The 57,671-nt window shown below is 48.6% G+C and carries 51 protein-coding genes (1 of these 51 cut by a window edge); 26 read left to right on the top strand and 25 right to left on the bottom strand.

Going from position 1 to position 57,671, the window contains the following annotated elements; translation table 11 throughout:
* The 4 genes from nagB to E1919_RS02580 all read left to right on the top strand — a co-directional run.
* A protein-coding gene (gene nagB / locus E1919_RS02595; protein ID WP_162051757.1) for a glucosamine-6-phosphate deaminase crosses the window boundary here: on the top strand, positions 1–62 show its 3' end. 1,858 nt of this gene lie to the left of the window's left edge; only the last 62 of its 1,920 coding nucleotides appear in the window; the start codon falls outside the window, past its left edge; it ends in the stop codon at positions 60–62.
* Positions 63–270: 208 nt separating this feature from the next.
* Positions 271–1,593, top strand: a complete 1,323-nt coding sequence (locus E1919_RS02590; protein ID WP_162051756.1) for a sugar MFS transporter — start codon at positions 271–273, stop codon at positions 1,591–1,593.
* Between the two features lie 27 nt (positions 1,594–1,620).
* Positions 1,621–3,876: a glycoside hydrolase family 20 protein gene (locus tag E1919_RS02585; RefSeq protein WP_162051755.1), complete on the top strand. Its 2,256-nt coding sequence runs from the start codon at positions 1,621–1,623 to the stop codon at positions 3,874–3,876.
* 54 nt (positions 3,877–3,930) lie between these two features.
* A complete protein-coding gene (locus tag E1919_RS02580) occupies positions 3,931–4,686 on the top strand; it encodes a DUF6503 family protein (protein ID WP_162051754.1) in 756 nt (251 codons plus the stop codon).
* 193 nt (positions 4,687–4,879) lie between these two features.
* Here E1919_RS02580 and E1919_RS02575 read toward each other — a convergent pair whose 3' ends face one another.
* The gene (locus tag E1919_RS02575; RefSeq protein WP_162051753.1) at positions 4,880–5,227 is read right to left on the bottom strand and encodes a hypothetical protein; all 348 of its coding nucleotides are present in this window, start codon (positions 5,225–5,227) and stop codon (positions 4,880–4,882) included.
* Between the two features lie 478 nt (positions 5,228–5,705).
* On the opposite strand from E1919_RS02575, the gene E1919_RS02570 reads away from it, so the two are divergent.
* Positions 5,706–6,119, top strand: a complete 414-nt coding sequence (locus tag E1919_RS02570; RefSeq protein WP_115565670.1) for a BrxA/BrxB family bacilliredoxin — start codon at positions 5,706–5,708, stop codon at positions 6,117–6,119.
* Positions 6,120–6,206: 87 nt separating this feature from the next.
* On the opposite strand, the gene purD is transcribed toward E1919_RS02570, so the two are convergent.
* Both purD and recQ read right to left on the bottom strand, forming a co-directional pair.
* On the bottom strand, positions 6,207–7,496 hold the full coding sequence (purD, locus tag E1919_RS02565; RefSeq protein ID WP_162051752.1) for a phosphoribosylamine--glycine ligase: 1,290 nt from the start codon (positions 7,494–7,496) through the stop codon (positions 6,207–6,209).
* Positions 7,497–7,741: 245 nt separating this feature from the next.
* Positions 7,742–9,922 (bottom strand): DNA helicase RecQ, encoded by a 2,181-nt coding sequence (recQ, locus tag E1919_RS02560; protein ID WP_162051751.1) that lies wholly within the window; start codon positions 9,920–9,922, stop codon positions 7,742–7,744.
* 68 nt (positions 9,923–9,990) lie between these two features.
* On the opposite strand from recQ, the gene E1919_RS02555 reads away from it, so the two are divergent.
* Positions 9,991–10,962, top strand: coding sequence for a KpsF/GutQ family sugar-phosphate isomerase (locus tag E1919_RS02555; RefSeq protein ID WP_162051750.1), 972 nt, complete (start codon positions 9,991–9,993; stop codon positions 10,960–10,962).
* 2 nt (positions 10,963–10,964) lie between these two features.
* Entirely contained in the window at positions 10,965–12,041 is a 1,077-nt protein-coding gene (locus E1919_RS02550; protein WP_162051749.1) for a mannose-1-phosphate guanylyltransferase, read from the top strand.
* A 131-nt stretch (positions 12,042–12,172) separates the two neighbouring features.
* On the opposite strand, the gene rlmB is transcribed toward E1919_RS02550, so the two are convergent.
* The 5 genes from rlmB to E1919_RS02525 form a co-directional block, all read right to left on the bottom strand.
* Entirely contained in the window at positions 12,173–13,018 is an 846-nt protein-coding gene (gene rlmB / locus E1919_RS02545; RefSeq protein ID WP_162051748.1) for a 23S rRNA (guanosine(2251)-2'-O)-methyltransferase RlmB, read from the bottom strand.
* Positions 12,991–14,223, bottom strand: coding sequence for a GWxTD domain-containing protein (locus E1919_RS02540; RefSeq protein ID WP_162051747.1), 1,233 nt, complete (start codon positions 14,221–14,223; stop codon positions 12,991–12,993). Before E1919_RS02540 ends, rlmB begins: the two co-directional genes overlap by 28 nt.
* A gap of 100 nt (positions 14,224–14,323) precedes the next feature.
* On the bottom strand, positions 14,324–17,275 hold the full coding sequence (locus tag E1919_RS02535; protein WP_162051746.1) for a glycosyltransferase family 117 protein: 2,952 nt from the start codon (positions 17,273–17,275) through the stop codon (positions 14,324–14,326).
* 125 nt (positions 17,276–17,400) lie between these two features.
* Positions 17,401–17,997 carry a T9SS type A sorting domain-containing protein gene (locus tag E1919_RS02530; RefSeq protein WP_162051745.1) on the bottom strand — a complete coding sequence of 199 codons (597 nt, stop codon included), beginning with the start codon at positions 17,995–17,997 and terminating at the stop codon, positions 17,401–17,403.
* A 268-nt stretch (positions 17,998–18,265) separates the two neighbouring features.
* Positions 18,266–19,015, bottom strand: coding sequence for a biotin--[acetyl-CoA-carboxylase] ligase (locus E1919_RS02525; protein WP_162051744.1), 750 nt, complete (start codon positions 19,013–19,015; stop codon positions 18,266–18,268).
* 50 nt (positions 19,016–19,065) lie between these two features.
* Here E1919_RS02525 and rsfS point away from each other — a divergent pair, with 50 nt between their 5' ends.
* The 5 genes from rsfS (at position 19,066) to E1919_RS02500 (ending at position 23,895) form a co-directional block, all read left to right on the top strand.
* A complete protein-coding gene (gene rsfS, locus E1919_RS02520) occupies positions 19,066–19,440 on the top strand; it encodes a ribosome silencing factor (RefSeq protein ID WP_115565509.1) in 375 nt (124 codons plus the stop codon).
* A gap of 68 nt (positions 19,441–19,508) precedes the next feature.
* Positions 19,509–21,644, top strand: a complete 2,136-nt coding sequence (gene ftsH, locus E1919_RS02515; protein WP_162051743.1) for an ATP-dependent zinc metalloprotease FtsH — start codon at positions 19,509–19,511, stop codon at positions 21,642–21,644.
* Between the two features lie 11 nt (positions 21,645–21,655).
* Positions 21,656–22,312 carry a LutC/YkgG family protein gene (locus tag E1919_RS02510; protein WP_162051742.1) on the top strand — a complete coding sequence of 219 codons (657 nt, stop codon included), beginning with the start codon at positions 21,656–21,658 and terminating at the stop codon, positions 22,310–22,312.
* Entirely contained in the window at positions 22,296–23,066 is a 771-nt protein-coding gene (locus E1919_RS02505; protein WP_162051741.1) for a UDP-2,3-diacylglucosamine diphosphatase, read from the top strand. Before E1919_RS02510 ends, E1919_RS02505 begins: the two co-directional genes overlap by 17 nt.
* Positions 23,067–23,106: 40 nt before the next feature.
* Entirely contained in the window at positions 23,107–23,895 is a 789-nt protein-coding gene (locus tag E1919_RS02500; RefSeq protein ID WP_237143959.1) for a hypothetical protein, read from the top strand.
* A gap of 5 nt (positions 23,896–23,900) precedes the next feature.
* Here the strand turns inward: E1919_RS02500 and E1919_RS02495 are convergent, their stop codons facing one another.
* Together E1919_RS02495 and E1919_RS02490 are read right to left on the bottom strand one after the other, a co-directional pair.
* Positions 23,901–24,338 carry a DMT family transporter gene (locus tag E1919_RS02495; protein ID WP_317168181.1) on the bottom strand — a complete coding sequence of 146 codons (438 nt, stop codon included), beginning with the start codon at positions 24,336–24,338 and terminating at the stop codon, positions 23,901–23,903.
* Between the two features lie 35 nt (positions 24,339–24,373).
* Complete coding sequence (locus E1919_RS02490; RefSeq protein ID WP_162051739.1) at positions 24,374–25,243, bottom strand: GNAT family N-acetyltransferase; 870 nt, start codon at positions 25,241–25,243, stop codon at positions 24,374–24,376.
* Positions 25,244–25,423: 180 nt separating this feature from the next.
* Between E1919_RS02490 and E1919_RS02485 the strand changes: the two genes are divergently transcribed.
* The 3 genes from E1919_RS02485 to E1919_RS02475 all read left to right on the top strand — a co-directional run bounded on the left by E1919_RS02485 (position 25,424) and on the right by E1919_RS02475 (position 28,928).
* The gene (locus tag E1919_RS02485) at positions 25,424–26,581 is read left to right on the top strand and encodes a zinc-dependent alcohol dehydrogenase (protein ID WP_162051738.1); all 1,158 of its coding nucleotides are present in this window, start codon (positions 25,424–25,426) and stop codon (positions 26,579–26,581) included.
* Between the two features lie 132 nt (positions 26,582–26,713).
* Positions 26,714–27,442: a glycosyltransferase family 2 protein gene (locus E1919_RS02480; protein WP_162051737.1), complete on the top strand. Its 729-nt coding sequence runs from the start codon at positions 26,714–26,716 to the stop codon at positions 27,440–27,442.
* Between the two features lie 199 nt (positions 27,443–27,641).
* On the top strand, positions 27,642–28,928 hold the full coding sequence (locus E1919_RS02475) for a glycosyltransferase (protein WP_162051736.1): 1,287 nt from the start codon (positions 27,642–27,644) through the stop codon (positions 28,926–28,928).
* Here the strand turns inward: E1919_RS02475 and E1919_RS02470 are convergent.
* Positions 28,899–30,311: a lipopolysaccharide biosynthesis protein gene (locus tag E1919_RS02470; protein ID WP_162051735.1), complete on the bottom strand. Its 1,413-nt coding sequence runs from the start codon at positions 30,309–30,311 to the stop codon at positions 28,899–28,901. The genes E1919_RS02475 and E1919_RS02470 overlap by 30 nt on opposite strands.
* Before the next feature lie 327 nt (positions 30,312–30,638).
* On the opposite strand from E1919_RS02470, the gene ricT reads away from it, so the two are divergent.
* The 3 genes from ricT (at position 30,639) to E1919_RS02455 (ending at position 33,812) form a co-directional block, all read left to right on the top strand.
* The gene (gene ricT, locus E1919_RS02465) at positions 30,639–32,057 is read left to right on the top strand and encodes a PSP1 domain-containing protein (protein WP_237143958.1); all 1,419 of its coding nucleotides are present in this window, start codon (positions 30,639–30,641) and stop codon (positions 32,055–32,057) included.
* On the top strand, positions 32,050–32,532 hold the full coding sequence (locus E1919_RS02460; protein WP_162051734.1) for a gliding motility lipoprotein GldH: 483 nt from the start codon (positions 32,050–32,052) through the stop codon (positions 32,530–32,532). Before ricT ends, E1919_RS02460 begins: the two co-directional genes overlap by 8 nt.
* 173 nt (positions 32,533–32,705) lie before the next feature.
* Positions 32,706–33,812, top strand: coding sequence for an endonuclease/exonuclease/phosphatase family protein (locus E1919_RS02455; RefSeq protein WP_162051733.1), 1,107 nt, complete (start codon positions 32,706–32,708; stop codon positions 33,810–33,812).
* A 50-nt stretch (positions 33,813–33,862) separates the two neighbouring features.
* Here the strand turns inward: E1919_RS02455 and E1919_RS02450 are convergent, their stop codons facing one another.
* Positions 33,863–34,054, bottom strand: coding sequence for a cold-shock protein (locus E1919_RS02450; protein ID WP_115565521.1), 192 nt, complete (start codon positions 34,052–34,054; stop codon positions 33,863–33,865).
* Positions 34,055–34,519: 465 nt separating this feature from the next.
* Entirely contained in the window at positions 34,520–34,792 is a 273-nt protein-coding gene (locus tag E1919_RS02445) for a hypothetical protein (RefSeq protein WP_162051732.1), read from the bottom strand.
* Between the two features lie 85 nt (positions 34,793–34,877).
* Between E1919_RS02445 and E1919_RS27260 the strand changes: the two genes are divergently transcribed.
* On the top strand, positions 34,878–36,458 hold the full coding sequence (locus E1919_RS27260; protein ID WP_202915828.1) for a hypothetical protein: 1,581 nt from the start codon (positions 34,878–34,880) through the stop codon (positions 36,456–36,458).
* A gap of 120 nt (positions 36,459–36,578) precedes the next feature.
* On the opposite strand, the gene E1919_RS02435 is transcribed toward E1919_RS27260, so the two are convergent.
* The 3 genes from E1919_RS02435 to E1919_RS02425 all read right to left on the bottom strand — a co-directional run bounded on the left by E1919_RS02435 (position 36,579) and on the right by E1919_RS02425 (position 42,444).
* Positions 36,579–37,454, bottom strand: coding sequence for an SDR family oxidoreductase (locus E1919_RS02435; protein ID WP_162051731.1), 876 nt, complete (start codon positions 37,452–37,454; stop codon positions 36,579–36,581).
* A gap of 157 nt (positions 37,455–37,611) precedes the next feature.
* Positions 37,612–38,472 carry an NHL repeat-containing protein gene (locus tag E1919_RS02430; RefSeq protein WP_162051730.1) on the bottom strand — a complete coding sequence of 287 codons (861 nt, stop codon included), beginning with the start codon at positions 38,470–38,472 and terminating at the stop codon, positions 37,612–37,614.
* A gap of 39 nt (positions 38,473–38,511) precedes the next feature.
* Positions 38,512–42,444 carry an AAA domain-containing protein gene (locus E1919_RS02425; RefSeq protein WP_162051729.1) on the bottom strand — a complete coding sequence of 1,311 codons (3,933 nt, stop codon included), beginning with the start codon at positions 42,442–42,444 and terminating at the stop codon, positions 38,512–38,514.
* Between the two features lie 353 nt (positions 42,445–42,797).
* Between E1919_RS02425 and E1919_RS02420 the strand changes: the two genes are divergently transcribed.
* On the top strand, positions 42,798–43,538 hold the full coding sequence (locus E1919_RS02420) for a hypothetical protein (RefSeq protein ID WP_162051728.1): 741 nt from the start codon (positions 42,798–42,800) through the stop codon (positions 43,536–43,538).
* Between the two features lie 279 nt (positions 43,539–43,817).
* Here the strand turns inward: E1919_RS02420 and E1919_RS02415 are convergent, their stop codons facing one another.
* The 5 genes from E1919_RS02415 to E1919_RS02400 form a co-directional block, all read right to left on the bottom strand.
* Complete coding sequence (locus E1919_RS02415) at positions 43,818–44,768, bottom strand: ComEA family DNA-binding protein (RefSeq protein ID WP_162051727.1); 951 nt, start codon at positions 44,766–44,768, stop codon at positions 43,818–43,820.
* An 8-nt stretch (positions 44,769–44,776) separates the two neighbouring features.
* Complete coding sequence (locus E1919_RS27255) at positions 44,777–44,938, bottom strand: hypothetical protein (protein ID WP_202915827.1); 162 nt, start codon at positions 44,936–44,938, stop codon at positions 44,777–44,779.
* 6 nt (positions 44,939–44,944) lie between these two features.
* Complete coding sequence (locus E1919_RS02410; RefSeq protein WP_162051726.1) at positions 44,945–46,600, bottom strand: sodium-dependent transporter; 1,656 nt, start codon at positions 46,598–46,600, stop codon at positions 44,945–44,947.
* 187 nt (positions 46,601–46,787) lie between these two features.
* The gene (locus E1919_RS02405) at positions 46,788–47,690 is read right to left on the bottom strand and encodes an SDR family oxidoreductase (protein ID WP_162051725.1); all 903 of its coding nucleotides are present in this window, start codon (positions 47,688–47,690) and stop codon (positions 46,788–46,790) included.
* Positions 47,691–47,696: 6 nt separating this feature from the next.
* A complete protein-coding gene (locus E1919_RS02400; protein WP_162051724.1) occupies positions 47,697–48,344 on the bottom strand; it encodes a peptidylprolyl isomerase in 648 nt (215 codons plus the stop codon).
* Between the two features lie 468 nt (positions 48,345–48,812).
* Between E1919_RS02400 and E1919_RS02395 the strand changes: the two genes are divergently transcribed.
* Positions 48,813–50,360 (top strand): alanine/glycine:cation symporter family protein, encoded by a 1,548-nt coding sequence (locus E1919_RS02395; RefSeq protein WP_162051723.1) that lies wholly within the window; start codon positions 48,813–48,815, stop codon positions 50,358–50,360.
* Positions 50,361–50,565: 205 nt separating this feature from the next.
* Here the strand turns inward: E1919_RS02395 and hemC are convergent, their stop codons facing one another.
* The 4 genes from hemC to E1919_RS02375 form a co-directional block, all read right to left on the bottom strand.
* Complete coding sequence (gene hemC / locus E1919_RS02390; protein WP_162051722.1) at positions 50,566–51,516, bottom strand: hydroxymethylbilane synthase; 951 nt, start codon at positions 51,514–51,516, stop codon at positions 50,566–50,568.
* 120 nt (positions 51,517–51,636) lie between these two features.
* Entirely contained in the window at positions 51,637–52,761 is a 1,125-nt protein-coding gene (locus E1919_RS02385) for a DNA polymerase III subunit (protein WP_162051721.1), read from the bottom strand.
* Between the two features lie 156 nt (positions 52,762–52,917).
* The gene (locus E1919_RS02380) at positions 52,918–54,111 is read right to left on the bottom strand and encodes a GlmU family protein (RefSeq protein ID WP_162051720.1); all 1,194 of its coding nucleotides are present in this window, start codon (positions 54,109–54,111) and stop codon (positions 52,918–52,920) included.
* A gap of 78 nt (positions 54,112–54,189) precedes the next feature.
* On the bottom strand, positions 54,190–54,435 hold the full coding sequence (locus E1919_RS02375) for a type B 50S ribosomal protein L31 (RefSeq protein WP_115565539.1): 246 nt from the start codon (positions 54,433–54,435) through the stop codon (positions 54,190–54,192).
* A gap of 180 nt (positions 54,436–54,615) precedes the next feature.
* On the opposite strand from E1919_RS02375, the gene E1919_RS02370 reads away from it, so the two are divergent.
* The 5 genes from E1919_RS02370 (at position 54,616) to E1919_RS02350 (ending at position 57,632) form a co-directional block, all read left to right on the top strand.
* Positions 54,616–55,131: a phosphoribosyltransferase family protein gene (locus E1919_RS02370; RefSeq protein ID WP_162051719.1), complete on the top strand. Its 516-nt coding sequence runs from the start codon at positions 54,616–54,618 to the stop codon at positions 55,129–55,131.
* Positions 55,132–55,228: 97 nt separating this feature from the next.
* Positions 55,229–55,807 (top strand): non-canonical purine NTP diphosphatase, encoded by a 579-nt coding sequence (locus E1919_RS02365; protein WP_162051718.1) that lies wholly within the window; start codon positions 55,229–55,231, stop codon positions 55,805–55,807.
* A gap of 83 nt (positions 55,808–55,890) precedes the next feature.
* A complete protein-coding gene (locus E1919_RS02360) occupies positions 55,891–56,511 on the top strand; it encodes a uridine kinase family protein (RefSeq protein WP_162051717.1) in 621 nt (206 codons plus the stop codon).
* Complete coding sequence (locus E1919_RS02355; protein ID WP_162051716.1) at positions 56,508–57,200, top strand: potassium channel family protein; 693 nt, start codon at positions 56,508–56,510, stop codon at positions 57,198–57,200. The genes E1919_RS02360 and E1919_RS02355 overlap by 4 nt, the downstream gene beginning before the upstream one ends.
* A gap of 99 nt (positions 57,201–57,299) precedes the next feature.
* A complete protein-coding gene (locus tag E1919_RS02350) occupies positions 57,300–57,632 on the top strand; it encodes an RNA methyltransferase (RefSeq protein ID WP_162051715.1) in 333 nt (110 codons plus the stop codon).
* The last annotated feature ends 39 nt before the right edge of the window (positions 57,633–57,671 follow it).

The raw sequence follows: 57,671 nt of genomic DNA, 5'->3' as shown, positions 1-57,671 counted from the left end.
ATGACTGTCTGGGCCTGGCCGACTACGAAGCGATGGAAGCTTTTGTCAGGTACAGGTTTTAAGAAAGATGCTAAAGTAGCTAAGCAACGTCTCACCTTTAGTTTGTGAGATATCCGCAGAACATCAGCGCCAGTTTAAGGCTATTCAGCGGATAATGGATATATTGGTAACGGGATGCATACGTGGTGGCTTTACTTATTCCGGAAGCCGCTGTTGCAGCTATAAATCAAACACAACACATCACATTCACTAAACAATCAGCACCACACGATGGCACAAAAATCAATTTTAAAAGAAGAAAGGGCAGCAGCAGCCAGTCAAAGCGGGGGCAGCATGCGGTCGATGCTGATTATCGGGGCACTGTTTTTCATCTTCGGCTTTGTAACCTGGCTGAACTCCGTCCTCATCCCCTACCTCAAAATTGCCTGCCAGCTCAACAATTTCGAGTCATACCTGGTGGCCTTTGCTTTTTATATTGCTTACCTGGTAATGGCCATTCCATCGGCTTGGGTACTGAAAAAGACAGGCTTCAAAAAAGGTATGTCAGTGGGATTGGCGGTGATGGCTGTGGGCGCCCTTGTCTTTATTCCGGCTGCCATGACACGCACCTACCTTTTTTTCCTGGTTGGCTTGTTTATACAGGGTACTGGCCTGGCCGTGCTGCAAACGGCGGTTAACCCCTACGTCACCATATTGGGCCCTCGCGAAAGTGCCGCAAAGCGCATCAGTATTATGGGTATCTGCAATAAGGTAGCGGGTGCCCTGGCGCCGCTTATCCTGGGAGCCATCATCTTAGACAACGCTGATGCGCTGGTGAACACCCTCGGCAGCATGAGTGCTGCACAACAGGCAGCAGAGCTAGACGCCCTGGCCACAAAAGTTATCATGCCTTATATCGTAATGGCTGGTGTACTGCTGGTGCTGGCAGTCCTGGTTTCCTTCTCTGCTCTTCCGGAAGTAGACACAGATCAGGAAGACGAAACCGTAGCAATGGCCAACACCAACAAGAAGAGCATTCTTCAGTTTCCGCACGCGCTGCTGGGTGCCTTCACGCTCTTCCTGTATGTGGGTGTGGAAGTAATGGCCGGCGATACGGTGATCAGTTATGGTGCCTCTCAGGGTATCGACCTCCTGGATGCGAAAATCTTTGCTACTTACACGATGATTGCCATGCTTGTGGGCTATGTGATCGGCATTGCAGCCATACCAAAGTATATTTCTCAGTCGAAGGCGCTGCAGGTATCGGCTGTGCTGGGTGTGCTCTTTGTGCTAGCTGCGCTCTTTACCGATGGCTATACTTCTGTGCTGTTCATCTCCCTGCTGGGTCTGGCAAACGCCCTGATGTGGCCCGCCATCTGGCCTTTAGCCATAGCAGACTTAGGCAGATTCACCAAAATCGGTTCCTCGCTGCTGATAATGGGTATTGCGGGCGGAGCCGTGCTGCCTCTGCTGTATGGCTGGCTCGCCGATACGATCAGCCCACAGCAAGCCTACTGGATCATGATACCCTGCTACCTCGTGATATTGTACTTCGCTGTGTACGGACACAAGATCAGAACGAAGCAACCAGTATCAGGCAGTCTTCCTTTATAGTTAAAGCATCCTAAAAATTACAATAGTATGAAACGATTTTTCTTTCTGTTCCTGCTGCTTGCGCAGGTGGCGTCAGCCCAGGACATCAACATCATTCCGAAACCTGCCAGTGTTCAGGTAAAACCCGGCAATTTCACTATCACCCGAAACACAACGATTGCTGTAAAAGACAAGGAAGATCAAAGCACAGCCAACTTCCTCAACGATTACCTGCAGCAGGTGTATGGTTTTAAGCTGAACGTGAAAAAAAGAGCCTCCAAAAACTATATTCGCCTTTCCTCCAGCAAGCCTTCCATAGATGCGAAGGATGCTTACAGTTTAGATGTAAACAAGGATGGCGTCACGATAACAGGAGACACTTATGCGGGCACCTTTCACGGCCTTCAGTCCCTGATTCAGTTACTGCCGGTTGAGAAAAGCGCTTCTTTAGTAATACCTGCTGTGGCGATACAGGACGCACCACGCTTCTCGTACCGAGGCATGCACCTGGATGTGGCCCGCCATATGTTTCCGGTATCTTTCATAAAGAAGTACATCGATTACCTGGCCCTGCACAAAATGAACTACTTCCACTGGCACTTAACAGAAGACCAAGGCTGGAGAATAGAGATAAAGAAATACCCTAAACTGACGAGTGTAGGCGGCTACCGGGACGGCACCATCATTGGCCGCTACCCCGGCACCGGCAACACGGGCAAGCGCTACGGCGGCTACTATACCCAGGAAGAAGCCAAAGAGATAGTGAAATACGCTGCAGACCGGCACATTACTGTGATTCCTGAAATTGAGATGCCCGGACATTCCAGCGCCGCCCTCACTGCTTACCCTTGGCTGGGTTGCCCTAACACCGGCCCTTATAAAGTGGAGCAGACATGGGGTATTTTCGATGATGTGTACTGCGCCGGCAAAGACTCGACCTTCATGTTTCTGCAGGATGTGATGGACGAAGTGATGGCCATTTTCCCGTCGAAGTACATGCACATTGGCGGCGATGAGAGCCCGAAGACGAACTGGAAAACCTGCCCTTTATGCCAGAAAAGAATAAAAGAAGAAGGCCTGGAGGACGAGCATGAGTTGCAGAGCTATTTTATCCAGCGCATGGAGAAATACATCAACAGCAAAGGCAGAACCATTATTGGCTGGGATGAAATTCTGGAAGGCGGTCTGGCACCCAATGCCATTGTGATGAGTTGGCGTGGCGAGGCAGGTGGTATTGCCGCAGCCCAACAAAACCATTACGTCATCATGACGCCGGGTACCCACGTGTACTTTGACCACTCCCAAAGTCAGCGCGAAGACTCTGTTACCATTGGCGGCTTCACCACCGTTCAGAAGGCATATAGCTATGAGCCTGTTCCAAAAGAACTGACGCCAGAGCAGGCAAAGTATGTGCTTGGTGCACAGGCCAACGTGTGGACAGAATATATGAGCAACCCTGCCAAAGTAGAATACCAGATTTTCCCGAGGATGACCGCCCTAAGCGAAGTACTATGGACGGCACCGGAGAAAAAAGACTGGAATGACTTTGAGAAGCGGCTGCTCACGCAGTTTAAGCGCTATGATATGTGGGGGGCAAATTACAGCAAAGCCTATTATGACATTGATGCAGAGGTTCTACCCTCACCGGATAAGCAGGGCGTTACTGTAAAGTTGGACGCAAAAAAGGACCTGGGCAAGCTGGTTTATGCTATAAACGGCACGCAAACTGAAAGAGAGTATACCTCTCCTTTGGTTATTAAAGAACCTACACAGGTAATAGGACTGTTTTACAAGGACGACAAATTGGTAGACTCCCTGACCCTGAAACTAAACATCAACAAAGCCACCGGAAAAGAAATCACACTGAATGAACAGCCTTCAGAATATTTCCCCGGGGAGGGTGCTTTCACTTTAGTCAACGGCATCGTTAACAGGAGAGGTGGCCGGGACCAGCAATCTATCGGCTACTCCGGAAGCGATTTGGAGGCTACAATAGACCTGGGAACAGCACAACAGGTAAATAACGTAGTAGTGCACGCGCTGAATTCAGGAGGCACTTACGTGTATCCTCCTAAAGGAGTAGAAGTATATGGCTCCACCGATGGTGAAAACTTCCAACCTTTGGGCACAGCCAACACTGTCTCAGAAGTCGCCGGCTCAAAGGCAATTGTAAAAGTAGAGTTTGCTCCTGCTACCACTCGCTTCGTAAAAGTTGCAGTCAAGAACACTCAGACTGTTCCGGAAGGAAAACAAGGTGCAGGAGAAAAGACCTGGCTCTTTTTAGATGAGATTGAGGTAAACTAAAAAAACGGCCCTGCTTCTTCAGAAAGTAGGGCCGTTTTTCATTTTCTTTAACGTATGACAAATTTTAAAATCTTCCTGCCTCTTCTGCAGATAACAGGGTTCATGGCTTTGCTGTTGCTGAGCTTTTGTCAATCATCGCCAGAAACTGATTCACAGCTACTCGACAAAACACTGACTTACCACGATCCGCAGGGTAACTGGCCACAACTCAAAGCCAGACTTTACTTGAGCTCTGCCGACACAGCCGGGCAAGAGAACACATTCGAGATAGAGATGGACAACAACACCGGCTATTTCGCCCATATCAGTCGTCAGGACGGGAAAGAAGTGGTGAAGGGAATTGCCGATGGCAAGGAGTTTTACCTGCTGGACGGCAGGCAGGATATAAGTACAGAAGAACGGGAAAAGTACGACCTCACACCCGAGTCCTTGAAATGGGTTCACAGTTTTTACGGCTATCTTTACGGGCTTCCCATGAAGCTGACGGATGAGGGGGTTCGCGTAACAGAGGCTGCCAGCAATGAGGAACTTGAGGGGAAAACATACAAGGTACTACAGGTGAGCTATGATGCCGCTGTAGGTACTGACAACTGGTTCTTCTATCTAAACCCTGAAACATATGCAATGAAAGCCTACCGCTTTAACCATGGCCAACCAGAAAGCGGGGAGTATATTCTGCTGGAACAGGAGGTAGTGGTAGATGAAATCAGGATACCAAAGGTGCGCAAGTGGTATTGGAATAAAAACAAGGAGTACATAGGCACGGATACGCTTGTTAAAGCAGAACCGCTGACATCGTACAGAATCTGATAGCCTAAGCTTCACTAACAGTTACTACTCAGGCTATAGCATGATGGCCAGCATCAAACATACAGCGTTAGCAGAATGGTATGATGTGCCGGATGTGGTCGTAATGAATCAGCGCCTGTAAAAACAAAAGGCCGTTTTACTATATGGTAGAGCGAGCGGTCTTTTGTTTTTAGCTCCGAGTACAAAATAGTGGCTAAGCTGAGACAGCCATCATCTCCTCCAGCGTAAACCTATAGCTCAGGCTTAACAACACCAGCAGCACCTCCTTTGCCAATCCATAGCTGGTGTGGTCCTGCTCTACTTCCTCCCAGGAAGTAAATACTTTCCATGTCTCGCTGTTTCTATACGTCAGCCGCTCACTATTGGTAAGCTCCCGCTCAAAAATGGCAGAAAGTTCTACATCCTCTTCGCGCATCGGCACCTGCACTATGGGTCCGCCGCTGTTTATAACCTGTATTATTTCTGCATTCCTGATATCAGTTGCAGGTAAATAGAAATATCGTACGCAAGGCGCTGTGCTTTTAGGGTGAGGTATAGGCATGGTCCTAGTTGTTGGTTCGGTTATGTTTCAGATCTTTGTAATCCCCATCTGGTCATGCATCGGGATTATAACGGCAATGCTTATCAGACAAATACGCTGTCGCACTATTTTTTTGAAAAGGCAACAGCCCCCGCTGCCTCTGATTAGTGCTTCCCTTACCGATACTTCTTTGCCTTTGTCTTCATAGAAATTATTTCAATTCAGTCCAAAACGCGGCCTTCCGCTTTTCCTTCGCTTCCGGCTGCTGCACGCTGTATCGGTAAGAGTTGTCTCCCTATACCTGCCTAACCTAAAACTTGTTATGCTTTATGGTAAAGTTTATACAAGTTCTATATATAGTTATTTCACTATAGTTAAATGTTAAGTTTTAGCACGCTTCAGCCAGCCTTATCTGTACAAAAAAAGAACGTATATCTTTTGTGGATCTGATTTGTTAACTTTGTAAATTATTAAACACTTAAAATGAACACTTATGGCAATGTATCCTGAATATATGGTTGCGCCTATCCGTGAGGACCTTACCTCTGCGGGCTTTGAGCAACTAATGTCACCTGAAGAAGTAGAGCAGGCAATTAAATCGGAAGGCACGGTGCTGGTAGCAGTGAATTCTGTTTGTGGTTGTGCTGCCGCTAAAGCACGTCCGGCCCTTAAAATGGCGGTGGCTGCCGCTGATAAAAAGCCGGCTAAACTTGTAACCGTTTTTGCTGGTATGGAGCAGGACGCAGTAGCAAAAGCACGTGAGCACATGCTGCCTTACCCTCCGTCATCCCCTTCCATTGCGCTGTTCAAAGACGGCGAACTGGTACACATGATTGAGCGCTACCACATTGAAGGCAACGAATTGAACCGCATTGTAGACAACCTGCAAGGTGCGTTTGAGGAATACTGCTAAGCTTTAACATCCTATAAAACAGCGAAGGCCGGTGAGTTTCACCGGCCTTCGCTGTTTTATAGGATGTTGAGGTATAGGCACCTACAATCAGGCATGCGTCTGTCTAAGGTCAAACCCAATGTCGTGGCGGTAGTAACGGTCCTGCCATGTAATTGTCTCGGCAGCGGCATTGGCTTTGGCCAGCGCCTCTTCCATGGTATCAGCAAGGGCCGTAACGGCAATCACACGGCCTCCGCTGTTCACAAGCTTACCGTTGACCATTTTAGTACCGGCATGGAACACCAGCACATCAGAAGGCACATTGCTGATACCGCTGATTTCTTTCCCCTTCTCAAATCCCTCCGGGTAACCACCAGACACCAGAAACACAGTGGTAGCTGTTCGCGGGTCTATCTCCAGTTGAAACTCTCCCAACTTCCTGTCGTGCAAAGCTCTGAACAACTCGAACAGGTCTGATTTAATGCGGGGCAGGATAGCCTCTGTTTCAGGGTCGCCGAGCCGCACATTATACTCAATCACATAGGGTTCTCCATTCACGTTCATCAAGCCGATAAACAGAAAACCGGTGTAATCCATCTGCTCTTCCTGCATGCCGCGAAGCGTAGGGTTGATTACCCGTTCCTTCACTTTCTGCATAAACACATCATCTACAAAAGGCACAGGCGAGATGGCTCCCATACCACCCGTATTAAGCCCTGTGTCGCCTTCGCCAATGCGCTTGTAATCTTTCGCCTCCGGCAGCAGCACATAGTCCTTGCCATCCGTCAGGATGAACACAGACACTTCTATACCCTCCAGGTATTCTTCAATAACTACTTTGCTGCTGGCATTGCCGAAGCGCTTGTTCCGCAGCATATCTTCAAGGGCGTCTATGGCCTGCTCATAATCTTGGGCAATGATAACGCCTTTACCTGCCGCTAAACCATCTGCTTTCAGCACCACCGGAAAACTATGGTTGCGCAGATATTCCGCTGCCTGTCCGAAGGTATCCTCTGTGAACGTCTGGTAGCGGGCTGTTGGAATGTTGTTCCGCTGGAAAAATGCCTTACAATAGTCTTTGCTCCCCTCCAGCATGGCACCCGCTTTTTTAGGTCCGATTACGAGGATGTGCTTCAGATACTCTGAGCTCTGAAAATAGTCGTGGATGCCATCTACCAGCGTATTCTCCGCCCCCACCACAATCATCATGATATCGAAGTCGGTGGCGAATTTTGCCACTTCATCAAAATCATGAATGTCTACAGCAGCAGTTGTACCAAACTGTGTGGTGCCTGCATTGCCAGGCGCTAAGAATATTTTTTCGCAGTATTCGCTTTGATTCAGCTTCCAGGCAATGGCATGCTCACGGGCTCCGGATCCTATTATCAGTACGTTCATAGGTTGGTTGTTAATGGTTAATTATTTAGCTGTTGCCAGGCTTGGCTAATGTCCCCGCTGCGAAGTTAAAGATTTATACTCGCTCATGCAGCACAATTTATGTTTTATGCTTTAGAGATAGATAAACAAAAATGCCGGTGCTGCAGAAGCACCGGCATTTCGTTTATTTTAAGGTAAATTGCTGCAAGAACAAGCAAAAGCTACTCTTTCCTCATCCTAGACTAACAATTCAACAATGTAGCAATTTAATTTGCATACTCCGACAGGAACTTCACACGCATCAGGCGCAGGTCTTCCTCTGTATAATCGTCGGTGCCGAGTTCTTTTAGCGCCTCCGCAATATTATCGGTGCTGGCACTCATAAAGTACTCATATATTTCCTCCTGGCGCTCCTGGTCCAGTATATTGTTGATGTAGTAGTTCAGGTTTAGCTTGGTGCCGGAGTAGCAGATATGCTCAACCTCCTCAATCAGCTCCTGCATGGTCAAGTCTTTGGCCGCCGCTATTTCCTCCAACTCCACTTTTTTATCTATCTGCTGGATAATGTAGATCTTAATCTTCGACTTGTTTACCGTTGTCTTCACAACTACATCCGACGCGGTGACGATATCGTTTTCTTCTACATACTTGGTGATCAGGTCCAGGAACGGCTTCCCGAATTTCTGCACCTTGCCCATACCTACTCCGCCTATAAACGCTAGATCATCTCTCGTGGTGGGGTACACCGTGGCCATTTCTTTCAGCGACGGATCCTGGAACAGTACATAAGGCGGCAGGTTTTTCTCCTTCGCCAGCTTTTTGCGCAGGTTTTTCAGCAGGTCAAACAACACCTCATCATGCCCGGCAGAGGCCTGCGTTTCTTCCTTTTCCTCGTCGTCCTTCACTTCCTGCTCGTAGTTATGGTCTTTGGTTAACGAAATAGAATGTGGGTTCTGAATGAAATCTGCACCTTTCTGCGTCAGCTTTACCACGCCAAAGTTCTCAATATCCTTCTCCAGATACTCTGATAACAGCACCTGCCGCACCACAGAGCTCCAGAACTGGGCATCCTGTTCCTTACCTGCTCCAAACACCTCCAACTTATCGTGGTCGTAGCTCACAACGTAGTTGTTACGCAGGCCGGTTAGCACCGCTGTGATGTGCTCTATCGTGAAACGCTGTCCTGTCTGCTCCACGGCCTTCAGTGCCAACTGCGCTTCCTGCTGCGCCTCGAAGCGCTCTTTTGGGTGCAGGCAGTTATCGCAGAAACCGCAATCTTTCTCGTAAGCCTCGCCAAAGTAATGCAGCAGTTGCTTGCGGCGGCATACGGCAGAATCGGCGTAAGAAGCCATTTCCTGCAGCAGCAGCTTGGAGTTGTCGCGTTCTGTTACCGGCTTGTCTTTGTTGAACTTCTCCAGCTTGATGATATCATCGTAGCTGTAGTACATAATACAGTTCCCTTCCATACCGTCGCGTCCGGCACGCCCTGTTTCCTGGTAATAGCCCTCAATCGATTTTGGGGTATCGTAGTGGATAACAAAGCGCACATCCGGCTTATCGATTCCCATACCAAAGGCGATAGTGGCCACAATCACATCTGCATCCTCGTTCAGGAAGGCATCCTGGTTGGCCATACGCACGCTGGAGTCAAGCCCGGCATGGTAAGGCCGCGCCTTCACATCGTTTACCCGCAGCAGTTCGGCAATCTCCTCCACTTTTTTACGGCTCAGGCAGTACACAATACCGCTTTTGCCTTTGTGCTTCTTCACGTACTGGATCAGCTGCTTCTTGGTCTGGTGTTTCGGACGCACCTCATAGTATAAGTTCGTGCGGTTAAAAGACGACTTGAAAACAGAAGCCTCGTCCATCTGCAGGTTGCGCTGTATATCGAGCTGCACTTTTGGTGTAGCGGTGGCAGTGAGCGCAATAATCGGCAGGTTGCCAATCAGGTCAATAATACCACGGATGCGGCGGTACTCCGGACGGAAGTCATGCCCCCATTCTGAAATACAGTGCGCCTCGTCGATGGCCACAAAAGAGATATTGGAGTTACGCAGGAAGTCGATGTTTTCTTCTTTCGTGAGCGATTCCGGTGCCACGTAAAGCAGCTTTACCTCTCCGGCCAGCGTCTCCTTTTTAACTTTGTTTATTTCGGACTTCGATAAAGTTGAATTTAAAAACTGGGCATTCACACCAAAGGCATTCAGCTGGTCAACCTGGTTCTTCATCAGGGCGATCAGCGGTGAAATAACAATAGCGGTACCCGGTAAAGAAAGAGCAGGCAGCTGGTAACACAGCGACTTGCCCGCGCCTGTAGGCATAATCACAAAAGTGTTCTTGCCGTTGATAATGTTGTTTATTATCAGCTCTTGATTCCCTCTGAATTGATTATACCCAAAAACTTCTTTTAATTTGTTCTTGAGATTTATCTCTTGTTTTACTGACATGTAATCGTGTGAAAATTTAACCAGGTTGCAACGTACTTCCTTACCCTGTATACTAATACAAATTTAATTTGAATATCTCTAATAAAATAACCCTAACCGCAAAAAAAGTCTTACAGCTTGAAGCCGAAGCAATCGCCAGACTGGCAGATTTTATCGACGAAGGGTTTGAAAAATGCGTTGAAACCATTTTAACTATAAAAGGGCGCGTTGTGGTAACGGGTATTGGTAAGAGTGCCAACATAGCTCAGAAAATAGTTGCGACACTAAACTCCACCGGTACACCCGCTCTGTTTATGCATGCTGCTGATGCCATACACGGTGATTTGGGAATGATACAGGCAGACGATTTTGTAATCTGCATCTCTAAGAGCGGCAACACGCCCGAAATAAAGGTACTAGTTCCGCTCCTCAAGCGCAAAGGTTCTAAACTGGCGGCAATGGTTTCCAGCACGGATTCTTACCTGGCCAGGTGCGCTGATTTTATCCTGAATGCTAACGTAGAGCGCGAGGCCTGTCCGCATAATTTAGCCCCTACCACGAGCACTACAGCAGCACTTGCCTTAGGCGATGCCTTAGCCGTAAGCCTGCTGGAAGCGCGCGGCTTCAGCAGCACTGATTTCGCGCACCTGCACCCGGGCGGTTCTTTGGGCAAACGCATGTACCTGAAGGTGGAGGACATCTATACCCAAAACGAGGCACCACGTGTCAACGCAAACGCCCCGCTGAAAGAAATTATTATTGAGATTTCCTCCAAACGCCTGGGAGCCACCGCCGTACTAAGCCAGGACAATGAGCAGCTAATAGGAATCATCACAGACGGTGACTTGCGCCGCATGCTTAACAAATATGATTCTATTGAGGGCATCATTGCCACCGATATCATGACTCCAGCCCCTTTTACCATCGAAGCAGCAGAATATGCCGTTGAGGCTCTGTCTGTTATGCAGAACAAAAGTATAACGCAATTAATTGTCACAAATTCTGGTAAATTTGGGGGCTTTGTGCATCTACACGATTTGTTAAAAGAAGGACTTGTATAAATATGAGAAACGACACCTATGTGGTAATTATGGCGGGCGGCATCGGAAGCCGCTTCTGGCCTTTTAGCCGTAGCAATTACCCTAAGCAGTTCCACGATGTGCTGGGAACAGGCGAAAGCATGCTGCAAATGACGATGAAGCGCTTTCAGGATATATGCCCTGTTGAAAATGTGTTTGTAGTCACGAATAAGGACTACAAAGAACTGGTGCAGCAGCAGTTGCCGGAGTTAACAGAAAACCAGATTCTGCTGGAGCCCGTTGGCCGTAATACCGCTCCCTGTATTGCTTACGCTTCTTATAAAATCGCCCAGCTAAACCCCGATACAAACCTGGTAGTAACTCCCTCCGACCACGTGGTGCTGAAGCAGGATGTTTTCACGAACGTGATACAGGAAGCTGTAGATGCCGCCGCGAAAGATGATGTGCTCATTACCCTGGGTATTACCCCTAGCCGCCCTGACACCGGGTACGGCTATATTCAGTACCTTAACGACGAAGCGCAGAAGATAAAGAAAGTAAAGACCTTTACCGAAAAGCCGGACCTCGAACTGGCGAAGATGTTTCTGAACAGCGGGGACTTTGTATGGAACTCCGGTATCTTTATCTGGAACGTGCAGAGCATTCTCAAAGCGTTCCACCAGCAGTTGTCAGAAATCACCGAGATTTTTGATGAAGGCACTGCTACTATGAATACGCCCGAAGAGCAGAACTTTATCATGAAGGCTTATTCCCATTGCCGTAATGTGTCTATTGACTATGGCATCATGGAGAAGGTAGACAATGTGTATGTGCTTCTGGCCGACATTGGCTGGTCAGACCTTGGCACCTGGAACTCCCTCTATACCATTAACGACAAGGACGAGAACGGCAATGTGGTGGATGGCGAGGTGATGCTGTATGACACTAAGGACTGCATCATAAAAACCCCGAAAGAAAGACTGGTGGTACTACAGGGCCTTGAGGATTACATTGTAGCCGAGTACGACAATGTGCTGATGATCTGCAAAAAAGGGGAAGAGCAGAAAGTAAAAGACTTCATGGCTGATGCCAAGTCGAAGAAAGGGCCCGAGTATATCTAGGTTCCAGTAGCTTGGCTTCCTGATAAAGGATGAAAGACTAAAATGATGACAAAAGACGAAGGACAAAAGAAGAAAGAATTATAGTCTTTACTCTTTTGTCCTTCGTCTCTCATCCTTTGTCCAGTTCAAGCTTACCTCGGTTCCAGGCTACCAAGGCTGGCGTAGCCGCCATCGCGGAGGCGCTGGCGCATCGCTTCGTATAGTATGATACCGGTGGCAACCGAAACGTTCAGCGACCCGATCTGGCCTAAGAGCGGAATCCGCACCCTGGCATCGGCACGCTTCAGATACTCTGGTGATATACCGTCTTCTTCGCTACCCATGATGATGGCCGTCGGCCCCACCATGTCCAGCGTCATATCCGACAGATTCTGCTCCGTCTTCTCGGTACAGGCTACTATCTGGAAGCCTGAGTTCTTCAGGTAATCGATGGTATCTTTGAGGTTGGGCTCACGGCAAACAGGCACCAGGTGCAGCGCACCGGCTGAGGTTTTCACGGCATCCGCGTTGATTTGCGCCCCGCCACGGCTCGGTATTACGATAGCATTCACACCCATACATTCGGCATTACGGGCAATTGCCCCGAAGTTACGCACATCTGTTACACGGTCTAGTATAAGTAAGAGAGGACTCTTACCCTGCTCAAACAGCGATGTCACTGTTTCAGCTAAAGGAACGTACGAGATAGGCGAAATAAGCGCAACCGCTCCCTGGTGGTTCTTCCGCGTGAGATTGTTCAGCTTTTCCAGTGGCACCGTTACTACCGGCACTTCCAGCTTTTTAGCCAGCTGCACAATTTCGTCGGTGGTGGGGTTCTTGGCACCTCTCTGAAGAAAGATCTTCTCCAGTTCTTTTCCAGCCGAAAGCGCCTCTAAAATCGGGCGCAAACCGAAAATCATTTCGGTTTTATCTTCTTTTGATGTTCTCGAGGAATCGCCGAAACGATTACCTACATATTTATTCTGCCTGCTCTCCATTTTGCTACTGTGCTGTACCAACTCTCCGCATACCCACGGCGCCGTACCAGCTCATAATGATTTTGGGTAAAGTTATTCTCTTTTCTGTTAAAAACGAATTTGATGTTCGGCATCGCCTCTGTCTCGTGATAGATCCAGGTTATGGTTGAGCCAACCTGATTCGTGTCGTCAGGAGGCCCAAAGATGATATGGATCATGCCCCTGTCGGTAGCCCATCCTGCTTTGTGCGAGGAATAAAGCTTGTTAGCCAGTTCTACCCGGTTATAGAATATTTGAATCAGATTACGGGCAGCAGCTTTATTTCCGGCCAGTTCCAGCCAGAACAGATCTATGGCAGCCTTCGTATCACTTGCGTTCAAAAGTGCCTCCCGCTCCTCAGAGGTTGTCAGGTATATCAGGGGCTGCAGCATCTCCTTTGTTCGGGTAACCTGCGGATAATTAGCTGGCTGCACTAAAACACCTCTTGCATAGCTCGTGTTGGGGTCAAACAAGTATATTCCTTCTTCCTGAAGCGTCACTGTATCCCCGGGGGCAATAGTCTGCACATCTGCGGCAGAAATAGTACGGGGGCCGCCAGTAGGCTGCTGGGACATAGGTGGAGCGGCCGGCATGAAGTCAGCATCAAAGCGCTGTAGTTTAAGCACTCCTCCCTCACCTCCGTAGTTGCGCACCAGAACCTTATCTCCGGTAACAGCATAATTTTGCAGGAGGGGTTTACCTGTAGAAGCCTCTAGCAACAGGTAATCTTTCTCAAGCATTCTACTGCTCAGCGGCAGCCTGAACTTTGTTCCCATAAGCTCAGGGCCTGACAGAAACTGCCACAGCCGCAAATGCAGCACATTCGGCTCCTGCACTACCTCTGCCGGCAGCACCAGTTGCACCTGCAGTTGCCCCTCTATATCTGTCATCTTGCGGTCAGGCAGGTCAACGGAATCACCGCTTACAAGGGCAGCATTCTCAGTTCCTCCTGTTCTTATCTCATACTCGTAGGAGGTAGCATTTTGCAGTATATCCACCACCTCCTTTGCATCCTCAAACTTGAAGAGCAGGTGCAAACTGTCGTTGCTTGTGTAATAGCTATGCTGCATGGTTATTTCAGGCGCCACCCGCTTCACCTCTACAGGGGCCAGGCTTGCAGAGGAAAAGCGTCCACAGCCCATCACTAACAAAGGCAGCAGAAGGAGTAGCGTGTGCGGGTATTTCATCAATAACGAAGCTTTTCTTAATGTCTACCTAATATATAAAAAGGCCGAATCGCAAGGAGACGATTCGGCCTTTTTATTACTGTATCTGCATCTATTTTGTTTAGCGGCGCATACGCTGCAGGTATTGCATAAACTGCTGCTGCAGTTGCGCTGCCCGGTCCTGCATGCCTATGCTTTCGGCAGCTCCTATGAGTTGCTGCAGAACAACCATGTTTGTCTGGATCTCGGTATCAAAGAGCGCACCTTTCTCAAAAAAGTAGTCCAGGGCTTTCTGCGAATCCTGCGCCATCTCGTTAAGTAGTTGCTCCGCCTTCTCCGGTTCTCCTATGGCATCATAAATTGGAATAAACTGCGGTGTGTAGTAGTCATAAGGCACTGTGCTGCCTGGCAACACCGTGAAAGCATAGTCCACAACTTTTTTTGCGCGGGCGGTGTTACCATCTTCTAAATAAGCAGATGCCAGACGGGCAAATTTGTCGCGGGCATTGGCTGAGAAGCGGTAATAGTTCTCATCGTAGAAGATGTCCGGGTCATCAAAGTTACGGAACTTGAACTCCTTCATCATGTTCTCAAACATCACCTCCTTGTTCACAAAGCCCTGCTCTTCGTTGTTTGACTTTACAGGAACCACGCGATAAGCCAAGCCTTCTAACTGAAAATAATCTGACAGCCCCATAAAATCTGCGCTGTTCACCGTTGATGAAAAATAGATTGGCCGCTCCCAGTTATTTGTAGCCAGCAGGTCCAGCATCACCAAGTGTTTCTTCTCCAGTAACGACTTATTGATGGTCCACTGCATGCGGTCCACAATTTCACCTTCCTTTTCATCTGCTACAAAGCCCATCTGCCGCACTTTATCCTGATCTACATTCAGGATAAAGTTCTTAGTAGGCATAGTGAGCAGCGTAGTACCCTGCCCATACTGCACCTGCAGGGCCGGGTGGTTCTGCTTCACCAGGCTGATGTACTGTGCCAGGTCAATGCCGGCTGCCACCTGTTCACGCTCTACGTAGGGCAGGTAGTCGTTGGTGCCCTGGCGGTAGTTCTCGTTTTCCAGCGTAAGCGGCCATGGGTCCGATAGGTATGACTGGCGCTTCATCTGGTCAATGTACCAATCCGTGTTCAGGTAGCTAAGCACGGCAACCCGCACATCAGTACGATATCCTTCCACTTCCTGCGCATACCACAGCGGGAAGGTATCGTTGTCACCGTTAGTAAACAGAATACCGTTCGGAGCTACGGAGTCAAGCAGGTTTTTAGCCGAGTCAACAGAATGGTAACGGTCAGATCGGTCATGGTCGTCCCATCCCTCAACCGCCATAATTCCAGGAATTGCCAATCCTATTACTGTGGCGACAGCGGCACGTGTCTGCGTGTTTTTTAGCCCTTTGCCCAATAAGTCTGCCAGCCCCATCACGCCAAGCCCTATCCAGATGCTGAAAGCATAAAATGACCCGGCAAAGGTGTAATCCCGCTCACGCGGCTCTACCGGCGGCTGGTTTAAGTAGAGTGCAATGGCTATACCCGTAAAGAAGAACAGAAGCCCTATAACAAAAGCATTTCGCTCATCCTTTCGCACCTGGTAAACTAAACCGAGTATACCCAGCAACAGAGGCAGCATGTAAAAGCTGTTGCGGGCCGCGCTGTCCAGTATGCGTTCCGGTGCATTCGGATCGCTTTCAAAAGGCCACAGCACTCCCGCATTCTGCACGTCGCTCTCACGGCCAACAAAGTTCCACAGAAAATAGCGCCAGTACATAAAACCCAGCTGGTAACGCATCAGAAAGCTCAGGTTCTGCCCAAAGGTAGGCGCCTGCCCTTCCCGAATGTCCACCCACTTCTTATAGGCATCTATATGTTGCGGCTGGTCACTGTATATCCGGGGCAGCAGCGTTTTGTCTTTACTGTCGTAAACCGGCTCTATTTTAGGAGTGGTTGGCAAATATTTATCTTCTCCTCTTCTGTAGCGCATCGCACCTTCTTCCTGCGACACTGGCTGCGCGTTATATTGCGGGCCATACAGCAGCGGACGGTCCCCATACTGCTCACGCTTCAGGTAAGCGACAAAAGACAGAATGTCATCCGGGTCATTTTCGTCAATGGTCGGGTTATAAGAAGAGCGGATTGGAATCATCATATAGGAGGAGTACCCAATCAGCACAAACACAAAGCAAAGTAGCGCCGTGTTCAGCACGCGGTTGGTATGCTTGATAGAGTAGCGCAACCCAAAAATAATGGCCGCGACGAGCAGCACAACAAAAACAATCAAACCGGAGCCAAAAGGAAGCCCGAAGTTGTTCACGAAAAACACCTCAAAGTTACCTGCTACAGTTGGTAGCCCAGGAATTATACCCCACAGTATAGCCACTACTATGACAGCACTGATGGCAAAAGCGATAACGCCGCCCCAGAAGGTTGGCTTATAGAGGCGGAAGTAATAGATAAAGCCCAGCGCCGGAATAGTTACCAGGTTTAGCAAGTGCGCGCCAATGGAGAGCCCCACAAGGTACGCAATAAGGATAAGCCATTTATCTGAATACGCCTCCCCTACCTTCGCCTCCCAGCGCAGGATAGCCCAGAACACGATAGCCGTAAAGAACGAGGACATGGCGTATACCTCTGCCTCCACTGCTGAGAACCAGGCCGAGTCAGAGAAAGTATAGGCCAGCGCTCCCACCGCACCACTGCCCATAATCAGCAGCAGGTTGCCTTTGGTAGGCACAGCACCTTCTTTTATCAGGAGTTTGCGCGCCAGTATGGTGATGGTCCAGAACAGGAACAGCACCGTGAAGGAGCTGCAAAGGGCCGACAACAGGTTTACCCACCATGCTACTTGTGCAGGTTCAGAGGCAAACAAAGAGAACATGCGCCCCACCAGCAGGTAGAAAGGCGCTCCGGGTGGGTGTGGCACCAAAAGCTTATATGAACTGGCAATAAACTCACCAGCGTCCCAGAAACTAGCTGTTGGCTCCAGCGTCAGCACATACACTGTGGTCGCGATAAAAAACACGACCCAGCCCACAATATTATTTATCTTTCGATAATCGGTCATAGTGATAGTTAATTCAGCCCCGAAAATAATAAATAATGTTTAGTGGCTGCGTAATTATTAGATGTTTATAAAGAAAAAGCCGACCAATTGGTCGGCTTTCTGTTATTATGCGGTTTTGTAAGAACTTATTTCTGCAATACCAGGCGCTTTGTTTCCACTGTCTTGTCGTTCACCAGCAGGCTGTAGAAGTAAACGCCTGAAGGGTAGCTGCTCAAATCCAGGGCTAAATCCATTTTTTCGGCCGGCCCTAGCTCATGTACTCTTATCACACGGCCAATGGTGTTTGAAATACGAATTTTGTAAGTGTTGTTGCCCGGCAGGTTCAGTGCCAGCGTAACGTTGCCACGCGACGGGTTCGGGTAAGCATTGATAGAAGGCACCGGCTTGATTTCCTTGCCAGGCGCAATAGCAGCCAACGTAATATTAGTATAAACCGCCTTATCTGCTTTAGCCTCAACGGTGTGAAATACCTGGCTTACGGCAGAAGCATATATTTTAGAACACGTATGCTTCTCAGGATTAATTACAAAAGCAGGACGTGAGTTATTGGCCGACACAACAAGTTCTCCCCCTCCGCTAGCAGGCATAAGTTTCCAGACAACACCGGTTCCTTTCTTGATTGGGTCCACCCCTTTATTGTTAATTACAGCAGTTCCTGCAAAGCTCAGCAAGTGCGAGGAAATGAGTGTAACGACTAATGCTATTTTTGTAAAAATTCTCATAGACAATCCCATTATTTGTAAAACCACTGATTTGGCTACACACATCAAATATAGCTTAAAATCCTTAAATAAATGTAACCTTTTTAAATAATGCGAAAAAGATGTAAACACTCACTCAATTTTACATCCTTTCAAACGTTATGGGGCACTTTTATCTAATTCATCAACATCAATTTTCATGCCCTTTCCTTCTTTACATCCGGCTTACCCTTGATTGTTTCTAAAAAAATCTAAGATTTATATAAAGTGCATACAGTTAAGACCTACATCAGATAATATAACTTATCTCCTTAAAGGCGAAGTAGCGCAACTTCTTGTCTATCTCCACCGCCAGGCAGCCATTTTCATTTACACCTACAATCTGCCCCTCGACCTGCTGGTCATCAACTAAAAATGGGTGTAATTCCTGGTAGCGGTACAGCGCCTGCAGGTATTCATGCCTTTGTTTGCCGGTTTTGCCGCTCCGCAGTTCGAGGTAGCGCTTCTCTAGCAACTCCAGCAGCCTCATAGCTACTTTTTCTACGTCGAAAGCGCCACCTGTTGCGTTACGCATAGAAGTTGCCGTTGTATAGTCAAAATGTAACTGGTTCACGTTTAAACCAATCCCAACGATACTGTGTTGCAGTGTGTAGCTATTTATGGTGTTTTCTATCAGAATCCCGCCAAGTTTCTTACCTTCATAAAATAAATCGTTTGGCCACTTTACCTGTGCCTCGTGCAGCCCCTGTTCGTGCAGCAGATCATGCACAGCCAACGACACAGCTATGTTTAGGTAAAATTGCTGCCTCGCAGCCAGAAACGAGGGTGACAATATAACCGAGAGCGTCACGTTTTTACCTGGTTCGGCCTGCCAGGAGTTGCCGCGCTGCCCGCGCCCCTTGGTTTGTTGGTGCGTAATGACGGTGCAGCCCTCTGTGGCTTCATTTTTGATAAGAAGCTGTTGGGCCTCTGAGTTAGTAGATTCACAAACCGGCAGAAAATAAAGCTGCTGACCTATAAACAGCGTATGAGGCAACATAAAATTAAGGTATAATTAGTACTTTTGTAGATCAAATTTATAGAGCAATAATGAAAGAAACCAAGGTTGAGGCTACTTCAGACATTTTGGCAGAGCTTGTAGTGAAGGGAATGCAGGAAAAGAAGGCCACCGATATCGTTATCATAAACCTCAAATCGCTTAAAAACGCTGTATCCGATTATTTCGTAATAGCATCCGCAAACTCCGATACACAAATTGACGCCATTGCCTCCTCCATAGAGGAAGAAGTGTTTAAAGCCGTAAGGCAAAACCCGTGGCAAAGTGAAGGCCGCACGAACAATGAGTGGGTGTTGCTGGATTACGTAGATGTAGTAGCACATATTTTCTTAAAAGACAAACGTCAATTTTATGCTTTGGAAGAGCTTTGGGGCGATGCCAAAATAGAGCAGGTAGCGTCTGTCTAAACATGCACACCCCTGGCTAAACAATTAGTGCAGGCCTGTGTTTTACTTGTATTTGAATTCTAATATCAATGGCAGAAAATAATAATAAAGGCAACAACAATAAGAAGAAAAAGCCGATGATCCCGAATACGCCCCCACGCCCAACCATGCAGTTGTGGATGCTGGCTGTGCTGATTCTGCTAATCTTTGGGTTAACTTATCTGAACAAAAGCAACTCCTCTATTGAAACAACACAGCAGGAGTTTGAAGAAATGCTGCTGAGCGGCGACGTTCGCAAGCTTACCGTTGTGAATGGCAAGACTGTAGAAGTTTATCTGGAAGAAGAGGCGCTGCAGAATGAAAAGTATAAGACGGAGTTAAACGACCGTGGTGCCTTCTCTATGGAGCAGGGCCCGCAATACCACTTCCAGGTTATCTCAGCCGAGATTTTCAAGGAAGACCTTGATCAGCTTCAGGAGAACCTTCGGCGCGACGAGCGGGTACCGGTAAACCCGGAATCACGCACCGGCTTTGCTGATTTCTTCCTGCAGTGGGGCTTCCTGATACTGCTTGTGTTCGGTTTTTGGTTCCTGATGCGCCGTGTAACTACCGGTGGCGCAGGTGGCCAGATCTTTAACATCGGCAAATCTAAGGCTGCGCTCTTCGATGCAGAAAACAAGGTGAAGATTACGTTTAAAGACGTAGCTGGCCTGGAAGAAGCAAAAGAAGAAGTACAGGAGATCGTAGAATTCCTGAAGAATCCTTCCAAATTCACTGTGTTAGGTGGTAAAATACCAAAAGGCGCTTTGCTGGTAGGCCCTCCGGGAACAGGTAAAACCCTATTGGCGAAAGCCGTAGCAGGTGAGGCCGACGTTCCATTTTTCTCCCTGTCTGGTTCTGACTTTGTGGAAATGTTTGTGGGTGTGGGTGCCGCACGTGTGCGTGACCTCTTTAAGCAGGCAAAAGCAAAAGCGCCTTGTATCATCTTTATTGATGAGATTGACGCGATTGGCCGCCACCGTAGCCGTGGGGCCACACCAGGCGGTAACGATGAGCGTGAGAACACACTGAACTCCCTTTTAGTAGAGATGGATGGTTTCGCGACGGACTCAGGAGTTATTATACTGGCCGCTACAAACCGACCTGATACACTGGACTCTGCCTTACTTCGCCCGGGTCGTTTTGACCGCCAGGTGAGTATTGACAAACCGGACATTAACGGCCGTACAGAAATCTTTGACGTACACCTGAAGCCACTGACACTCGGTACTGACGTAGATGCCCGCAAACTGGCCGCTCAGACACCAGGTTTTGCCGGTGCCGAAATTGCGAACGTTTGTAACGAGGCAGCCCTGATTGCTGCTCGCCGTAACAAAAAAGCGGTAGACCAGCAGGACTTTAACGATGCGATTGACCGTGTAATTGGTGGTTTAGAGAAGAAGAACAAGATCATCTCTCCGGAAGAGAAGAAGATTGTAGCATACCATGAGGCTGGCCACGCCATTGCTGGTTGGTTCCTGGAGCACGCAGACCCATTGGTAAAAGTAAGTATTGTGCCGCGTGGTGTTGCTGCCTTGGGTTATGCCCAGTACCTTCCGAAAGAGCAGTTCCTGTATACCACAGAGCAGCTTATTGACGAAATGTGTATGGCCTTAGGCGGACGTGCTGCCGAGGAAATCATATTCGGCAAAATCTCGACTGGTGCACTAAGCGATTTGGAGCGCATTACGAAGATGGCCTACAGCATTGTGACGATGTACGGTATGAACAAGAAGATCGGCAACGTCTCGTTCTATGACTCGAAGCAGAACTCAGAATACTCATTTAATAAGCCATACTCTGAAGCCACAGCCCAGACAATAGACGAAGAGGTCCGCATTATTATTCAGGATGCTTATGATCGTACTAAGAAGCTGCTTACTGATAAGAGCCATGAACTGGAGATTGTATCGCAGGAGCTACTGGCAAAAGAGATTCTGTTCCAGAGCGATCTGGAGCGCTTAGTAGGTCCGCGTCCGTTTGATGCACTTACTGCTTACCAGGCGCACACTGCTGGTACTGATCGCAGTAAAACAAAAAGCGAAGTAGAGCCACACGCCACTATCCCTGTAGAGCAAGGCCTTACACAACACCCTGAGCAAAGCGAAGGCCGGGTGCCAGGCACGCCGTTGGATGGCGGCACCCCAGCTGACCAAGATGAGTCTATAAGTTCAAAAACTGCTTGATAAAAACAGGCATGTACGAAGCTAAATCAAAAGAAATAGTATTAAGAAGAGTAAGAGAGGCGCTGGCTAAGTCGGCGCCTTTTCTGCCTCCTACCCCTGACTTCACTTCTCCGCTTCACCCGGTAGTGCCTGTAGAAGATATGTCCATTGTTTTTGCACAGAATTTTATCCGCAACAGCGGCAAGTTTGTGTATTGCGAGAACCAGGAGGATTTTTTTGACCAGCTCTACATCTACAAGAAAGAGCAAAACCTCCAGCACCTCTACGTGTGGGAGCGTAACCTGCAAAATGCCCTGGCGCATGCGGGCATTGAGTTCAGCGACAACGAGGAAACCTTTGTAAAAGACGCAGAGGCTAGCCTGACTACCTGTGAGTCGCTGATTACGCGCACAGGCAGCATCTTAGTAAGCTCTGCCAATGCCGGGGGCCGTAGGTTGAGCATCTACCCTTCTACTCACCTGGTGGTGGCACAGGCAAGCCAGTTGGTGCCCGACATAAAGGACGCGCTGCAACGTATCCGCAACAAGTATAAAGATAATAACTTCCCATCTATGGTTTCGATGGTGAGTGGGCCAAGCCGGACAGCCGACATAGAGAAGACGCTGGTGATGGGCGCCCACGGCCCTAAAGCTTTAGTCCTGTTCCTGATTGATGACCTTCCGAATTAACGCGCTTACACCAGGTAAAAAAGTATACTTTGCCTCCGATTTTCATTTGGGCGTACCCGATGCTGCAACCAGCAAGGCAAGAGAGAAAAAAATTGTGCGCTGGCTGGAGATGGCGCAGCAGGATGCGGCAGCTATATTGTTAGTTGGCGACATTTTTGATTTTTGGTTTGAGTACAAGCATGCTATTCCCAAAGGGTTTGCACGGATACAGGGCAAACTGGCAGAACTGACCGATGCCAACATTCCGGTGCTTCTTTTCACGGGCAACCACGATATGTGGATGTTTGACTACTTTCCGGAGGAACTTGGCATTCCGGTGCTGCGCAAACCCCTTTCCACCAATTTTGGAGGCAAGACATTCTACATCGGGCACGGTGATGGACTTGGCCCCGGCGACCACACCTATAAACTGCTGAAGCGGGTATTCGACAATAGGGCGTGTCAGTGGCTTTTTGCGCGGGTGCACCCTAATATAGGCATAGGCGTAGCCAGCATGTGGTCTAGGAGGAGCCGCATCAGTAACCTAGAGAAAGACGAGCCTTTTTTAGGCGATGAGGAGTGGCTGGTGCAGCATTGCCGGGAAGTAGAGAAAGAACAGCACCATGACTATTACATCTTCGGACACCGCCACCTGCCCCTCGACCTGCCCATTGGCGGTAACAGCCGCTATATGAACTTAGGAGAATGGGTCAATTTTTGCACCTATGCTGTATACGACGGAGAAACGCTACAACTAAAAACCTTTGAAGGCTAAGGTATACATAGTCCCCCTTTTGTTGGTCCTAATGCTGCTTATGGCAGCAGGAAACGCGTTTGCCCAGCAGGAAGAAGTAACGCCACAGCTTGTTTATAGCCACAGCATTCCGCTTGGCTCCCCTACCAGTATTTCACAGGACCGCAATGGCCATCTGTATGTGCTGGACCCGATGCGTAACCTCCTCCGCCTCGACCCATTGGGCCAACCGCTGGACACCTTCTCCCCCCCTACCCGCGGGCGCATCAGCAACATAGAAGCCTGGAATCCGATGAAGATCCTGCTCTTTTATGAAGACAGGCAAACACTGCTATTATTAGACCGGTTCCTGCGCCCAATCAGCAGCACTGATTTGCGCGACATCAATTATGAAGGTATCGCCAGGGCTGCCACGCTTTCTTCGGATGACAGCTTCTGGCTTTTCGATGAGACAAACCTGACACTAAGCAAACTGGACCTGCGCCTGCGCAAGGTAACGGTAGAAACCCCGCTCAACCTGATTCTGGACAGGGAGCGTTTTGATGTGCGCCAGTTGCGGGAGTATCAGAACATGCTGTACCTGCTGGACTTTAACAACGGCATCTATGTGTTTGATAACCTGGGCAATTACAAAAAGAGCATTCCTCTCAAAGGACTTGCTTCTATAGGCTTCCGGGGAAATGAGCTGTATTTTGTGCAGGACGGGCAGCTGATTTTTTATGATCTGTACTCTTCTGAAAAGCGAAGTATGGCATTGCCGGAAAAAACGCAGTACATTACAGCGCTAGTCGGAGAAAACCAGCTATACCTCTTTACCAAAGACAAAGCAGACATATACCTCTGGCAGTAAAAAAGTTACTTAGCGCCGGGAAAAAGCTTTAGCCCCACCACACCAGTTATAATCAGCAGAATACAAAAGATACGGATGAAGTCGCGCGGCTCGTTGAGGAAAACAATTCCCAGTATAGCCGTGCCCGCTGCTCCAATACCCGTCCAGATGCCGTAGGCGGTGCCTAGGGGCAGGTACTTCATGGCCTGGGACAGCAGCACAAAGCTTAGGATCATCACGATTACGGTTACTATACTCACTCCTATCTTTGTAAAGCCCTCACTGTACTTAAGCCCAAAGGCCCAGCCGATTTCACATATACCTGCCAATATCAGGTAAAACCACGCCATGTTCATAGTATAAGCATTCTGTATGAAGAACAAAGATACGCAATAGCTGAGCAGGCCTATCCAAATAAAAAGTATAGTGGCAGCCCAAGGAGCATTCAGAGCATGTACCTCCATCAAATCATGCTTTGGGCTTTACTGCATTTAGTGAACTAGACAATAGGGAGCAGCATTTCATATTGCCTGAGCATATGCGTGAAGTGGCGCCGCTCAAGGTACGTTAACAGTGATGTGGCAGCGGTATCGATGTTCACGAACATGAGAGAGGGAGCAATTGTAAGCAGCACGGCCTCACGTAGCAGGGCTGTACCAATGCCCTTGCCGCGTCTGCTCTTGTCTACAGCAAACTGTGCAACAGAGCCTGTGTTCGGAAAGAATATAATATAGCCCACAATCTCCTGATCCTTGTCCCGTGCATCCAGCATCACCTTCTCATCAGGGCTTTTCATAATCGCCTCTCCCGTATTTTGCCAGGAAGGTTCTGCATCCCAAAAGCAGCCGTATGTCTTCCAGTCGGGTTTACTGATGGCTGAAATCGTAATTGCATCAGGAGCTTCTACCTTCAGCAGCAATTCCGTCTTCTGGGCCCGGAAAAGTTCCAAAGGGCGCGTCACCTCAAATCCAACGGCTTTATAAGCTCGCAGCGCAGCGGCATTCTCCCGAATCACCTCCAGCAGGCACTGCTCTATACCGCTCTCCCTTAATTTGGGCAGCATAAAGGCATAAAGCTGCTGCGTAAGATTGTGTCCTCTGTACTGTGGCAGCACGCCTGTACCCGCATTGTAGGCAGTAGGAGTTCCATGCCATTCTCCCAGGCCGGTTAATATGAAGCCTGTCATTTGAGAATCCACATACGCCGCTGCACAAAAAGAGGGGGCTATACCCTCGCGCTTTACTTTTGTTCTAAACTGTTCCGCATTCAGCTGAATGGGAACCAGGTAGTCGGCAAACGACTGCAGAAAAGCTTCATGCAGCTCAGGCAGCTCTTTTTCTGAGAGAAAGGAAAATCGAAAGTCTGGCATTTTCACAGTAACATAGATGGCTCTAATGTTTTACGTCCAGCCACAGAAAAGTTTGATGCCTTTTCAGCTATAGACGTGGCTGGTAACAGTTTACAACTCATTCAACACCTGCACCGTTTATAGTACCTACACATGGTACCAGCGCAACTGGCAAAGATATATAAACCTAAAACATAAACTATGAAAGCAGCAGTATTCCACAAATTGAAAGACATCCGGGTAGATAACGTAGAAGACCCGCAAATCCTTGATCCGCGCGATGCGATTATCCGTGTTACCTCCACGGCCATCTGCGGCTCCGATCTCCACATTTACAACGGCATGATTCCCCAACTAGGCAATATGGTCATGGGGCATGAATTTATGGGCGTGGTAGAGGAGACCGGTGCCCAGGTAAAGAATGTAAAAAAGGGTGACCGCGTGATTGTACCCTTCCCTATTTCCTGCGGCAGCTGTTTCTTTTGCCAGCACGGGCATTACCCCCACTGCGAGAATTCCAACCCAGAGCATTACGGCCCTGAAGGTGGCTTGATGACAGAAAAAGGCGCTGCATTATATGGCTATACTGACTTGTATGGCGGCTATGCCGGTGGGCAGGCAGAGTATGTGCGTACCCCTTTCGCTGATGTGGGCTTGGTTAAAGTCTCGGACAGGTTTACTGACGAGCAGGTACTTTTCCTGACTGACATTTTCCCAACCGGCTACTCAGCTGTGCATTGGGGCGAAGTGAAAGGCGGCGAAACAGTAGCGGTATTTGGCTGCGGCCCGGTGGGCCTGATGGCGCAGAAGGTCGCCTGGATCAAAGGAGCCAAAAGGGTGATAGGCATTGATCTCGAAGATTACCGTCTGGACATGGCAAGACGCTCAGCCAAATCAGAAACCATTAACCTGAAGGATGTAGACGCTGTTGAAGCTATCCGTGAGATGACTGGGGGACGCGGTGCTGACGTATGTATAGACGCCGTAGGTATGGAAGCTGACAAATCGCTCTTGGACCGCGCCATGTCTGTGCTTCACATGGAAAAAGGAACAATCAACGCGCTCAGGATGTGCTTAAGCGCTGTACGCCGGGGTGGTATCGTGTCGGTAGTAGGTGTTTATGGTACTCCTTTCGACAACTTCCCGTGGCACCAGATATTCGACAAAGGCTTAACTATTAAGGCAGGGCAGGCACCTGTTCAGTTCTTCGTAGACGAATTGTATAGTTGGGTAGACCAGGGCAAAATTGTATTGGATGATATCATCACCCACACACTGCCACTGGATCAAGCCTCTTATGCGTATGACATCTTCAATAAAAAAGAAGACAACTGTGTGAAAGTAGTGCTTAAGCCGTAAGATTTTATTGTACTCAACAGAAAGGGGGCGGAGTGATAAAACTCCGCCCCCTTTCTGTTAACATTCTTATTAAACAGATTCTTATTATCTTTCAGTTCAGGTGCTTGCTAAATATTAAAGGCACAGGAAAGTATGGTAGATATATCCGTAATCATCTTGAACTATAATACATTTCAGCTTACCTGCGAATGTATAGCATCTGTATACGAGCAAACAAATGGTATAAGCTTTGAAATCATTATAGTAGATAACGGCTCAAAAGAATGCAACCCTGATCTTTTCAAGGGGGCCTTCCCTGCTGTAAAGCTCATTAAGAATAACACCAATGTTGGTTTTGCAAAAGGCAATAACATCGGACTCCAACATGCTAGCGGAAAGACTGTATTGTTGCTAAACAGTGATACGAAGCTTCTGAACAATGCTTTACTCTTTGCTTTTGAGCGGCTACTAAAAGACCCGCATGCTGCTGCCATTACCGGAAAAGTTGTCTACCCCCATGGAGAGCCCCAACATGTAGCACAAAACTTCCCTTCCATACCTTTACTGCTATCTGAGATTTTCCGTCTTTATAGGTTCATACCCAAAAATAAGTGGGGAGAAATTTATGCTGCTCATTACTTTAATTATGAACAGGAACTCTACCCGGATTGGATTTGGGCAACCTTCTTCTTAATTAGGCGCGAAGCAATTAGCTTATTGCCTGGAGGCAAATTCCCAGAGGATTTCTTTATGTATGTAGAGGACAAATTATGGTGTTACTACCTGATGAAGTTGGGATATAAATTTATCTATTCACCACTACCTCGTATAGTTCATTATGTAGCTGCCAGTACCAACGACGCTAAAGACTTTCGCAATTAAATCACTCATGTACTAGTAAATGAGTTTCTGTTTCTTCGGAAAACAAAAAGTGTTTTTTATGCTCAAGTTTATTTTACCTTGCAGGCTTTCCATTACAGGACCTCTAAGTATAGTTTAGCTCCTCAGCTTTCTGAGATATACTGGTCTATTGCAAAAAAATCGCCCACTAAAGAGCTTCCCTACTTTGCAAACAGCTGACATGAAGCTTAGGATTGCATACTCCATCAGCTTTTTTCCGGCACTGACTGAGACTTACCTGCTCAATCAGCTTGCATCCCTTTTTGATGATGGGCATGATGTGACGATTTTCTCTACTGGCACTCCTCCTGAGGAATATGTTCGTCATGCTATCATTGAACGATATAACATGTTCTCAAAAGTAGTTTACCGGCCTCACATTCCCCGAAACCGAACCAAAAGGTTGCTTAAGGCGGTCTACTTATTATGGCAGAACTACCCGGATATAAAGTATCTATTGCCAACGCTTAATTTCTTTAAATATGGCATGTATGCTTTTAACCTGCAGTTCTTTTATGACACCATTCCTTTTGTAAAGCGGAAGCAATTTGATGTAGTTCATTGCCATTTTGGACCTAATGCTATCAAGGCTCTGAATTTCAGAGACATTGGACTACTACAAGGCAAATTAATTACATCCTTTCATGGGTATGATGTCAACCATCAGGAATACCTTTCCTGGAAAACACACGCCTCACGTAAGGGCTTATATAGGGACTTGGTAAAGGAATGCAGGATATTTACTGTAAATTCTCTTTACACTAAGCACAAGGCACTACAATTAGGTATACCAGATTCTGCCATAGTTTACCTTCCTGTAGGCCTGGACACAAACAAGTTCAAATCCTCTTTCAGGCATGATAAGAAAAGCAGGACGAAGCCTGTCATACTCACTGTTGCGCGCTTAACTGAGTTCAAAGGAGTAGAATACAGCATCAAGGGTATTGCAGCATTGGTGCCTCTCTTTCCTGGCTTAGAGTATCATATTGTTGGAGAGGGCGAACTCCGGGACCAGGTAGAGGAAACAATAGACAAGTTAAAGCTTAGAAAGCATGTTGTGTTACATGGTGCTTCCACACAGGAAAAGGTGCTTGAGTACTATAACAAAGCACATGTGTTTGTACTTGCGGGCATTCAGGCACAGAATGGAGAAATCGAAGCACAAGGCCTTGTTGTACAGGAAGCCCAAAGTATGGAACTTCCTTTAGTGGTAACAGATGCCGGAGGTATACCGGAGGGAATGCTACCTGGCGTTTCAGGTTTTGTGGTACCACAAAGAGATACGGAGGCTATAGCCGAAAAAGTGCGCTTCCTGTTAGAAAACCCGAATGTAAGAAAGGAGTTTGGTAAGGCAGGCAGAGCTTACGCAAAAGAAAACTTCGATAACAAGGTGCTGCACCAAAGGCTGATGGCACTTTATACGGGTTCTGAACACATCTTAGAAAATGCTCCGAAGCCTTACGCTTGATAACAGGGCAATACCAATAATCAGAAATGTTACAACTGCTTTCAATAGCAGGGCAGCATCTGCCATAAAATAAACAACCAGCAGCGCCATCACGTTCACCGGCAACCAAAGCCACGGATAATAGTCCACCTGCCTTATCTGCTTGTATTCTTTTAGCAGATAACCGGCATAGCCCATATACATCAGAGCAGCAAAGGTGGTGAAAGCAGCTGCCTCAATGCCGAAGAAAGGGATGAGCAGGAAATTAAGCACCACGTTACCGACACCTGCCATAGTTGAAATCTTCCACAGCGCCTTCGTCTTCTCCCGATACACCAGTTGGTTCACCACCGCCAGGTACATGGGTTTATAACTATAGCCCATCAAGATGATAATAGCCAGGGGATAGGCCGCTTGCAACACCTCATTCTTTATGAGCAGGATAAATATTTCTTTCATCCACAGTGCGACCAGGGAGGTGACTGCCAAGTATACAATCTGCAGCGAAAAAGTGAGTTGCCTTGCCTGCAGCGCCTCCTCCTGGTCATCGGGCTTGGCGTACAGGCGCATATACACTGGCCCCGCTGCCTGTACTACTGCGTTGGAGGCAGCGGCAAAATAAAGGCCAAAACTGGAGGCAATGTTGTAGAAGCCAATGCGTGGAAGCGGTACCCGCAGCACATCCATCACCAGCCGGTCAGAAGTGTCTAAAAGAAAAAATGAAAAATGATGTGGTATAACATGAAGCGATACTCGCAGCGATCCCTTGATGCGCTGCCAGTTAAAATTGAAAATCGGCAGCATCTGCTCCTTCACGTAAATCATGGGGCTGTAAATTAGGAAGCCTATCAAAGTTCCTATAAAATTAGACCAAAACCAGCCCATGTAGCCCATCCGGAGGTAAGCAATGGTATAAATATTGAGCACTACCACCAACGTTCCCACCACAAAAGAGCGGAGGGCAACGGGCAAAGGCCGCTGCAACATCTGGTAATACATACCCCCCAGGAATTCTGTGCTGTTGAAAAGCATGGCAGGCAAGACACTTAACAGTATAATCTGCCACCTGTTTTCAGCAGCCCCATCTGGTATAGCCCAATAAAGCACTGCTCCCAGCAGCAGGCTATACACCACCGACCAAAGCAGCGTAAAACCGTGTAACTGCCGCCAAACCCACTTAAACCGTGTTGGGTACCGGGCAAAGCTGTTCACCATTACCACAGATAAGCCCAGCGACTGCATAATCCCCAAAGCACCCACATAAGCAGTTACAACACCTGCCACGCCATAATCAAATGTGGTCAGGTAACGTGTGATGATAGGTAACGCCAATATCCCCGCCAGGCGTGGCACCTGCGCCGCCAGCCCATAGATAGCTGCATGTGAGAGAAGTTTCCGAAGCATCACCTAAAATTATACTTAAATTCTCAGCCGCTCCCTACCTGCTGTATTTTTTCATGTTTAATCGTTTAAAACACTTTTTTCAGCAGCAGCCGCACCAAAAGCCCCTGGCAAGTGTTGCAAAGCCGGTAGTTTTGACGGTTACCACATAAAAGCCTGAAAAATTATTATATTTGTTAATTAACTGATTTAGAAAACAAGAATAGCCTAGCTATATAAGGAGATATAAAAGTGGGATGTAGTTCATGTTCTAGTGGCGGATGCAGTACCGGCGTAAGCGGCTGCAAAAGCAACGGCGGATGCAGCACAGGAGGCTGCAACCGTTTAAATGTGTTCGACTGGCTTAGCGATATGGAGTTACCAACGTCGTTTGAGGAGTTCGATATTATTGAAGTAAGATTTAAGGGAGGTCGCAAAGACTTTTTCCGTAATGTAAACAGGCTGGAGTTAACTACCGGCGATGCTGTGGTAGTAGATGTGCCCAACGGTCACCATATTGGTTTTGTGTCGCTGAAAGGAGAACTGGTGCGTCTGCAGATGCTGAAGAAGAAAGTGGATAACAACGAGGAAATCCGCTCTATTTACCGCATCGCCAATGAGCGCGACATGGAGAAATTCCAGGAGGTGCGCGATATGGAGGCGACAACCATGTACCGTGGCCGTGAGATTATTCATAGCCTGAAGCTGCGGATGAAACTATCGGACGTGGAGTACCAGGCTGACAGAAGCAAAGCAACTTTCTACTACTCCGCCGATGACCGTGTAGACTTCCGTGACCTGATAAAGAAACTGGCAGAAGAGTTTAAAGTGCGGATAGAAATGCGCCAGATTAGCATGCGCCACGAGGCGGGCCGCCTGGGCGGCATTGGCTCCTGTGGCCGTGAGCTCTGCTGCTCTACCTGGCTCACTGACTTTAAAAGTGTGTCTACCACAGCGGCGCGTTACCAGAACCTGTCGCTCAACCCGAGCAAGCTTTCCGGCCAGTGTGGCCGCTTAAAGTGCTGCCTGAACTATGAGTTGGAGACTTACATGGATGCACTGAAGGATATACCGACAGTGAACCGGCCACTGCAGACGCAGCATGGCGATGCCATGCTGCAGAAAACCGACATCTTTAAAAAGATGATGTGGTTTGGTTATAAGGGAGACAACAACTGGTACCCTGTGCCAGTAGCGCGCGTGCATGAGATACTGGAGCAAAATGCCAAAGGCGTGGCGGTAGAAGCGCTGTTGCTGGAAATACCTGATGAGCCGAAGCAGAATGAGTTTGTGGCGCAGGTAGAAGGAAACCTGGAGCGCCTCGACGACAAGTTCAAGAGCAAAAAGAAGAAAAAGAAGAAGAAAAGACCAGCCGGTGTAACTGACCAGCCAGCGCAGGCCGAAGCACAGGAGCCAAGGCAGAAACTGAAGCAGGAGAAAAGCCAGGGGCAACCAGCCGAGCAGGGCCAGGCGCCTGAAAAGCAGCGGCCTTCCAGAAACAGGAACCGCAACAAAGAGGCACGCGGACCACGTGAAGGAAGAGAAAACCGCGAGCCTAAAGAAAACAGGGATAACAAAGAAAACAGGGAGCAGAATCGGGAACCAAGGGAAAAGAGACCTGCCAGGCCACCAAGAGCTGAATCACAGAAGCAGCAGGCACCAGGCCAGGCGAATGCCGATGGGCAACAGCCTAAAAAGCAGCGCTCACGCAAACCTTTCAGAGGCAAAAAGCCAGATCAACCTAATAAACCACCGCGTACGGATGCATAAAGCTTTAGTGGTGTGGGTGGCGGCTTTGCTGATGTTAACAGGCTGTGACCCGGAACGGGTGTACGAGCAGAACGTCGATCTGCCCGAAAACAACTGGCAGATTGACAATGCGCCGGTTTTTGAGTTTGAGATTCAGGATACGACACAGGTATATGATGTATACATTAATGTGCGCTACAACCTGCAGTATGATTATTATAACCTGTACCTGCGCCACCAGCTTACAGGCCCGGACAGTACACAGCTTTCAGCTTCGTTACACGAGTTGCTGCTAATGGACCCCAAAACAGGTCAGCCGCTTGGTAGCGGTTCCAGCGACACCTACGACGTACAGGCACTGGCGCTGGATGATGTCAGGTTCAGCAAATCGGGTACTTACAAGCTTCAGCTAACCCAGTATATGCGCCGTGACCCGCTGCCCCATATAATGGCTGTGGGTGTGCGGGTAGCAGAAAACCCGACGAGCAGTAACTAACAACTCCTTAAACAAGAGCCCCTGTAGAAGCAATTCAGGCATCTGCAGGGGCTCTTGCCTTTGGCATTTTTTTTAACTGACCATGTGCTTTTGAAATTCCGTATCAGGATAAAAAAGGCTGCAACAAAAGGTGCCGCGCCTTAGTATGCAGATAGCACACCACCTGTAAAAGCATGAAGAGCACCCTTATAATACTTGGGTTTTTATTTACCCTTTTCTCCTTTCTCCCACTTATTAAAACACCGCTTTGGTGGGTCAGGGTGCTGGACTTTCCGCGCCTGCATATAGCTGTTTTGCTAACTGCCGTTCTGGTTGCCTATTTGTATATGTTCGGTATAAATGGGACAGCAGAAACAGCTATGGTCGTCACCTGGTCGTTAGCTATTATAAATGAGTTGCGGTTTATCTACTACTTTACACCACTGGCAAAAAAAGAGGCGCTTCGCACAGAACAGCAAAAGCCAGCCAACGCTTTCACGCTCATGATAGCAAACGTGCGCATGGTGAATAAAAAGCATAAAAAGTTCCTGCAACTGGTGCTGAAAGAGAACCCGGATATGCTGGTGATGAACGAACCTGATGAGGCCTGGCACGAAAGTGTGCGTCATGAACTGGACAGGCGCTACCCTTACACTATAAAGAAGCCGCTGGAGAACACGTATGGCATGCTGCTGTGGAGCAAGCTAAAGTTACACGAAAGCGAAATCAGGTTTCTAGTCGAGGACGGCATCCCGTCTTTTTACACTGTGGTAGAGCTGCCAAGCGGCAAAAAGTTTGATTTGTTTACGGTGCACCCACAGCCTCCCCGCCTCATGAAGAACACAGAAACGCGTGAGGCGGAGCTCCTGCTGATAGCCAAACAGTCGAAAAAAACAAAATACCCCAGCGTGGTAGCCGGCGACCTGAACGATGTGGCGTGGTCTAAAACCACGAAGCTTTTTAAAGAAATAAGTGGCATGATAGACCCACGTGTAGGCCGTGGTTTCTACAACACGTATAGTGCTTTGGTGCCCCTCTTCCGTTACCCCCTGGATCACGTATTTTATAATCCTGAATTCAGACTGGTGTCGCTGCAAAGACTGGAAAAATTCGGGTCAGATCATTTCCCGATAACCATTACGCTTAACTATGAACCGCAACATGAGGAGGAGCAGGAGCACCATGTGGCAGACCAGGAAGACAAGCAGGAAGCAGACGAACTGATACAGGAGGGACTGGAGAAAGGCGAAGAGCGCAACAGAGAAGTGGAGGAAAATAAAAAACCCGCTCAGTTAAACTAAGCGGGTTAAAATAGATGAATGGTTGCCTTTCGGCACTATATGTCTTTAACTTAGATACGCTCTACGTTAATTGCATTCAATCCTTTTTTACCATCCTTCACTTCGAAAGATACACGGTCATTCTCGCGAATTTCATGGATCAGACCAGACTGATGCACGAAGATGTCCTGGTTAGTGTCATCGGCAACAATGAAACCGAAACCTTTAGATACGTTGAAGAATTTTACTTTACCTGTTTTCATTACAATAAATTTATTAATTAATGAAGCAAAGTTAAGTATAACTTCTGATATAATAACTTCTTTTTTAAAATAAATAACAAATACACCATCAGGTACTTAGGCCCTTTGCCGGCACCTTTCCACCACAACAGCCTCCCTCCAAGACACTGCATTTTACTTTGGCAAGGCACCCCCTTTACAAGATTTTACCTTAGCTGATTCACACCTGTTTTAACCATACCGGACCATGACCCAAAAATAACTATGTCACGTGTGGTTCGTATAGTTAAAACGTTCAGTTACACTAAAAAAACAGTTTAACCACAATGTATTTTGGTATAACGAAAACTAAAAACCAGCCACATCTGCGCCCCTGTGGCTTACCTGTGCGGGGCCAGCAACAAACTTAATTTTTAACTATAAAATCTAAGGAGATTAAACTATGAAAGACACAGAAAAAGATCAAAACTCGAACGAATCATCAAATCAATCGGGTAGCACATCTAGTACACCGACTTCATCATCATCAGGTAGCACCAGCGGATTTGGAGCAAACAAAGATTCAAGTTCAAACTCACCTTCCGGTTCTACTTCATCAACATCTAAAAACAGTAGCAGCACAACATCTGCTTCTGGATCTAAATCATCATCCACAAAAGCCAAGGCAGGCTCGTCATCTAAAAAAGAAGGTAAAACAACTGATACCAAGAGCGGGAAATCGACAAGTTCGACACCGTCGGGCAGCACCTCTTCTTCCAAGAGTGACAGCACCTCAGGCAGCTCATCTGATAGAAATTCAGACTCTAATAGAGGTCAGCTTTCTGAATATGGCAACTATGGCTCCATGAGTGGCAGCTCTTCTGATCAAACCTCCCAAACCAGCACCGGGCAGGGAAGCTACGGCAACCAGAATTACAATCAGGGATCTGGCAGTAACCAAGGCTCCGGCAACCAAAGCGGGTATGGCTCGCAGGGCGGCTATGGGTACGGTTCTCAGAACAGCAACTATGGCGGCCAAAGCGGCTATGGTTACCAGGGAGATTATGGCTCTCAGGGCAGTTCAGGAGGAATGGGTTCCGGTTCACAAGGTAACTATGGTTCTTCAGGGCAAGGTTCGCAAGGTAGCTACGGATCAGGTCAGGGTGGCTATGGTTCTCAGTCTGCCAGCGGCTCACAAGGTGGCTTTAACTATGGCAACCAAGGCGGGCAGGAAGGCAACCGCACAAGATTCCAGGACCAGGACTACGGCACTAGCCGTGGTGGCATGCAGGGCGGCTATCAGGACAGAGAAGGCGACCGACAAGGAGGCATGATCTCTGGTGGCACCTCTGGTGCTTTTGGCACACAAGGTAACTCCTCACAAGGCAACTATGGAAGCTACGAAAGTGGCCAGAGTGGTAACTTTGGTAACATGGGCGGTGGCTATACCAGCAGCAACCAAGGCGGACGAGGTGGCCAGGGAGGCTATGGCTCACAAGGAGGCTACGGACAAGGCGGTAGTTCACAGGGTAACTACGGCAGCCAGGGCTCTTCTAACCAAGGCAACTACGGTGGCTCCGGTTCTCAGGGTGGATATGGCTCTTCACAAAGAGGAGACCAGGATCGCAACAGAGGCTACGGCATGATGAACGACCAGGGCGGCATGGGCCGATACAACCAGCAAGGCTCCAGCGGCCAGGGAGGCTACGGCTCACAAGGCAACTATGGCTCCTCATCGCAGGAGTATGGTTCACAAGGTGGCTATGGTTCAGGCCAGGGTGGCTCTGGATCCAGCATGTCTGGTTCCGGAACGTCCAGATCTTCTAATAGCGGAAACTACGGCGACAGAGATCGATACGGCTCTATGGGCTACGGCTCGTCGAGAGGCATGAGCGAGTACGATAACGATAACAGAGGCTCCTCAAGAGGTTATGACTCTCAAAGCTCTATGCAAGGCGGCTACGGCAGCCAGGGCGGTTATGGTGGCTCAAGAGGTGGATCATATAACGATGAATACGGCGACAGCGACCGCTCTTCAAGATTCGGTTCACAGGGCAGCGATTATGGCCAAGGCGGCTATGGTTCGTATGGCTCCAGCTCTGGTGCAGGTGGCGGATATTCTTCTAACAGAGGGAACTCCGGCTCAACTGACAGAGGCGGGTACGGCGACAGCAACCGCAGCGGCTATGGTTCTGGTTCAGGCAGCTACCGCGAAGGCGGCTATAACCAAGGCGGCCGTGGCGGCGACCAGAGCCGATACGGTTCTATGGACAGCGGCACTTCTTACTACAGCGACAACCGCGGTTCCAGCTCACGTGAGAACTATCGTGGCTACGGTGGCAACCAAGGCAGTGGCAGTCAGGGGGGATACGGTTCCTCTAACCAGAGTGGTGACCAGGACCAATACCAGTCCCGACGCAGCGATCGTTACAGAGACATGGACTAAGTTAGTCATACATAATGTATAACAGAAAGCCACTCCTTTTGGGAGTGGCTTTTTTTGTGTCGAATTCACGAATATGGCGCTGAACTATTCTTCTTCCTGAAAACAAGTATTGCCTCTGTTCTACTCAAAGCATTTCTGATGGTCTTTTACAAACTGCTGAAAGGAATGAGGAGGGCGGCCGGTAAGCTGCTGCACCGTATCTGTTGTTTCGCTGAAACGGTCTTCACGGTAGGCACTCTCCAGTTCCAGCATGGCATCAATCATCCAATCAGGCATCTGTTTTTTCAGCATGGCGCTCCTGGCAGCATCCGCCGGAACATCAACATACTGCACCTGCCTTCCGCTTACCTCCCCGATAATCTGCGCCGCCTCCGGGTTTGAGATGGCCTCTGGTCCAGTAAGTTCATATGCTTTCCCTTCGTGGCCTGAACCGAGCAGCACCTCCACACTAACAGCGGCAATATCGCGCACATCTATAGATGCTATTTTACCACTGCCAGTAGAATGATAGAGTCTACCTTCATTCTTAATACTTTCAGCATCGTAGTGAATGTAATTCTGCATGAAGGAAGACGGCCGCAGAAATGTATAGGTAATACCGCTGTCTTCAATGTATTTTTCAATCTCTCTGTGCCAGTGCCCGATCATAAAACCCGGCTCCGCATCAGCATAGATGACTGATAGCTTCACAAGGTGCTTTACACCTTTTCGCTTCGCCTCGTCTACCAGCGTTTTCGCCATTTCCACCTGGTCTTTTGCGAATGGCGTCACCATAAAAACTTTGTCCACATGCGTGAAAGCAGCATGCAGTGAGTCCTGATCTTTAAAGTCCATCTCCACCACTTCCACATTAGGCAGCCGCTTCAGGTTTTCTCCTTTGATGATAGAATGAACGCCTGCCCGCACCCGTATATCCTCATCCATCATAGAAAGCTGTATTGCCACCTCTTTTCCAATAGTGCCCGTAGCGCCTGTTACCAATATTGTCTTATGCATAGTTTTATCTCTTAGCGTTATTCCTCCTCTTACGGCTTTTTCAGGAATCTTGGTTGGTCTTCAGCCTCAAAAGCTATTCTCTTCCTTCTGCCACTTTGCTGATGGCCTGGTATGAGAATAAATAATACCCCAGCCGCACTGTTCTTTGCAAACAAACTTACTTTTTGCTGCTTACTGTAACCAGGTACATTTTACCGTTTTCGTTGGTAATGAGGAGTTGGTCTGGCGAAAGGTAAAGTATGGCTTCGGCCTGTCCTGTTCTGGCTATAGGCAGGCAGCTGCGTTTGCCGCTGAAATTTACACGCCCGTCTTCCATCTCAAAAAGATACAACCTTCCATAGCCTAACAAGGCAAACTGATCCTGTGCCGGAGACATGGCAGCTGCCGTAATCGGAGACTTCACGCGGAGTTCTTCCTGAGGTGCTAATGTATATTCGCCTCCTTTAGCTGGAAGGCTGTAGCGCTTTGTAATGGTTTTGCACAGGGCGCGGCTTTTGGTGAAGAGGTAGAGGCTGTCAGTGTGATAGAGGAAGCCTTCCAAATCGTAGTGGCGTTCAGGGCGGGGTGGCGGGAACTCAGTTTGATCAGCGTAACTGAAGCGGATAGTGTCATCTACAGTCCTTGTCTCTGGCTGTAGCTTATACACCTGCAGGTTTTGGCGGTTGTTAGCATTGTTCCCAAAGTCTCCGATATAAAGCTGCCCCTGCTCATCCTCCGCCAAATCTTCCCAGTCCCGGTTAGGCACCTGCAGCGGGACTGTTTGCAGCAGCTCCCCCTTCAGGTTAAACAGGTATAACTCATTCAGCGACCCGCCATCAGAATGCGTCCAGAAAGTGGAATCAGAGGCGAAGGCAAGGCCGGAGCTCTCAGAGATGCGGCTGTCGAGTCTGCCTATCCTTTGCACCTCCACGCGATAAGCTTTCCGCAGGCGCACAAAGTCGCTGTTGCGCCTGTCGGAGCCGCAGCCGCAGAACATGGCTTGCAGGTAAACATATACCGTGAAGAGTTTAATGAGCATGTATTCTTATGCTTAATGTCTGGAACAAAACAGAATTTTCTAAGAGGGATCCAACCTGCGCAGCACCTCCTCCGGGTCTGCCCAGTACTGGCGGCTATACACCTTTATAAAAGGCCAGTGGCGCTGCTGTAGTAACTGGGGCACATCGGCATGCGAGTGCCGTACGGAGAGGTGGCTGTAGTATAAATCGTCATCCGTCAGCACAACACCTGTGTATTGCTGCCCCTGCACCTGTGTGAGGTCTGCAAATGGTACTTCCTGCTGCAGTGATGGCACTTCCTGCTGCAGGAAAGCTTTCAGCATGGGCACCTGTGTGGCAGTGGCAGTCTGCTTCGGCCTATACTCAAAATACCGCCTGCTCACCTGCTGCGCATACTGCAGGTACGCCTGCAGGAGCTTCGGCCCCGGGTGCAGCGTGTTGTCCACCAGCAGCTGCTCTGCCCTGATACTGCTCACTACCATTATCTGCTGTTTGGCGCGCGTAATAGCCACATTCAGGCGGTTTGCCCCTCCTGTCTGGTTCAGGCTGCCGAACTGCATGGCCATGCGTCCGTTGGCATCCGGCGCGTATCCCACTGAAAGAATAATAACTTCTTTTTCGTCTCCCTGAATGTTTTCAATGTTCTTCACCAGCACCGCTGCGGGCACCTTAATTCCCTGCTCCTGCGCCTTGTCCTCCAGCAGGTCCTGCACCAGCATTTGCTGCGTATAGTTGAAGGTGATAACGCCTATCTCCTCCTGCCCTGCCTGCAGCAACTGCAGCACCAGTTCCACCACCCGCTCCGCCTCCGGCAGATTGGCATTATCCTGCCACTGCCCATATACTTTGATAAACTTAATTGCCGGGTTGCGGGCATTGGCATCCTGCAGTTCCGGAATCAGCTCTAACTTCTCGCGGTAGAAGTGGCGGTTCGAAAACTGTATCAGCTCCGGATAACGGCTGCGGTAGTGCTGCGTAAGCATGGCCTGAGGCAAATAGAGGCTGCACAGCTGCAGCAACGACTCGGATGACAGTTCCTCTACCTCCTCCCCCTCTGCGGCACTCCAGCGGGCACGGTACAAGTCGGACGGCTTCAACTGTTGCTCGTCGCCAGCTATCACCATTTGCTTGCCGCGCTGCATGGCAGGTAAGCCTGTTTCGGCAAAACACTGGGAGGCCTCATCAAAAATGACAAGGTCAAAACATTGCGCCAGCGGCAGCACCGCCGACACGGTTTCCGGAGATGCCAGCCAGCAGGGCACCAGGTTCAGCATCTCTTCAGAGAAGAGCGAGAATAGTTTGCGGAGCGGGTACAGGCTGCGCTTCTTGCTCACCTGCGCCTGTAGCCTGCGGTAGGTTACGGCATTGCCCAGGCGGTTGTGCTCCATATGGCTATAGGTCTGCTCCCGCAGTTGCGACAGCACAATCTCCTGGCTCAGGTTCATTTTTTCCTGCAGCAAACCCTGCAGTTCGACCTCCAGCCGTTCCAGTTCTCCACTCGATGGCATGCGCAGTTCCGGATGCTCTGCCTCCAGTTCATGCAGCCAGGCTAAGTACAGGCTGTTCAGGAACAAAGCCTCAGCTTCCTCAGCAGATTTTCGTCCATTGTCCAGCAGAGCTTGAGCTACCTCCCGCTCCGGTTTGCTGAGTGCGGCATACACCGTATCATGCGCCACCAGTGGCTCGAAGTGCTTCTGCAGTGCCTGCAGCAGTTTCGCGCCATAGGTATCCTTTTCGATGAGTCGCTTTAACTGCGTATCCGGCAGCCATTGCAGCCATACTTTATACTTGGTACTAAAAGCCTGTATACATTGGCTCAGTACCTCCAGGTGCGCCACCAGTTCTACTTTAGTGTGCAATCTCTCCTCCAGCACTTCGTCGCGGTGGAGTTGCCGAAGCTGCTGATAAGCGGTAAGTGCCTGCTCTGCCTCCGCCAGTTTTTGCAGAATATGGTCCTTTGCGTCAGTAATCTGTAGTTTATAGCTGATGCTTTTGTTCAGTTGCTGCAGCTGTTCCCCAGCCTGCTGCCGCAAGTCCAGGCGCTGTTGCAGTTGCGCCACATGTACCTCATTCAACTCCTGCTGATACAGTTCCAGTGCCTGCTGCAATAGTTTCTTCTCCTGGGAGAAAAACCAGCCAATGCTCTTCAGCCACTGCCCGCGCTGCTCATTGTAAGTTATAATAGCTTTTTTTAAAGCAGGCAACTGCAGGGCAGGAACGGTAGCATCCGGTGCAGGCGTAGCCTGGTATATTTCTTTCAGCTTACTTACCTGCTGTTTCAGGTCGTCTGCCTTTACCCGCCCTTTCAGAAGCTCCTGCACCGTTGATAACACTTCCGGCTGCTGTAACAGCTTTTGTAAAGCGGCTACAGTCGGCAGCGCTGCTTCAAACCGGGGCAGATCATCCGGCGTAAAACCATACCCACTCAGAGCGCTCACCTGCTGCTGCAGTTGCGCATACTGCGTGGGCAGTTCTTTAATAGTCTGCTCCAGTTCCTGCCGCTGTGGCCAGCCATAGTCTTTCATGCTGTGTCGCTCTCTCCAGACAAAATCATCCTTCTCAAAAGGAATGTCTTCCAGCAGGTACTGCCGCAGGCGTGGCAGAAAATCTGCTACGGCTGTTGCGGTAAAATGCCTGTAAACAGGTAGCGAAATATGCGGCTGCTGCAGGCTGCTGCGCAGGTACAGCTCTTTCGGAGACCAGCCACAGCGGCTTGTATCAAAAAGCGCCTGCTTGAAAGCTTCCAGTTTTTCGGTACAGCGATTAATGCCACGGCTCACTTCCAGGAAACGGCGATCGGTGTAAATGCTGTTGAGGGCGAGGTTCTGCTTTTTATATTCTTCCAGTGCCTCTATCTGCTCAAGCAGCTGCTTGTAAATGCTGCTGCGGTCTGCATTGATATCATGCACGAGGGCAGCAAATTTATCGAGGCCTTTCTGCGCCAAACGCTGGTGCACCACGTCCAAGGCGGCTCGTTTCTGGCTTACCACCAGCACCTTCTTGCCTCTTGCTGTAAAATCAGACACGAGGTTACAAATTAACTGGGATTTACCGGTGCCCGGCGGGCCCTGCACCACCAGCGACCTGTCCTGCTTCACTGCCTGAAGTGCCGCCTCCTGCGAGGCATCCATGTCGAAGACAGTGAAGGTTTGCTGTGCCTGTGCAGGTGCATTAGCGGCTTCAGGGGAGGGAGCAAACAACTCTACCATATCCTGTAGCCCCTCCCGCTCCAGCAGTTCATCATAATCGGAGAGCAGGTAAGAGGCTGCCTGCGGGTAAATTCCGATTACGGCCTCTTGCTCCAGGTGCAGTTGCCCCGGCTTCAGTTCGGCCTCAAAGTCTGCCTTTTTATAATCGCGGAAAGGCTTCAGCTTATCGTTAAAAAACTCACGCCCCACCGTGATGGCCAGCTGATGCAATTTCAGCAATTCATAGATTTGCGTACGGAACTCCAGTGGGTGGCGCGGCAGCGTGCTCAGGTCCAGTTCAGTGAGCGGCTCAACCAGCGGCACACCCATATAGTGCGCGTAAGCCAGCAGAAAGCTTTGATTAAACTGTGGCGGCTGCGAAGTGTCCGGCACCATTTCCCACTCCTGCGCCCCGTTTACCTGCAGTTGCACAGGGAAAAACAGCAGAGGAGAGCGAACCGTTGTGCCGTCTGAAAATTTGCCGTGCACAAAGGGCCAGCCGACATATAACTCCCGGCTGCCGCGTTCCTCGTAAATCATATCGGCCTTGCGCCGGATGTAGCGCAACCGCCGGCTGACCGGCGCCACAGGAGCATGCCGGCTGTCGGCGTAGGGGCTGATCGGAATTCTTTTTTTGCCAGATAGCAGGCTCTCCAGTACAGCAAAGGCAGGCTTGCTGTTCAGGAAATCCAGTTCCTCCACATCCAGGTGCATCTCCCGCGACAGGCGCAGCAACAGCAAGGCTCTGTTGCTGGAGCCCAGGTTGAGTAGCCTGCGTCGGTAGTTTTTAAGGATGTTTTTCATGTGTCGCTGTCCCGTTAACGGTGATACGCTAACGTTAGTCTATCGAAAAAGCGGCAAGTTAGTTTGAAATGGCTAGAGATGGAAATGAGCAGGTTGCCGCGATTTTTTATTTAGGTAGGTGCAGCATTACCTTTTAAGCACTAAAGCAAATTTAAAGTACTTACACATAGCTTTGTATATCCAGCTTTATGCTACACTACACATAGAGCGACTTAAAAATACTTTAATTTAATGAGGCAATTTCTCATAAAAATCGTATAAAATACAAAGTAAGTACATTTCTACAGGTCATTTTACCCTAATGCCCTGACCTTTTGCAGGCACAGCACTACAAACTATTGCCAATGGGTTCTATGAAAAAGCTTAGCACGCATGACTTACATCCTTCTCTACCTAAAGTAAGAAATGTTGATTCTTCTATAGCTAGTGCAGCACTTTTGAACATAGTTCTGTGCATGTTTTCTTGTGCACATATTTTAGCCGGGATCATGTTGTCTTTTCTGAACACGGATTTATATTATACTTATTTAAAAGAAGATGGCTACATAGAATATTTCACAGCTGTCTTCTTAATAATATTATCTGCTTTTTGTTTTTATAAAGCTTTGTTCAGCGGGAGGAAGTTACCGATGCTGTTTTTTTATGCGGCGGCTTTTATATTCTTTCTAGGCTTTGGCGAAGAAATATCATGGGGCCAGCGGATATTTGGATTTGCAACACCTGATGATCTGGAGAAAATTAATGCTCAGAAAGAATTTAACCTCCACAACATCCACCTGAATGGTGTAAACCTGAATAAGGTTATTTTTGGAAAGGTGCTGTATACCTTCGTTTTCATTTATTTTTTGGGCTTCCCATTACTTTACCGCCGTAAAAATTGGTTTAGACAGCTAGTTGACAAAATCGATTTACCGATACCTACCACCACCCAAAGCCTGATATACTTTCTGTCCTTCTTCAGCATTCTGCTCATAAGAGAAGGTGAAAAGTGGGAGTTGCAGGAGTTTGCATTAGCAAGCTTTGTGTTCTTCTCTTTTCTACTTCCCTCTAATACATGGTTAAACAGGAACACTGCATATTCTGCCGAAGCCTGATTTTAGCACAAAAGTATGCCCTGCAAATGAGGCTTAACCTTCTTTAGCACCAAAGCTCCTGCAATTAGTTAAGCTGGCTGCCATGCCTCCTGATGACTTTTGAGTCCCATGCTCCGCTACCGCTCAGGACAAGTACAGGACCACGATTAGGAAGTAAAAGAGGCGCGTTGGGTTCCGAAAGATGAGGCAAAGAACTGCCCACGTTCAAGAATGAGCGGCAGGCTCTTGAAAAAGCAACAGAGCTGATCAGTACTTTGTGAGGAGCAGGCTGATTATCTTCTATAGCTGGAGGTATGGCCTCAGTTTCTCAAACATTTCTGACGAAACAAGCCGCACCTTTTGTACGTCCTCCAGTCGTTCATAATTCCCGTGCTGCTCCCGATATGCTACAATGGCACGTGCAGCATTAGAGGAAACATACGGATGCATTTTCAGCTCATCAGCCGTAACAGTGTTCAGGTTTAATTGCTGGGGTGCGTATGTGTCAGGCACAAAAGTATATTTCTGAAGGCTGTCTATTATCTCGGGCTGCAGCCCATATACTTCCTTCAGCTGTACTATGGTATAAAAGCCGCCCAAGCCCTCTCTATACTTCACGATACGCGCTGATAGCTTAGAACCTATTCCTCTGATTTGCTTTAGCTGTGTAGTATCGGCAGTGTTGATGTTGAAAGGGGCCAGTATAAACCGCTCCCGTGGAGGACGGCTGTTGTTCCAGTTAGGGTCCGGGATTGGGCGCTCGTTGCGGGCCACATCTTTTGAACGGCTATACCTGGCTGGCTTTTCCTCCGGCAACTGGATGTAAGGGTAAAACCGTTGGAAAACGGAATCCGGGAGGCCATAGATTTCGCCTAACTCTGCTTTATAGCTAAAGTCCCCTATTTTGTTGCGGTAGTTGAGGATGCGCTGTGCCAGGTACTTTGGCAAACCATAAGCCTGCCACTCCTCTGCTGTCAGCTGGTTGGGGTTAAAAGGCTGCAGCGCTACTGTTGGCCGCCTGTAAGGACTGCTGCTGCGCTCCGGCTGCCTGGCCTCTAATTGGGCTACCAGGCTGTCCAGTATCTGCTTGTCGGAGGCGCTGCGGCTGTTAAAAGTGGGTGTGTAAAGTGCATGAAAAAGTAATGGTGCTGCCGTAAGCAGCACCATTATACCAAACAACAACAGGAAGCCGTTCACCTCGCTTTGCGAAAAAACAAAGTAACGCCGGATCCAGTGCCTGATCTGTTTCATCCGTTCATTTATTTGTTCGGCTCCCGATGCTCCGGCTCATCATCGTTATCGAGATAAGAATCCGGCTCAGGTCTCGGAGGTGTCGTCATCACCTTTATAAAGAAAAATATCATCAGTCCGGTTACCAGCGTTATCGTGGTAAGCATGACAATAAGTGCGGATGTATTCATAATTTCTTAGTTAAGTCGTCCTTCTCTAACTCTTTTCTTATACGCCGTGTACACCAGCAGTGCCAGTGCAACCCAGACAGCTAGTAACAGGATACGCGACGCGTTTACAAAGAATATCTGGTTCTCAAGCAGTTGTATAGCAGCCGGGTCTGTGGCTGCAGCCAGCTTTTCCTTTAAATCGACGTTCTTTATTTTGTTGATGATGGAGCTGTTGTCCAGCACCCAGGGGCCAATCATAGCAGCACCCCAGTCACCACCTTTTGGTGTAAACAAGGAACCCAGGAATACCCATAACAGCAACAGTGGCGTAATAAACTTGATGATGAATTTATAGAAGTTTGGCACTTTGATATCAGAACCGGAGGTAATTTCCCTCCATCCTTTCCTGATGCCAAACACCCATGAAAACAGGATGGTTTCGAACAGGGCAAAAACAACCAGCGATACTGTACCGGCCCAGTAGTCATACTCATCAAACACGCCATACTTAAAGAACAGCACGGTTGGCATACCCAACAGGAACACGAACAAACCGAATGACCAGGCAGCGGATTTGCGCCCCCAGTTAAACTCATCCTGCAGGAAGCCGATCCAAGGCGTACCCATGGCCAGCGATGATGTGATACCTGCGAAGAATAACAAGCCAAACCACATCACACCGGATAAAGCGCCTAACAAATCACCCCACTGGTAGAACAGGTAAGGCAGTGTCTGGAAGGCTAGTCCTAAACCACCTGACTGCACCATTTCCGACACCCGATCTACGCCCAGGTAACCGATAGAGATTGGGATGAGGATAGACGCGCCCAGCACTACTTCCACAAATTCGTTCATCCATCCGGCAGACATCGCATTCAGGGCAATGTCGTCGTTGCCCCGCACATAAGAGGCGTAGCAATGCACCGTACCCATACCTACGGAAAGGGTAAAGAAAATCTGCCCGGCTGCAGCTAACCACACCGTAGGCGACCAAAGCCGATCGAAGTTCGGTGTCCAGAGGAAGTTAAGGCCGACAGAGCTGTCGTTGATGGCGCCGTTCTCACCGGCAGTAAGCGTAACACCTCTGAAAGCAAGGAAGAGGCCGAATATAATAAGCATCGGCATACCTATTTTAGCAACACGCTCCACACCTGATGCGAGCCCCTGCGACAGAATCCAAGTGTTGAGTAACAGGCAAATTACATAGAAAACGATGGGCTCATAAGGCACACCTAATGTAGAAGTACCCAAACTAACATACTCGCCAAAGAAGCTTGCCACCCCTTCCTGGTCCAAACCACTGAAAGTGCCTATAACGGAGTGGAAGACGTAAGAAAGCGTCCAGGATTCAATGTAGCAGTAATAAGCCGCAACCGCAATGTTTGTCCAGATACCGAACACGCCCACGTATTTCCAGAGGCGGTTTTTGCCCATGGTATCCACTATAAATGGGGTAGAGTGGTGTCCGTGCTTCCCCCCGAAGCGGCCCATCGACCACTCGATCCAGAGGAGGGGAATACCCATCACCAGAAAACAGATAAGATAAGGAATAATAAAGGCGCCGCCTCCGTTCTGTACCGCCTGTACCGGAAAACGGAGGAAGTTTCCGAGACCCACGGCATTGCCGGCCATCGCTAAGATGAGACCGACACGTGAGCCCCACGATTCTTTGTTAGCACTCATAAAGTAAGGTAGAAGTGTTAGATTAGTGTTGGTTGATAAAGGTTAGCTTATAGTAGGCTGAATTTAAAGGTTCCAATATAGAGAATGCATCCGACAGCACCATTTAAAATCAGAAATTTTTAATATAGCCTGGGGCAGAGCAGCAGTTGTCCCCCACTGTTGCTTTGCCCCAGGTTTTTACTGTATACTATACTGCCTGCTCCGCCACCATCTGTATGCCTTGCAGAAAAGTGTGCGGTCTGTAGCCAAGCTCCGTTTCTGCTTTGCGGATACTGAAGCCTGTGCGCGCCGGCCGTTTGGCTGGCTGCGTGAAGGTGCTACCGTCTGCTTTATCTATCAGGCCTTTATCCAGGGCGAAGAAATCCGCTACCTGCAGCGCCATGTCGTAAGGCGTCAGCATTTCGCTCCCGGAGATGTTAAAGATGCCTTCCGCGTCTTTTTCTATGGTCAGCCAGCAGCCCATTGCCAGGTCCTCGGCCAGGGTGGGCGTACGAAACTGGTCGGTTACCACTTTAATCACTTTACCAGCCTGCAGGCTATCTCTTACCCATAACACGATGTTAGATCGGCCATAGTCGTGGGCGATACCGAATACCAGCACGGTCCGCAGAATGGCCCATTTGCATTTTGCCTTCTTCACAACCTCCTCTGCCTGCAGCTTTGTCTCACCATAAAAGTTCACCGGGTTGGCTTTGGCTTCCTCATCATATGGCCCATCTTCCCCATCAAAAATGAAGTCAGTGGACAGATGCACCAGGTGCACGTTGTACTTTTCACAGGCGTTGACCAGATACTGCACAGCATCGCGGTTCAGGAGCACAGCGCCATCACGGTCTGTTTCGCACTGGTCCACGTTGGTCATGGCAGCGGTATGGATGATGTGGGTCGGGCGGAACTCACTTACCACCTGCTCTACCTCCTCCGGCTTTGTTACGTCCATGCTTCGGAATGGCAGCGTTGGCAACACTTCGAACAGTTTATTCTCTCCCCGGCTAGTCGCCAGCAGTTTTACACCCTGCCTTGGCAGTAGTAGTTCTGCCAGCTTCTGGCCCAGCAGACCGTTGGAGCCTGTAATTAGTATCTTTTTCATTCGTTGTTATTTCTGAAGTGTCTGCGTGTTGTAGTCGTAATCATACTTTCTGGCGATCTTTCTCTTCCGCATGTTCTCCACCTTCACCTTCATTTTGATGTCGCTCAATGGGCGGTCACGGCCATCTTTGGGCTGTTCTGCTATTTTATCGACTACATCCAGTCCGTCTACTACCTGCCCGAAAACAGTATACACCCCGTCCAGCATGGGAGTGCCGTCATGGTTCTCCACAATATAAAACTGAGAACCGCTGGAGGCTCTGGATGGATTCACCCTATCATCCTGGCGAGCTGCAGCCACGGCACCGCGCACATGCTTGTGCGCCGGATTTATTTCGGCAGGAACGGTATAACCGGGGTTACCCGCGCCATCGTTACGAGGCTCACTGTCTTTTGTGTTCGGGTCACCGCCCTGTATCATAAATCCATCTATGACACGATGGAAAGTGGTGCCGTCGTAAAAGCCTTCCCGTGCTAGTTTTAAGAAGTTCTCTTTGTGTTGTGGGGTATCATCGAAAAGAATCAGCTTTATCTCACCTTGCGGTGTTTCAATTGTCACCAATAGGTCTTTTCCCTTCGGCTTCTGAGCCAGCACAGCGGCAGGCCAAAGCATCATCATCACGGCCACTAAGGCTATACTTTTTAGCAGTCTCATCTTTCAATAAAATGGTTTAAACTTCTCGCACTTTTACCTGCGCATAGTTAACAGGTTCTCAAAATTAAGTCTTTTTCGCTCTGCTTTAAGTTTTTTTAACATTTTCTACCTTGATACCTGCAGATGATTTTTGAGCAAGTGGTATATGCATAAAGGGGCTCTACCTATAGGCATGTCATTTTGTTCTTCAGTATGTTATATGCTGTTCCTCTTACATAGAAATTTTGCACACTAAAACAGCCATTTTAAACAATGGCAGGTAAGTTCATGCTAAAAAGCACTGGTTGTTTGCCCAGCGTTAAATTAACAATTTCATAAATAACTAATCTAAAAGCACTACAAGCGAAGGCAAAAGTTAAACTTAACTACTTTAAAACTGCACTGAATCAGGCAAAACAGCTTTGTCTTTTAAAACATGATAAAAAAGGGTTAATTTTAAGATACTGACAAATCAACTTAAGCTACCTGATGAAGAAAGTCATCCTTTTCACACTATTTTCCCTGATTTCTTATACCAATCTGCTGGCACAAGCAGAACGAACTTACTCTATTGATGAGCAGATAGATACCGCTGTTGCCCCTACCGCCGAGTTTATTTCCGATATCATCTTTTATGAAGTAACTATAGCAGGTAATCCTATCCCGCTTATCCTGGTCTGGCTTCTGGCTGGCGCCATCTTTTTTACCTTTTACCTGGGCTTCATTAACTTCAGGGGCTTTAAGCACGCGATTGACATCGTGCGCGGGAAATACAACCAACCGGATGCCACTGGGGAAGTGTCACACTTCCAGGCGCTGACAGCAGCTGTTTCCGGCACAGTGGGTTTGGGTAATATAGCGGGTGTCGCTATTGCTATCTCCTTGGGTGGTCCCGGCGCTACCTTCTGGATGATAATGGCAGGCTTGCTAGGCATGTCCTCTAAGTTTGTGTCCTGTACGCTGGGTGTAAAGTATCGCGATGTGCATGCTGACGGCACGGTTTCCGGCGGACCGATGCATTACCTGAGCAAGGGACTGAAGGAAAAAGGCATGGGCAAGCTCGGTAAGTTCCTGGCTGCCTTCTTTGCGTTTATGTGTATAGGCGGTGCTTTCGGAGCCGGCAACATGTTCCAGATCAACCAGGCGACACAGCAGTTTATTAGCGTGACAGGTGGCGAGGCATCTTTTTTTGCATCTGGTAACGCCTGGATATTCGGCCTGATCATGTCGGTGCTGGTGGGGCTGGTCATTATCGGCGGTATGAAGAGTATTGCGCAGGTAACGGAGAAGGTAGTACCGCTGATGTGTGGTATTTACATTGTTGCCGCTATCATCGTGCTCCTTGTCAACATCACCCGAATACCGGAAGCATTTGCATTGATATTTGAGGGTGCCTTTACAACCACTGCTGTGGCAGGTGGTATAGTCGGGGTGATGATTCAGGGCTTAAGAAGAGGCCTTTTCTCTAACGAAGCGGGTATCGGCTCTGCCTCTATTGCGCACTCCGCCGTTAAGACCAACGTGCCGGTAACGGAGGGCTTTGTTGCTTCGTTGGAGCCATTCATTGATACCGTGATTGTGTGTACCATGACTGCCTTGGTGATTGTGGTGACAGGTGCTTATACTATGGATATAGGCGATGGTATCGCCCTCACGTCCGCTTCGTTTGCCACGGTTATCAGTTGGTTCCCGCTGGTGCTGGCAGGTGCCGTTATTCTTTTCGCCTTCTCTACCATGATCACCTGGTCTTACTACGGACTGAAGTCCTGGACATACCTTTTCGGTAACACCCGGGCTGCTGACGTGAGCTTTAAAGTTATCTTCTGTCTCTTTATCATACTGGGTGCCCCGATGCAACTGGGCAGCGTGGTGGCCTTCTCTGATGCTATGTTGTTTGCCATGAGCATTCCAAACATGGTGGGGCTTTATATACTCGCCCCGGACGTGAAGCGCGAGATGCAGGCTTTCCTGAGCTATGCCCGGTCTTCTAAAAAGCAGCCGCTAACGGAGGATGCTGTGGAAGCAGCGCAGGCTTAGTTCTTGGACAAAAGAATCATTGACAAAGGACAAAGGAACTCGTTGGCCAGTTGCATCAGTTTAACCTCCCTTCTGCCAGGTTCCTTTCAGGAGGACATATATTCAGGATAAGAAAGGTTTCCGTAAACCCTGATACTATAACGTATAAATGGCAAGAGCCGCTTCAGTCAAACGGAAGCGGCTCTTCTTGTTAAATCAGGTTTGCCTATACTTCGCTGCGCTGCGCTTTGATGCTCTTTAAAATAGCATCGCCACCCTGGCCCAGGATTTTTTTCGCCAGTTGCTCGCCCAGCGCCTCGGCTTCTGCTGTTTGGCCGGTGAACGTTTCCTGCAACAGCGTCTGGCCGTCTAAGCTGACAAGGCCTCCGGTTATACTAATGCCGTCCTCTGTTAGCGTTGCTAGCGCAAAAGATGGGATACTACAGCCACCTTCCATTGTTCTCAGGAACCCGCGTTCTGCCAGCAGACTGGTATGGGTGTCTGTATGGTCTAGCGCCTCTTTTATCGCCTGCTTCAGTTCCGGCTCCAGGTCTCTGGCACACTCAATTGCTACACTGCCTTGGCCGGCAGCGGGCACAAACTCATCTTCCGGAAAAGTATGCACAATTAGGTTATCATAGCCCATGCGCACTACTCCGGCGTAAGCCAGCATCAGGGCATCAAACTGCTTTTCTTCCAGTTTGCGCAGGCGTGTCTGCAGGTTTCCTCTTGATTCGGCCGTGGTGACATTGGGGTAGTACTTCTTCAGCAAAGCCCTTCTGCGGGTGGAGGAGGTTCCGATTTTCGCAGTGCTGCCGCGCTCCAGCTTAAAGTTAGGGTCAAAGCTCAGGATGACGTCGTTTACCTGCTCGCGCTCCATAAACGCAATTAACTCTAAATCAGCCGGAATGGTAGATTGCACATCTTTGGCGCTATGCACCGCAATTTCTACCTTTCCCTCGCGCAGGCTTACCTCCAGCTCTTCTGTAAAAACGCCTTTAGAGCCGATCTTATCCAGCGACTTATCCAACACCTGGTCGCCTTTGGTACTGATAATCACTAACTCTGTTTTAAGGCCGGCAGCCTGTAGCTTTTCAGCGGCTGCCTCTGCCTGCCACAGCGCCAGCTTGCTGCCGCGTGTGCCAATGCGTATCATTTTATCTGGTATATTCGTCATATATACTTTCTGTTGCTTCCTGTGCTTTAGAGGCCAAATTGCTGCATGGTTTAATTGTTAATTCTCAGGATGAGGCAGAATCAGCAGTCAAACAATTTAGCCATTTAACCATTTAACAAATTATCCTTTACGCAGATAACCTGCTATTTGAATAGAGCTATCTACAAATACCATTTTTGGGTTTGCATTTCGCTCGATGTGGTAGTGTGCCTGGTTTAGCTCCTCTGCCAACTCTTCAGCATTCGCTTCTGTTATCACTTTCGAAAACTTCTGTACAAAGTCCAGTTCAGCGGGCGGTAGAAACGTGATGAGAGAATTATCTACGCCAAAGAGCATGACCTTACGGAACAGGTTGAGGGCATAGAGCAGGAAGTTCTTCTGGTTCTCCCGGCCCAGTGTCTGAAACTTGTCACTCATGTCAATCAAATCCGTGAACTTATAGCTGTAGCAGTGGCGCATCCATTCAGTGAAAAACACAAAGTAGTCGCTGCTGATTTCAGTAGTCAGTTTGGCGGCCGCATTCAGATTTCCTTCGGCTAGCTGTGCAATTTGGTTGGCCGTTGTATCGTCAGCACTATACTTTTGCTGCAGGTGTGCCACTACTTCCTGCTCTGTAAAATTGCGCACCTTCACAATCTGGGTACGTGAAGTAATGGTGGCTAGCAGTTTCTCCGCAGACTGCGACACGAGCAAAAACAGCGTTTGCGCTGGCGGCTCCTCCAGCAGTTTCAGCAGGGCATTGGCCGCGGATGAGTGCATGAGTTCCGGCAACCAGATGACAACTATTTTATAGGCTCCCTCAAAGGCTTTCAGCGACACCAGCTTTACCAACTGGCGACTTTCGTCTTTCGAGATATTGCCCTGTTTATTCTCCGCGCCAATATGCTGCATCCACTCGTTCAGGCCCTGGTAAGGACTAGCCAGCACAAACTCACGCCACTCGATCATAAACTTATTGCTCAGCGCGTCTTTGCTCACAGACTTGGTGGTGGTAACAGGCATCACAAAGTTAAAGTCCGGGTGCACCAGTTTGTTCATCTTTGCGCAGCTGTTGCAGGTGCCACACGAATCTTCAGGCTGTTTGTTCTCGCAGTTAATGTAGGTGGCATAAGCCAGCGCCAGCGCCAGGTTGGCACTACCTTCCTGCCCCAGAAACAGCTGTGCGTGCGCCACATGGTTCTGCTGCACCGACTTCAGCAACAAAGCCTTCTTTTCCTGATGACCTATGATGTTTTTGAACTGCACCTTGGGGGAATTATGAAATAAAAATTATGAATTATGAATGGCTAAGTGGTTCAATTGTTAGATGGTTAAACCGCTATAGGATTGTCTCCGGGGATAACCAGTAAACATGAATCAACAATTTAACAATGCAGCCATTCAACTATCAGCAATTAGCAATCAATTCTTCGCGTAATGCTGCGTTTGCTCGAATACATTGTATAGTATGGCTCTCTCCGTTTCATCAAATGGAATGTTGCGGCGCTCCATTACTTTGGCTGCAACCTCGAAGGCTTTGCTTAGCTGGTAAGTCTCAAGCCCTGCCGCCCCGCCCCAACTGAAGGAAGGAATGAAGTTAGGCGGGAAACCAGCACCGAAGATATTGGCACTTACGCCTACTACCGTTCCGGTATTAAACATGGTGTTGATACCCGATTTGCTGTGGTCGCCCATAATCAACCCGCAGAACTGCTGCCCTGTGCCTTTAAGTCCACCTGTGGTATAATTCCAAAGCTTTACTTCCGCATAGTTATTTTTCAGATTGGAGGTGTTGGTATCAGCACCCAGGTTACACCATTCTCCTATCACAGAGTTACCCAGAAATCCTTCGTGGCCTTTGTTGCTATAGCCTAGAATTACAGAAGCACTTACCTCTCCGCCTACTTTACAGAAAGGGCCAACTGTTACATCGCCGCGCATCTTTCCGCCCATGTTTACATTGCTGCCCTCACACAAAGCAAACGGCCCCCTAATCACGGCGCCTTCATGTACCTGGGCATCTTTGCCAATGTAGATGGGGCCGTTTTCTGCGTTCAGCACAGCCGCACGTATATTCACGCCTTCCTCTATAAAGATATTCTCTTCCGCATACACCATCGTGTGCCTGTCATTTACAGGCTGGCTTTGCCGGTCTTTTGTCAGCACCTTAAAATCACTGCAAATCAGCTGACCGTTGTTGAGAAAAATATCCCATACATCTTTCATGATAGTGCAAGTATCGCACTCCTGCCTTCTGGAAGCAGTATGAGAAATCAATTCTTCTATGGTATGCATCTCCAGGTTATCGCCGTTAAGCGCAACAAGCGTGTCTCCGTAGTACAGTGCTTCTCCCATCTTTAGCTCCCGGACAGACTGCAGCAGGTTTTCATCCGGACAGACAGCACCGTTGATGTACAGGTTGTGCGTACCAAAGAACACCTTAAATTTCTCCTGCAGGTATGGCTGTGTCAGGTAAGAGACAGCCTCTCCCATATAGGTGATCCATTTTTCGGCAATCGTGATTATACCAACACGTATATCGGCCACTGGCCTCGTAAAAGTGAGGGGCAGCAGGTTCTGCCGTATGGTAGGTTCGTCGAAAAGAATAATATTCATAAGGGCAAAAATAAAGAAGTCTTCCCGATATTCTCAGGAAGACTTCTTTTTTGAAACGTTTTAACCGGAATTAACCGCTTATTTCTTTTGGTAACGCTGCTTGAACTTGTCGATACGACCTGCAGTATCCACAAACAGGTTTTTACCAGTGTAGAATGGATGTGAAGCAGAAGAAACCTCGACCTTGATAACCGGATATTCTTTGCCGTCTTCCATGGTGATGGTTTCATCAGAAGTCATGGTAGAGCGCGTGATGATTTTGTAATCGCTGGATGTATCCTGGAAAACCACCTCTCTGTATTCTGGATGAATGCCTTTTTTCATTATTATAAACGTTAATTAACCTTAATTCTCTATCGGACTGCAAATTTACAAATTAATCCGGAAAGTAAAACGCTAGGGCTAAATTATTTTACAGGTAATTTAAACCAAGGGCTAAGGCAAATTCTTCTTAAATTTGCCTTAGCATCCGCCCCAGTTGGCAAAAACCGTAACCTGATACCCATGGCATTACCACTACAAGAACAGAACCTGATACTCGACAAGGCACAGATTGAGCAGAAAATCATGCGTATCGCGTACCAAATCTACGAGAAGAACTTTGAAGAGCAGGAATTAGTGCTGGCTGGTATTTACGAGAACGGCTATACACTCGCGCAGATGCTGGCTGAAAAGCTGCAGGCTATCTCTCCTATTCAGGTACAGTTGCTATGCATAACGCTAAATAAAACCGTTCCCCTTAATGAGCCTATCATGATGGACCCAGAGCAGCCTTCCTTAACCGACAAAGTCATTGTGCTGGTAGATGATGTGCTGAATACAGGCAAAACACTGGCCTATACGTTAAACACTTTCCTGGCGCACAACCCGAAGAAAGTAGAAATTGCCACACTCGTAGACCGCCACCACCCGCTTTACCCTGTTGCCGCCACCTATACAGGTTACTCCCTGGCCACTACACTGAATGAGCACATTATGGTGTACCTGAACGAGGAGAAGTACGGGGCGTACCTTAATTAATTGCTAAATGGCTGCATTGTTGAATTGTTAATCTGTGGTCATTGCTCCTTTCATAGAATAACCATTTAACAATCAAACAATTTAATCATTAACATAGATGAAACAACTCTGCTTCGCCACCAATAACAAACATAAACTAGCCGAAGTAAGCCAGATGCTGGAGGGAAAGTATGAACTGCTCAGCCTGCAGGACATAGGCTGCCATGAAGAGCTACCGGAAGAACAGGATACGCTGGAAGGTAACTCCAGACAAAAGGCAGAATATGTGTGGCAGCACTACAACGTAAGCTGCTTTGCTGATGATACCGGACTGGAAGTAGAAGCTTTAGACGGTGCCCCAGGCGTTTACTCCGCACGCTATGCCGGCCCGCAGCGGTCCGACAGCGACAACATCCAGCACCTGCTGCAGAACCTGGCCCCGCACGAAAATTGCAAAGCCCGCTTCCGCACATCTATTACGCTGATACTGGACGGGAAGGAGCACCAGTTTGAGGGCACTGCGAAAGGCACCATCAGCAAGGAGTATAAAGGAAACAAAGGCTTTGGCTACGATCCGGTGTTTGTGCCCGAAGGCCACGACCGCACTTTCGCAGAAATGAGCGCTACCGAGAAAAATGCCATCAGCCACCGTGGGCGCGCCGTGCAGCAACTGGTGGCTTTCCTGAAAGCGCTCTGACTCATTGGCTTTAAAAAAGTGCGATGGCATTGGTCTTGTTCTGCTTAATGTCGTAATTTTGTAGCCTGAAACCATAGCTTCCTATGCAAAAGCCATTTATTGTCGGAATTACAGGAGGTAGTGCTTCAGGAAAGACGACTTTTTTAAACCAGTTACTCACGTCGTTCTCACCGGAAAACATCTGCCTGATTTCTCAGGACAATTATTATAAATCCCGCGAGTTCCAGACCAAAGACTTGAACGGAATCGTTAATTTCGACCTCCCTTCCTGCATCGACGATGAGGCGTATGCTCACGATATTGTAAAGCTGAGCAAGGGAGAAACCGTTCACCGCACGGAGTATACTTTTAACAACCCGAACGTAGTGCCGAAGCAACTGGAATTTAAGCCGGCTCCTATTGTGGTAGTGGAGGGTATCTTCGTTTTTTACTTTGAAGAGATCGCCAAACTGCTGGATCTGAAAGTATTTATAGACGCCAAAGAGTACATTAAACTGCAGCGTCGCATCGTCCGCGACCGCATTGAGCGGGGCTATGACCTGGAAGATGTGCTGTACCGCTACACCCACCACGTAGCACCGACCTACGAAAAATACATTAAGCCGTATAAAAACGACGCCGACATCGTTATCCCGAACAACGAGCATTTCGAGAGAGGGCTAGAGGTGCTTACCACATTCTTAAACGCGAAAATAAAAGCATGAGGCACAAGTTTGCTGTAATCGGACTGGGCATATTCGGAAACTCCATTGCCCGCACACTGGCCGAGCGTGGCGCCGAGGTCATTGCCATTGACTACTCTGAAGACCATGTGGAAGCCATAAAAGATGAGGTGGCCTATGCCGTGGCCTTCGATGCCACCGACATCCGTGCACTGGAGGCACAGAACATACAGGACATGGATGCCGTGATAGTGGCCATCGGCGAAGACTTCGAGGCCGTGCTGATTACGACGGCGAACTTACAGGAACTGAACGTAAAACGCGTGATTACGCGGGCCTCTAACAAACAGCAGCGCCGCATTCTGGAGAAGATGGGCGTGCAGGAGATTCTGTCGCCGGAGGGTGAGGTAGGTAAAACGGTGGCTGAGCGCCTGCTGCAGCCCAGCATCCGCACGTTCCTTCCCTTACCTGACAATTACGAGATTGTAGAACTGAACGCACCGCGTAACATCGCTAACCGCAGTGTTGCGAAGATATCCCTCCGCGAAAAGTATAACCTCAACCTAATAACGATAAAGCGATTCTTTGAAGAGATCCAGGACGGGAAGCCAACGCAGGTAGAGCATATTATCGGTGTACCAAAGGCCGACACCATCATTTATCCCTCAGATATTCTGATTCTTATTGGCAAGAAGCACGATGTAAAGCGATTTATTGATATAAACCGCTAAGGATTTCTTTTTTAAAATAAAAAAGGCATTACATTTGTAAACAATACATTACCAATGCCAAACGCTAAAAACATATCCAACTGCTTTAAGCATCTTCTGATGTCTTTTACCTTGCTGTGGGCACTTGTGCTCAACGGACAGGAGGTAGTGGCGTATACTTCGGCGGTAAATGGCCCGGCACAGCAGTCCAATTCCAAACTGGCTACTGTCCCTGACTCAGAGAACAAAAACGTTGTAAAGCAGAAGGTATCGCTGGAGGCAACTACCTCCTTCGTAGCGCTTAACCTGCAGCAGGCCGCAGTGCCACTGCCGCAGCAGCCATCCTTTGCCAAACCCACTGACGAGCTTTTGCCGGCTTACACAACCATACCTCCGGGTATAGGCTTTGTATCCCGTATTTTCCCTATCACCATTCAGCCTAACGCCCCTTAGGCTTTCCTCCCCTTCATTTTTTATTCCCTTTGCTAATTT

This window comes from Pontibacter pamirensis, assembly GCF_010015475.1.
Classification (GTDB): Bacteria; Bacteroidota; Bacteroidia; order Cytophagales; family Hymenobacteraceae; genus Pontibacter; species Pontibacter pamirensis.
This window is presented reverse-complemented; position numbering and strand designations above follow the sequence as displayed.

Coding starts and splice junctions, on each gene's coding strand:
- E1919_RS02590 (WP_162051756.1), top strand. CDS start 271: ATGGCACAAAAATCAATTTTAAAAGAAGAAAGGGCAGCAGCAGCCAGT.
- E1919_RS02585 (WP_162051755.1), top strand. CDS start 1,621: ATGAAACGATTTTTCTTTCTGTTCCTGCTGCTTGCGCAGGTGGCGTCA.
- E1919_RS02580 (WP_162051754.1), top strand. CDS start 3,931: ATGACAAATTTTAAAATCTTCCTGCCTCTTCTGCAGATAACAGGGTTC.
- E1919_RS02575 (WP_162051753.1), bottom strand. CDS start 5,227: ATGCCTATACCTCACCCTAAAAGCACAGCGCCTTGCGTACGATATTTC.
- E1919_RS02570 (WP_115565670.1), top strand. CDS start 5,706: ATGTATCCTGAATATATGGTTGCGCCTATCCGTGAGGACCTTACCTCT.
- purD (WP_162051752.1), bottom strand. CDS start 7,496: ATGAACGTACTGATAATAGGATCCGGAGCCCGTGAGCATGCCATTGCC.
- recQ (WP_162051751.1), bottom strand. CDS start 9,922: ATGTCAGTAAAACAAGAGATAAATCTCAAGAACAAATTAAAAGAAGTT.
- E1919_RS02550 (WP_162051749.1), top strand. CDS start 10,965: ATGAGAAACGACACCTATGTGGTAATTATGGCGGGCGGCATCGGAAGC.
- rlmB (WP_162051748.1), bottom strand. CDS start 13,018: ATGGAGAGCAGGCAGAATAAATATGTAGGTAATCGTTTCGGCGATTCC.
- E1919_RS02540 (WP_162051747.1), bottom strand. CDS start 14,223: ATGAAATACCCGCACACGCTACTCCTTCTGCTGCCTTTGTTAGTGATG.
- E1919_RS02535 (WP_162051746.1), bottom strand. CDS start 17,275: ATGACCGATTATCGAAAGATAAATAATATTGTGGGCTGGGTCGTGTTT.
- E1919_RS02530 (WP_162051745.1), bottom strand. CDS start 17,997: ATGAGAATTTTTACAAAAATAGCATTAGTCGTTACACTCATTTCCTCG.
- E1919_RS02525 (WP_162051744.1), bottom strand. CDS start 19,015: ATGTTGCCTCATACGCTGTTTATAGGTCAGCAGCTTTATTTTCTGCCG.
- rsfS (WP_115565509.1), top strand. CDS start 19,066: ATGAAAGAAACCAAGGTTGAGGCTACTTCAGACATTTTGGCAGAGCTT.
- ftsH (WP_162051743.1), top strand. CDS start 19,509: ATGGCAGAAAATAATAATAAAGGCAACAACAATAAGAAGAAAAAGCCG.
- E1919_RS02510 (WP_162051742.1), top strand. CDS start 21,656: ATGTACGAAGCTAAATCAAAAGAAATAGTATTAAGAAGAGTAAGAGAG.
- E1919_RS02505 (WP_162051741.1), top strand. CDS start 22,296: ATGACCTTCCGAATTAACGCGCTTACACCAGGTAAAAAAGTATACTTT.
- E1919_RS02500 (WP_237143959.1), top strand. CDS start 23,107: ATGGCAGCAGGAAACGCGTTTGCCCAGCAGGAAGAAGTAACGCCACAG.
- E1919_RS02495 (WP_317168181.1), bottom strand. CDS start 24,338: ATGGAGGTACATGCTCTGAATGCTCCTTGGGCTGCCACTATACTTTTT.
- E1919_RS02490 (WP_162051739.1), bottom strand. CDS start 25,243: ATGCCAGACTTTCGATTTTCCTTTCTCTCAGAAAAAGAGCTGCCTGAG.
- E1919_RS02485 (WP_162051738.1), top strand. CDS start 25,424: ATGAAAGCAGCAGTATTCCACAAATTGAAAGACATCCGGGTAGATAAC.
- E1919_RS02480 (WP_162051737.1), top strand. CDS start 26,714: ATGGTAGATATATCCGTAATCATCTTGAACTATAATACATTTCAGCTT.
- E1919_RS02475 (WP_162051736.1), top strand. CDS start 27,642: ATGAAGCTTAGGATTGCATACTCCATCAGCTTTTTTCCGGCACTGACT.
- E1919_RS02470 (WP_162051735.1), bottom strand. CDS start 30,311: ATGCTTCGGAAACTTCTCTCACATGCAGCTATCTATGGGCTGGCGGCG.
- E1919_RS02460 (WP_162051734.1), top strand. CDS start 32,050: ATGCATAAAGCTTTAGTGGTGTGGGTGGCGGCTTTGCTGATGTTAACA.
- E1919_RS02455 (WP_162051733.1), top strand. CDS start 32,706: ATGAAGAGCACCCTTATAATACTTGGGTTTTTATTTACCCTTTTCTCC.
- E1919_RS02450 (WP_115565521.1), bottom strand. CDS start 34,054: ATGAAAACAGGTAAAGTAAAATTCTTCAACGTATCTAAAGGTTTCGGT.
- E1919_RS27260 (WP_202915828.1), top strand. CDS start 34,878: ATGAGTGGCAGCTCTTCTGATCAAACCTCCCAAACCAGCACCGGGCAG.
- E1919_RS02435 (WP_162051731.1), bottom strand. CDS start 37,454: ATGCATAAGACAATATTGGTAACAGGCGCTACGGGCACTATTGGAAAA.
- E1919_RS02430 (WP_162051730.1), bottom strand. CDS start 38,472: ATGCTCATTAAACTCTTCACGGTATATGTTTACCTGCAAGCCATGTTC.
- E1919_RS02425 (WP_162051729.1), bottom strand. CDS start 42,444: ATGAAAAACATCCTTAAAAACTACCGACGCAGGCTACTCAACCTGGGC.
- E1919_RS02420 (WP_162051728.1), top strand. CDS start 42,798: ATGAAAAAGCTTAGCACGCATGACTTACATCCTTCTCTACCTAAAGTA.
- E1919_RS02415 (WP_162051727.1), bottom strand. CDS start 44,768: ATGAAACAGATCAGGCACTGGATCCGGCGTTACTTTGTTTTTTCGCAA.
- E1919_RS27255 (WP_202915827.1), bottom strand. CDS start 44,938: ATGAATACATCCGCACTTATTGTCATGCTTACCACGATAACGCTGGTA.
- E1919_RS02410 (WP_162051726.1), bottom strand. CDS start 46,600: ATGAGTGCTAACAAAGAATCGTGGGGCTCACGTGTCGGTCTCATCTTA.
- E1919_RS02405 (WP_162051725.1), bottom strand. CDS start 47,690: ATGAAAAAGATACTAATTACAGGCTCCAACGGTCTGCTGGGCCAGAAG.
- E1919_RS02400 (WP_162051724.1), bottom strand. CDS start 48,344: ATGAGACTGCTAAAAAGTATAGCCTTAGTGGCCGTGATGATGATGCTT.
- E1919_RS02395 (WP_162051723.1), top strand. CDS start 48,813: ATGAAGAAAGTCATCCTTTTCACACTATTTTCCCTGATTTCTTATACC.
- hemC (WP_162051722.1), bottom strand. CDS start 51,516: ATGACGAATATACCAGATAAAATGATACGCATTGGCACACGCGGCAGC.
- E1919_RS02380 (WP_162051720.1), bottom strand. CDS start 54,111: ATGAATATTATTCTTTTCGACGAACCTACCATACGGCAGAACCTGCTG.
- E1919_RS02375 (WP_115565539.1), bottom strand. CDS start 54,435: ATGAAAAAAGGCATTCATCCAGAATACAGAGAGGTGGTTTTCCAGGAT.
- E1919_RS02370 (WP_162051719.1), top strand. CDS start 54,616: ATGGCATTACCACTACAAGAACAGAACCTGATACTCGACAAGGCACAG.
- E1919_RS02365 (WP_162051718.1), top strand. CDS start 55,229: ATGAAACAACTCTGCTTCGCCACCAATAACAAACATAAACTAGCCGAA.
- E1919_RS02360 (WP_162051717.1), top strand. CDS start 55,891: ATGCAAAAGCCATTTATTGTCGGAATTACAGGAGGTAGTGCTTCAGGA.
- E1919_RS02355 (WP_162051716.1), top strand. CDS start 56,508: ATGAGGCACAAGTTTGCTGTAATCGGACTGGGCATATTCGGAAACTCC.
- E1919_RS02350 (WP_162051715.1), top strand. CDS start 57,300: ATGTCTTTTACCTTGCTGTGGGCACTTGTGCTCAACGGACAGGAGGTA.